Origin of the sequence: Pseudomonas sp. NFPP04 (genome assembly GCF_900113815.1) — a bacterium.
In the GTDB taxonomy this organism is placed as follows: domain Bacteria; phylum Pseudomonadota; class Gammaproteobacteria; order Pseudomonadales; family Pseudomonadaceae; genus Aquipseudomonas; species Aquipseudomonas extremorientalis.
In genome coordinates this window covers 227666-285023 of sequence record NZ_FOQS01000004.1, presented here as the reverse complement: position 1 = coordinate 285023, position 57358 = coordinate 227666, and the positions used below count along the sequence as shown (strand labels likewise).

Annotated in this window: 49 protein-coding genes, 1 tRNA gene and 1 pseudogene (2 of these 51 cut by a window edge); 16 read left to right on the top strand and 35 right to left on the bottom strand. The window is 62.2% G+C overall.

The window, feature by feature from the left end; all coding sequences use genetic code 11:
• A protein-coding gene (locus BM017_RS11070; RefSeq protein ID WP_092243930.1) for a TonB-dependent siderophore receptor crosses the window boundary here: on the bottom strand, positions 1-1262 show its 5' portion. Its footprint begins 901 nt before the window's first position; only the first 1262 of its 2163 coding nucleotides appear in the window; its start codon is at positions 1260-1262; its stop codon lies off the left edge, out of view.
• A 174-nt stretch (positions 1263-1436) separates the two neighbouring features.
• Complete coding sequence (locus BM017_RS11065; RefSeq protein ID WP_092243927.1) at positions 1437-1928, bottom strand: Lrp/AsnC family transcriptional regulator; 492 nt, start codon at positions 1926-1928, stop codon at positions 1437-1439.
• Positions 1929-2049: 121 nt separating this feature from the next.
• Here BM017_RS11065 and BM017_RS11060 point away from each other — a divergent pair, with 121 nt between their 5' ends.
• Positions 2050-3084 carry a histone deacetylase family protein gene (locus BM017_RS11060; protein ID WP_071488153.1) on the top strand — a complete coding sequence of 345 codons (1035 nt, stop codon included), beginning with the start codon at positions 2050-2052 and terminating at the stop codon, positions 3082-3084.
• 58 nt (positions 3085-3142) lie between these two features.
• Positions 3143-4540 (top strand): amino acid permease, encoded by a 1398-nt coding sequence (locus BM017_RS11055; RefSeq protein WP_092243924.1) that lies wholly within the window; start codon positions 3143-3145, stop codon positions 4538-4540.
• A 194-nt stretch (positions 4541-4734) separates the two neighbouring features.
• Here the strand turns inward: BM017_RS11055 and BM017_RS11050 are convergent, their stop codons facing one another.
• From BM017_RS11050 to BM017_RS10950, 21 genes are all read right to left on the bottom strand, one after another.
• Positions 4735-5214: a cytochrome P460 family protein gene (locus BM017_RS11050; protein ID WP_071488155.1), complete on the bottom strand. Its 480-nt coding sequence runs from the start codon at positions 5212-5214 to the stop codon at positions 4735-4737.
• Positions 5214-6242: an alpha/beta fold hydrolase gene (locus tag BM017_RS11045; protein WP_092243920.1), complete on the bottom strand. Its 1029-nt coding sequence runs from the start codon at positions 6240-6242 to the stop codon at positions 5214-5216. Before BM017_RS11045 ends, BM017_RS11050 begins: the two co-directional genes overlap by 1 nt.
• 131 nt (positions 6243-6373) lie before the next feature.
• Positions 6374-8785 (bottom strand): autotransporter family protein, encoded by a 2412-nt coding sequence (locus tag BM017_RS11040; protein ID WP_092243917.1) that lies wholly within the window; start codon positions 8783-8785, stop codon positions 6374-6376.
• Positions 8786-9033: 248 nt separating this feature from the next.
• On the bottom strand, positions 9034-9795 hold the full coding sequence (locus tag BM017_RS11035; protein WP_092243914.1) for a PIG-L deacetylase family protein: 762 nt from the start codon (positions 9793-9795) through the stop codon (positions 9034-9036).
• Between the two features lie 178 nt (positions 9796-9973).
• A complete protein-coding gene (locus tag BM017_RS11030) occupies positions 9974-10633 on the bottom strand; it encodes a glycosyltransferase family 2 protein (RefSeq protein ID WP_071488159.1) in 660 nt (219 codons plus the stop codon).
• On the bottom strand, positions 10630-11229 hold the full coding sequence (locus BM017_RS11025; RefSeq protein WP_092243911.1) for an SAM-dependent methyltransferase: 600 nt from the start codon (positions 11227-11229) through the stop codon (positions 10630-10632). Before BM017_RS11025 ends, BM017_RS11030 begins: the two co-directional genes overlap by 4 nt.
• Positions 11226-11984: a PIG-L deacetylase family protein gene (locus BM017_RS11020; protein WP_092243908.1), complete on the bottom strand. Its 759-nt coding sequence runs from the start codon at positions 11982-11984 to the stop codon at positions 11226-11228. The genes BM017_RS11025 and BM017_RS11020 overlap by 4 nt, the downstream gene beginning before the upstream one ends.
• Positions 11981-12979 (bottom strand): acyl-CoA dehydrogenase family protein, encoded by a 999-nt coding sequence (locus tag BM017_RS11015; RefSeq protein WP_092243905.1) that lies wholly within the window; start codon positions 12977-12979, stop codon positions 11981-11983. Before BM017_RS11015 ends, BM017_RS11020 begins: the two co-directional genes overlap by 4 nt.
• A gap of 1 nt (position 12980) precedes the next feature.
• Entirely contained in the window at positions 12981-15140 is a 2160-nt protein-coding gene (gene glgX, locus BM017_RS11010) for a glycogen debranching protein GlgX (RefSeq protein WP_071488163.1), read from the bottom strand.
• 120 nt (positions 15141-15260) lie between these two features.
• Entirely contained in the window at positions 15261-15509 is a 249-nt protein-coding gene (locus BM017_RS11005; RefSeq protein ID WP_092243903.1) for a DUF2934 domain-containing protein, read from the bottom strand.
• A 25-nt stretch (positions 15510-15534) separates the two neighbouring features.
• Positions 15535-18285: a malto-oligosyltrehalose synthase gene (locus BM017_RS11000; RefSeq protein WP_092243900.1), complete on the bottom strand. Its 2751-nt coding sequence runs from the start codon at positions 18283-18285 to the stop codon at positions 15535-15537.
• The gene (gene malQ, locus BM017_RS10995; RefSeq protein ID WP_092243897.1) at positions 18282-20366 is read right to left on the bottom strand and encodes a 4-alpha-glucanotransferase; all 2085 of its coding nucleotides are present in this window, start codon (positions 20364-20366) and stop codon (positions 18282-18284) included. Before malQ ends, BM017_RS11000 begins: the two co-directional genes overlap by 4 nt.
• Positions 20363-22108, bottom strand: a complete 1746-nt coding sequence (treZ, locus tag BM017_RS10990; protein ID WP_092243894.1) for a malto-oligosyltrehalose trehalohydrolase — start codon at positions 22106-22108, stop codon at positions 20363-20365. Before treZ ends, malQ begins: the two co-directional genes overlap by 4 nt.
• 20 nt (positions 22109-22128) lie before the next feature.
• On the bottom strand, positions 22129-23682 hold the full coding sequence (gene glgA / locus BM017_RS10985) for a glycogen synthase GlgA (protein ID WP_092243891.1): 1554 nt from the start codon (positions 23680-23682) through the stop codon (positions 22129-22131).
• Between the two features lie 507 nt (positions 23683-24189).
• Entirely contained in the window at positions 24190-25143 is a 954-nt protein-coding gene (locus tag BM017_RS10980; protein ID WP_092243888.1) for a D-2-hydroxyacid dehydrogenase family protein, read from the bottom strand.
• 27 nt (positions 25144-25170) lie between these two features.
• Positions 25171-26172, bottom strand: coding sequence for an alpha/beta fold hydrolase (locus BM017_RS10975; protein ID WP_092243884.1), 1002 nt, complete (start codon positions 26170-26172; stop codon positions 25171-25173).
• A 56-nt stretch (positions 26173-26228) separates the two neighbouring features.
• Positions 26229-26660 (bottom strand): YqaA family protein, encoded by a 432-nt coding sequence (locus BM017_RS10970; protein ID WP_092243881.1) that lies wholly within the window; start codon positions 26658-26660, stop codon positions 26229-26231.
• The gene (locus BM017_RS10965; protein ID WP_092243878.1) at positions 26657-27103 is read right to left on the bottom strand and encodes a DUF411 domain-containing protein; all 447 of its coding nucleotides are present in this window, start codon (positions 27101-27103) and stop codon (positions 26657-26659) included. Before BM017_RS10965 ends, BM017_RS10970 begins: the two co-directional genes overlap by 4 nt.
• An 87-nt stretch (positions 27104-27190) precedes the next feature.
• The gene (locus BM017_RS10960; protein WP_071488173.1) at positions 27191-27649 is read right to left on the bottom strand and encodes an SRPBCC family protein; all 459 of its coding nucleotides are present in this window, start codon (positions 27647-27649) and stop codon (positions 27191-27193) included.
• Positions 27650-27727: 78 nt separating this feature from the next.
• The gene (locus tag BM017_RS10955; protein ID WP_092243875.1) at positions 27728-29722 is read right to left on the bottom strand and encodes a methyl-accepting chemotaxis protein; all 1995 of its coding nucleotides are present in this window, start codon (positions 29720-29722) and stop codon (positions 27728-27730) included.
• Positions 29723-29856: 134 nt separating this feature from the next.
• Complete coding sequence (locus BM017_RS10950; protein WP_071488175.1) at positions 29857-30852, bottom strand: aldo/keto reductase; 996 nt, start codon at positions 30850-30852, stop codon at positions 29857-29859.
• A gap of 119 nt (positions 30853-30971) precedes the next feature.
• On the opposite strand from BM017_RS10950, the gene BM017_RS10945 reads away from it, so the two are divergent.
• Positions 30972-31883 (top strand): LysR family transcriptional regulator, encoded by a 912-nt coding sequence (locus BM017_RS10945; protein WP_092243873.1) that lies wholly within the window; start codon positions 30972-30974, stop codon positions 31881-31883.
• Here the strand turns inward: BM017_RS10945 and BM017_RS10940 are convergent.
• Complete coding sequence (locus BM017_RS10940; protein ID WP_092243870.1) at positions 31880-32785, bottom strand: AraC family transcriptional regulator; 906 nt, start codon at positions 32783-32785, stop codon at positions 31880-31882. The two genes, BM017_RS10945 and BM017_RS10940, sit on opposite strands and share 4 nt — an antisense overlap.
• A gap of 102 nt (positions 32786-32887) precedes the next feature.
• Here BM017_RS10940 and BM017_RS10935 point away from each other — a divergent pair, with 102 nt between their 5' ends.
• The 5 genes from BM017_RS10935 to BM017_RS10915 are packed head-to-tail and all read left to right on the top strand — an operon-like array spanning position 32888 to position 37289.
• A complete protein-coding gene (locus tag BM017_RS10935; RefSeq protein ID WP_092243867.1) occupies positions 32888-33448 on the top strand; it encodes a carboxymuconolactone decarboxylase family protein in 561 nt (186 codons plus the stop codon).
• A 35-nt stretch (positions 33449-33483) separates the two neighbouring features.
• Positions 33484-34545, top strand: coding sequence for an acyl-CoA dehydrogenase family protein (locus BM017_RS10930; RefSeq protein ID WP_092243864.1), 1062 nt, complete (start codon positions 33484-33486; stop codon positions 34543-34545).
• Complete coding sequence (locus BM017_RS10925) at positions 34542-35345, top strand: ABC transporter ATP-binding protein (RefSeq protein ID WP_092243861.1); 804 nt, start codon at positions 34542-34544, stop codon at positions 35343-35345. The genes BM017_RS10930 and BM017_RS10925 overlap by 4 nt, the downstream gene beginning before the upstream one ends.
• Positions 35332-36531, top strand: coding sequence for an ABC transporter substrate-binding protein (locus BM017_RS10920; protein ID WP_092243857.1), 1200 nt, complete (start codon positions 35332-35334; stop codon positions 36529-36531). The genes BM017_RS10925 and BM017_RS10920 overlap by 14 nt, the downstream gene beginning before the upstream one ends.
• An 11-nt stretch (positions 36532-36542) precedes the next feature.
• Positions 36543-37289 carry an ABC transporter permease gene (locus BM017_RS10915; RefSeq protein ID WP_170856070.1) on the top strand — a complete coding sequence of 249 codons (747 nt, stop codon included), beginning with the start codon at positions 36543-36545 and terminating at the stop codon, positions 37287-37289.
• 63 nt (positions 37290-37352) lie between these two features.
• Here the strand turns inward: BM017_RS10915 and BM017_RS10910 are convergent, their stop codons facing one another.
• Entirely contained in the window at positions 37353-40862 is a 3510-nt protein-coding gene (locus BM017_RS10910) for a membrane-targeted effector domain-containing toxin (RefSeq protein WP_092243851.1), read from the bottom strand.
• Positions 40863-41198: 336 nt separating this feature from the next.
• Between BM017_RS10910 and BM017_RS10905 the strand changes: the two genes are divergently transcribed.
• Positions 41199-41387 carry a hypothetical protein gene (locus tag BM017_RS10905; RefSeq protein ID WP_010210250.1) on the top strand — a complete coding sequence of 63 codons (189 nt, stop codon included), beginning with the start codon at positions 41199-41201 and terminating at the stop codon, positions 41385-41387.
• Positions 41388-41393: 6 nt separating this feature from the next.
• Here the strand turns inward: BM017_RS10905 and BM017_RS10900 are convergent, their stop codons facing one another.
• On the bottom strand, positions 41394-41774 hold the full coding sequence (locus BM017_RS10900) for a fe2+ zn2+ uptake regulation protein (protein ID WP_071488184.1): 381 nt from the start codon (positions 41772-41774) through the stop codon (positions 41394-41396).
• 237 nt (positions 41775-42011) lie between these two features.
• Here BM017_RS10900 and BM017_RS10895 point away from each other — a divergent pair, with 237 nt between their 5' ends.
• Together BM017_RS10895 and BM017_RS10890 are read left to right on the top strand one after the other, a co-directional pair.
• Positions 42012-44297, top strand: coding sequence for a bifunctional acylase PvdQ (locus BM017_RS10895; protein ID WP_092243848.1), 2286 nt, complete (start codon positions 42012-42014; stop codon positions 44295-44297).
• 212 nt (positions 44298-44509) lie between these two features.
• Positions 44510-44583 (top strand) — tRNA-Cys (locus tag BM017_RS10890).
• A 147-nt stretch (positions 44584-44730) separates the two neighbouring features.
• Here BM017_RS10890 and BM017_RS10885 read toward each other — a convergent pair.
• The 5 genes from BM017_RS10885 to BM017_RS10865 all read right to left on the bottom strand — a co-directional run bounded on the left by BM017_RS10885 (position 44731) and on the right by BM017_RS10865 (position 49747).
• Complete coding sequence (locus BM017_RS10885; RefSeq protein ID WP_071488186.1) at positions 44731-45117, bottom strand: DUF1090 family protein; 387 nt, start codon at positions 45115-45117, stop codon at positions 44731-44733.
• A 196-nt stretch (positions 45118-45313) separates the two neighbouring features.
• The gene (locus BM017_RS10880; RefSeq protein ID WP_078048589.1) at positions 45314-45568 is read right to left on the bottom strand and encodes a hypothetical protein; all 255 of its coding nucleotides are present in this window, start codon (positions 45566-45568) and stop codon (positions 45314-45316) included.
• 99 nt (positions 45569-45667) lie between these two features.
• Entirely contained in the window at positions 45668-47086 is a 1419-nt protein-coding gene (locus tag BM017_RS10875) for an efflux transporter outer membrane subunit (protein WP_092243845.1), read from the bottom strand.
• Entirely contained in the window at positions 47083-48651 is a 1569-nt protein-coding gene (locus BM017_RS10870; protein WP_092243843.1) for a DHA2 family efflux MFS transporter permease subunit, read from the bottom strand. Before BM017_RS10870 ends, BM017_RS10875 begins: the two co-directional genes overlap by 4 nt.
• On the bottom strand, positions 48644-49747 hold the full coding sequence (locus BM017_RS10865) for an HlyD family secretion protein (protein ID WP_092243840.1): 1104 nt from the start codon (positions 49745-49747) through the stop codon (positions 48644-48646). Before BM017_RS10865 ends, BM017_RS10870 begins: the two co-directional genes overlap by 8 nt.
• Before the next feature lie 99 nt (positions 49748-49846).
• Here BM017_RS10865 and BM017_RS10860 point away from each other — a divergent pair, with 99 nt between their 5' ends.
• Positions 49847-50560 carry a CerR family C-terminal domain-containing protein gene (locus BM017_RS10860; RefSeq protein ID WP_092243837.1) on the top strand — a complete coding sequence of 238 codons (714 nt, stop codon included), beginning with the start codon at positions 49847-49849 and terminating at the stop codon, positions 50558-50560.
• A gap of 14 nt (positions 50561-50574) precedes the next feature.
• On the opposite strand, the gene BM017_RS10855 is transcribed toward BM017_RS10860, so the two are convergent.
• The 3 genes from BM017_RS10855 to gcvA form a co-directional block, all read right to left on the bottom strand.
• Positions 50575-51336, bottom strand: coding sequence for an SDR family oxidoreductase (locus BM017_RS10855; protein WP_092243834.1), 762 nt, complete (start codon positions 51334-51336; stop codon positions 50575-50577).
• Between the two features lie 29 nt (positions 51337-51365).
• Positions 51366-52193, bottom strand: coding sequence for a DMT family transporter (locus BM017_RS10850; RefSeq protein WP_092243831.1), 828 nt, complete (start codon positions 52191-52193; stop codon positions 51366-51368).
• 75 nt (positions 52194-52268) lie between these two features.
• Positions 52269-53174 carry a transcriptional regulator GcvA gene (gene gcvA / locus BM017_RS10845; RefSeq protein WP_092243828.1) on the bottom strand — a complete coding sequence of 302 codons (906 nt, stop codon included), beginning with the start codon at positions 53172-53174 and terminating at the stop codon, positions 52269-52271.
• Between the two features lie 206 nt (positions 53175-53380).
• Here gcvA and BM017_RS10840 point away from each other — a divergent pair, with 206 nt between their 5' ends.
• The 4 genes and pseudogenes from BM017_RS10840 (at position 53381) to BM017_RS10825 (ending at position 57132) form a co-directional block, all read left to right on the top strand.
• Complete coding sequence (locus BM017_RS10840) at positions 53381-53845, top strand: hypothetical protein (RefSeq protein WP_092243825.1); 465 nt, start codon at positions 53381-53383, stop codon at positions 53843-53845.
• 250 nt (positions 53846-54095) lie between these two features.
• Positions 54096-54706: pseudogene (locus BM017_RS10835) on the top strand (LysE family translocator).
• Between the two features lie 467 nt (positions 54707-55173).
• Positions 55174-56181 (top strand): GlxA family transcriptional regulator, encoded by a 1008-nt coding sequence (locus tag BM017_RS10830; protein WP_092243822.1) that lies wholly within the window; start codon positions 55174-55176, stop codon positions 56179-56181.
• A gap of 36 nt (positions 56182-56217) precedes the next feature.
• Positions 56218-57132, top strand: a complete 915-nt coding sequence (locus tag BM017_RS10825) for an ADP-ribosylglycohydrolase family protein (protein ID WP_092243819.1) — start codon at positions 56218-56220, stop codon at positions 57130-57132.
• Positions 57133-57331: 199 nt separating this feature from the next.
• Here BM017_RS10825 and BM017_RS10820 read toward each other — a convergent pair whose 3' ends face one another.
• Positions 57332-57358 carry the 3' portion of an NAD(P)/FAD-dependent oxidoreductase gene (locus tag BM017_RS10820; protein WP_071488198.1) on the bottom strand. 1212 nt of this gene lie beyond the right edge of the window, so only the last 27 of its 1239 coding nucleotides appear in the window; its start codon lies off the right edge, out of view — the gene reads right to left on this strand; the stop codon is at positions 57332-57334.

Sequence of the window (57358 nt, the reverse complement as noted above, 5' to 3'; positions counted from 1 at the left end):
CGGTCATTGGTGGTATGGACGAAGTCCGGTTTGCCCGCTGTGAGCGGCCAGTTGGTGTTGTAGGGGCTGTAGTTGTGGGTGGTCATGTCGTAGATGCGCCGGCTGGCGCCTACCACCAGTTCATGGGTACGCCCGAACGCCTGGAAGGGGCCGCTGGCGAAGACGTCGGCACCTGCCTGGTTTTCATCGTAGGCCGCCTGGTAGACCGTGCGCGCCAGTGTGTTGGCGACCCAGCGCGACTGGTAGGAACCGGAGAACAACGCGTTCTGTTCGGCATAGTTGGCGTTGACTTGCAGTTTCCAGTCGTTGGCCAGTTGCTGGCGCAGTTCGGCGAATACGGTGTTGATCTCCTGGTCCTTGTTTTCCCAGTCAGTGCCGGGGTTGTAGGAGCGCGGCAGGTTAAGGTGATGGCCATCCAGGCCGACCATCGACGAGCCCCAGAAGTAATTGGTCTTGTCCTTCTGGTTGGAGAAACCCAGGGTCAGGGTGGTGTCTTCGCTCAGGTCGGCTTCGGTGACGGCATAGAACAGGCCGTGATACTCCTCGGCGTTGTCGATGAAGCTGTTGGCGTCGCGGTACGAGGTAACCACGCGACCGCGCCAGGTGCCGCTGTCGTTGAGCGGGCTGGAGGCGTCGAGTTCGCCGCGATAGTCGTCCCAACTGCCGGCGGCGCCGGTCAGGGTGACTTTCTGCTCGTCCAGTGGGCGCTTGCGGACCAGGTTGATGGCGGCGGAAGGGTTGCCCGCGCCGGTGACCAGGCCGGTGGCGCCGCGCACGATTTCGACGCGATCGAACATCGCCAGGTTCGGTTGTGCGCCGACACTGGCGCCGTTGTAGCCGCTGGGGATGCCGTCATACATCAGGTTGTCGATGTCAAAGCCGCGTGACGTGTAGGACTGCCGGCCAGGACCACTGGAAAAATTCAGGAACAACCCCGGGGTGGCCTTGACCACATCGTTGATGCTGGTCATCGCCTGGTCATCCATCCGCTGGCGGGTAATGACGGTGACGGCCTGTGGGGTTTCGCGCATGGTCAACGGCAGCTTGGTTGCCGTTTTCATCGCGCCGGTGGTGTAGGACTGGGTGCCTTCAGTGGTTTCGCCCAGTTGCTCTTCGCCGGAGATTTGCGTGGCGCCCAACTCAAGGGTGGCGGCCGGTGCCTGGGTATCGGCGGCAAAGACCGCGGAAGAACTGGCCAGACAGACCGCCAATGCCATCAGGCTGGGTGAAAAAACGTTACCGCCGTGTTGTTGCACTGACATGGAACTGACTCTCCCCGAACGCCGTCCCTGGCGAATAATAAATCTGTTGATAATTATTCGCATTAGTCTGGCAGATTGTTCCTGTAGGAAAAAGCCTTCAGGGAGAATTAGTTAACGAATTTTTCACATCGCAGTGACGGCGATTTGCCATATCGCGCCCCTGGAAAGCGCCGGTTATTCGCGCTGTGGGATGGCCACCCGACTCGTCGCCTTGACCTCCCTCAGCGCCAGGCTCGATTGAATCGACGCAATCCCTAACTGGCGCCGCAACACGCTCTCGACGAACTCGCTGTAGCTGTCCAGGTCTTCGGCCAGCACCTGCAACAGGTAATCGGCATCCCCGGTGATCTTGTGGCACGACAACACCTGCGGCAGTTCCTTCACCACGGTCTCGAACGCGTCCGGCGCATGGTCGGTATGGATCGCAAAACGCACATGCACGAACGCCAGGATGTCCAGCCCGAGCATCTTGCGGTCGAGGTTGGCCTGGTAGCCCTTGATCACGCCTTCTTCTTCCAGGCGTTTGCGTCGGCGCCAGCAGGGCGTGAGGCTCAGGGACAGGCGCTCACTCAACTGCGCGTTGGAAATACTGGCGTCTTGCTGCAGCAGGGCGAGGATGGCGAGATCGGTGTCGTCAAGAACGACCTGTCTGGTTTTATTTTTCATAATCATGCGCCGTTGAGGTAAATATTCTCGATAAACCTAACAGTGCCGTAAGTAAAAGCAAAGAAAGCCCACTGCCGCCAGAACAAAATAGACCCTGTCTTTTACTGGCGGATGCCCTCACATGTTGACTGTTTTCAGCGAAGCCCACCGTTTGCACCATGGCACCGAACTCAAGGACGGCGTGCTCAAGCCCTCGTTCGAACAACCCAGTCGCGCCGACACCGTGCGTGACCGGGTCCGTCAGGTTGGCCTGGGCGATATCATCACGCCGCGCCGTTTTGACCGGGCCTGCTACGTCGCCGCCCACAGCGAACGCTACGTGGCGTTCCTCGAAACCGCCTGGGCCGAATGGACTGCCATCGGCCGCAGCCATGACGCCTTGCCCCTGGTGTGGCCGGTACGCGACCTGGCCAACCAGCAGGTGCCGGCGTTCATCGACGGCAAGCTCGGTTTTTACGCGATGGACGCCGGTTCGCCGATTACCCGCACCACCTGGCAGGCGGTGAAGACCAGCGCCGACATCGCACTGACCGGCCTGGCGTTGCTCGACGAAGGCCATCGCAGCGCCTTTGCCCTGTGCCGCCCACCGGGCCATCACGCAGCCCGTGAATACATGGGTGGTTACTGCTACCTCAACAACGCCGCAATTGCCGCGCAGCACGCCATCACCCAGGGCGCTCGGCGCGTGGCGGTGCTGGATGTGGATTTCCACCATGGCAATGGCACCCAGAATATTTTCTACGACCGTCCGGACGTGATGTTCATATCCCTGCATGGCGATCCGGCGGTGTCCTACCCGTACTTTTCCGGTGCCGGCAGCGAGCGCGGCGTCGGCGCTGGGGAGGGCTTCAACCTGAACTACCCATTGCCGAAAAACACCACCTGGACCCATTACCGCACCGCCCTGATCGACGCCTGCCAGCAACTGCGCCGCTTCGCCCCTGAAGTGTTGGTGATTTCCCTGGGCGTCGACACCTTCAAGGACGACCCTATCAGCCACTTCCTGCTCGACAGCGAAGACTTCCTCCGCATGGGGGAGATCATCGCCAGCGTCGGCGTGCCCACGCTGTTCGTGATGGAAGGCGGCTACATGGTCGATGAGATCGGCATCAATGCGGTCAACGTGCTGCACGGTTTCGAACACCACAGCCAATAACAACGACCCCTCGACTTTTCTTCTGCCAAAACTCAAAAACATAACAAGAGGTTTTGTGATGAAAGCAACCACGCCCGGGCTGTGTGAACAGCCTGCGTTGCAACGCACCCTGAGCAACCGCCATATCCAGTTGATGGCCATGGGCGGCGCGATCGGCACCGGCCTGTTCATGGGCTCCGGCAAGATCATCGCGCTGTCCGGCACCTCGATCCTCCTGATCTACATGATCATCGGGCTGTTCGTGTACTTCGTGATGCGCGCCATGGGCGAGCTGCTGCTGTCCAACCTCGACTTCAAGAGTTTCGCCGACTTTGCCGGTGCTTACCTGGGGCCGCGCGCGGCGTTCTTTCTCGGGTGGTCGTACTGGTTGAGCTGGAGCGTGGCGGTGGTGGGGGACGCGGTTGTGGTCGGCGGTTTCTTCCAGTACTGGTTCCCCGATGTACCGGCCTGGATGCCGGCGGTGGGCATGTTGCTGACCCTGTTCGCACTGAATGTGCTGACGGTCAGGCTGTTCGGCGAAGTGGAGTTCTGGTTCGCGATCATCAAGATCGTCGCCGTGGTGACCTTGATCGGGGTGAGTGGAGTGCTGATCGCCAGTTCGTTCGTCTCGCCCACCGGTGTCACCGCTTCGTTGAGCCACCTGCTGGATAAACAGGCGGCATTTCCCAACGGCCTGTTCGGCTTTTTTGCCGGCTTCCAGATGGCGATCTTTTCCTTTGCCGGCACCGAGTTGATCGGCACCGCCGCCGCCGAAACCCGTGCGCCGGAAAAGACCTTGCCCAAGGCGATCAACTCGATCCCGCTGCGCATCATCCTGTTCTACGTGCTGGCCCTGGCATGCATCATTGCGGTGACCTCCTGGCAGCAGGTGTCGCCGAGCAAGAGCCCGTTTGTCGAGTTGTTCCTCGTCGCAGGGTTTCCCGCCGCAGCGGGCATCGTGAACTTTGTGGTGCTGACCTCGGCAGCGTCGTCGGCCAACAGCGGGGTGTTTTCCGCCAGCCGCATGTTGTTCGGCCTGGCCGACCTGGGTGATGCGCCGGGTATCTTCCGGCGCTTGTCCAACAGCAGCGTGCCGTTTATCAGCCTGGCGTTTACCAGTTTGCTGATGTTGCTGGGGCTGGTGTTGCTGTTTGTGGTGCCGGAGGTGATGACCGCCTTCACCATCGTGTCGACGGTGTCGGCGATCCTGGTGATTTTTACCTGGTCGACCATCCTCGCGTCCTACATCGCCTACCGCAAAAAACGCCCGGACCTGCACGCCCAATCCACCTACAAGATGCCAGGCGGTGTGCCGATGGCCTGGTTTGCCCTGGCGTTTCTCGCGTTTGTACTGGGCCTGCTGGCGTTGCGGCCGGATACACGCCTGGCGCTGTGCGTGATGCCGGCCTGGTTCATCTGGCTGGGAATCGCCTATCAGTTTTCGCGCTTTCAGGGTCTGCGCTTTCAAGGTCGTTGAAAAAACCGGCCATATCTGGCTGATTTGTGGCGAGCGGGCTTGCCCCGCGTTGGGTTGCGAAGCGACCCTTTAAGGAGGAATGCGGTGAGTCAGGCACTCCTCGGCGGCTGGCTTTGGGGCCGCTTCGCAGCCCAGCGCGGGGCAAGCCCGCTCGCCACAGGGCACTTATCGCCAGACCTTTAACGGGCTGGCTTTCAGGGGGCCAGCCTGGTGAAGACGTAATCGCGGTCTTTCACCAACGCCTGGTGGCAGGCAAAACACGTCTGGTGCTGCGCTTCATCGGCGGGTTTGCCATTGATGAAGCGTCCAAACCCCCAGCCACCGGTGGATGCGTATTTTTTCGAGTCCTTGACCATGAACTGCACCGTGGTCGCCGCGCCAGGGATGGACGCGGTCTTGAAGTCCGGTGACGGCTCGTGTTTCCACGCCAACTTGGCCAGGACGGTGCCATCCGGGAAAGGCAACTTGCCCTCCCGGTAAGCCTTGAGCGCAGCGCTGTTGCCCAGCACCACGCGCAGTTCGTTCAACGGGTCGGCTTCCTGGGCCGGCGCCACCAGTTCCCATTGGCGGTAGCCGTCGGGGATGGTCACGCCGTAGATCGGCGAGGCTGCGCTGTCGGCGAAGGCGCCGGTCGAACTCGCGAGGGCCAATGCGGCCATGCACAGACGCTTCATCACAGGTGATCCGCATCGATGACCGCCTTGGCAAATGCCTCGGGCGCTTCCTGCGGCAGGTTGTGGCCAATGCCACCCTTGATCAGGCGGAACTCGTACTTGCCGGTAAAGCGCTTGGCGTAGTCCTCGGGCTGCGGGTGCGGGGCGCCGTTGGCGTCGCCTTCGAGGGTGATGGTCGGCACGCCAATGGACGGCGCCTGGGCGAGTTTCTGCTCCAGTGGGTCGTACTTCGTCTCGCCCTGGACCAGGCCCAGGCGCCAGCGGTAGTTGAACACGGTGATCGCTACGTGATCCGGGTTTTCCAGGCCTTTGGCGCTGCGGTCGAACGTGGCGTCATCGAACTTCCACTGCGGCGACGCCAGTTGCCAGATCAGCCTGGCGAAGTCGTGGGTGTTTTTCTGGTAGCCGGCGGCACCGCGCTCGGTGGCGAAGTAGAACTGGTACCACCATTGCAACTCGGCTTTGGGGGGCAGTGGGTTCTTGCCGGCGGCCTGGTTGCCGATCAGGTAACCGCTGACCGACACCAGCGCCTTGACCCGCTCCGGCCACAGTGCCGAGACGATGTCCGCCGAGCGCGCGCCCCAGTCGTAGCCGCCGAGTACCGCTTGCTTGATCTTCAGGGCGTCCATGAAGTCGATCACATCACTGGCCAGCGCCGCCGGTTGGCCGTTGCGCAGGGTGTCATTCGAGAGGAAACGTGTGTCGCCATAACCCCGTGCGTAAGGGATCAACACGCGATAGCCCTTGGCCGCCAGTAACGGCGCGACCTGGGCATAGCTGTCGATGTCGTAGGGCCAGCCATGCAGCAGGATCACCGCCGGGCCGGTGGCGGAGCCGACTTCGGCATAGGCCACATCGAGCAGGCCGGCCTTGACGTGCTTGAGGGCACCGAAGGCGGTTTGCGCGCTGGCGACAACTTTGGTCGGTGCCTCGGGCATTTCGGCGTGGGCCATGCCCAGGATGCCGAATTGCGCCAGGGCAATGGCCAGGAAAAGTGGTGTGGAGCGGCGGTTCAACTGAGCGTGCATGGCGAGCCTCCTGCGGCTGGATGTGTGCCGGTGCTCAGTTGAACGCCCGGCTGTATCTGGCCTGTTTCAGGAAACCCGCCGAGTTAAAGGCTGTGTATCGCAGCGGGCTGCGTACACACTGCGATACAAACCTAGAACGCCACCCTGACACCCACAGTGCCTTCGTGGCCGTTGTAAGTGTTGCTGTCCAGATTGCGGTTGGAGCCGATTTCGCCATACAGAGCCACATCGCGAGTAACCTGCAAGATGGCACCCAGGCTGACTTCCAGGGTGGTGGATTTCTGTTCGGTATCGATCCGGGTGGTGCGGTTGTAAATCACACTGTTGTCCCCGGCGCTGGCGTGCCAGACGTTCGCGCGCGCATAGGGCTGCCACGGCATGCCACGGACGTTGTAATCACCGCGTAGCCTTACACCCAGGCGGGAGGTGACGCTGGTATCGGCGTCGTACTTGACGTCGGAGATACCGTCGTTCTGGCTGTCGAGCTTTGTCTTGCCGACGATCACTTGAGCCTGTGGTTCCACTGTCCAGCGCGGGGTGACCTGGAACGGCCAGCCGACTTCGGCGGACGCGCTCATGTTGCGCCCTCGGGTTTTCATCTTCACGCCACGGTCCGATTCGTTGTTGCCATTGAAACGACTGCCCATCAGCACCAGGTCCAGATACGCCCGATTGGCACCGATCAGCGCCCAATACCCCCCCACGCTGTCAGCGTGCAAGGTGGTCTTGCCGGCGTCCAGATCTTGCCAGCCACCGTTGAAGCCCTTGACGTTGCCTTTGAGCGTACTGTGGCCCACAAACAGCCCAATACGATGGGTACGCCCGCTGTCGTCGGTAGCGGTGTAGACATCGCTGCCTACCTGGAAGCCCTTGACCGTGCTGTCCAGCGTCGGGCTCACCGTGCCAGCAAACCCTTGACGGCTGCTGCTGCCGTAGACTCGGCCCCAGCCGGCCAAGCCGTTGCCGCTCTGTTGTTGGCTCTGGTCCCCCATGCGTTCGTGATAGGTCCCCAGCATGGCGAGCACGATCTGCTTGGCAGCTGGAAACAGTGCGGCGTAGATCGGCACTTCCTTGCGGTAGATAGGCTCTGGCTCGGTCCCTGGGTTAGGGGGCAAGGGACGCTCGCCCGGGCTCGGTAAAGGTACGATGATCTCAGGGCCTGGTGGCTGCACCGGGACAGTGGAGCGCAGGTAATAATTCTCTGCCGTGCCTGCGGTTACACCGCCCTTGAACAGGCGGTAGTCGAACGCACCCGCGGAGACCGGGCTGGCGAGGGTGAAGGCGTTGGCACTGCCGGAGGCACCATTAAGGGCCTGCACCACCTGGATACCATCCTGCAGCGTCGCCGCACCCGCACCCCCCAGGTTGGTCACGCTGATCGCTGTGCTACCCCCAATGACACCTGTGTCAATCACCAGCCTGTCGCTGGGCGAACCGTCGCCCCCCAAAGCACTTTGCAGTGCAAGGCGCCCACCATTGCCGGTGTAATTGCCCCTGATGGTCAATGAGTCGCTGGTGCTGGAACTGCCCGTGGTCATGTCGATCACGCCGCTGTTTTTTACGGTAACCAACCGGCCGGCGGTAAAGGCTTCGATCACGCCCGTACCGGCCTGCAGTTTGCTCGTGCCATCCAGTCCCAGTGTGCCGGTACCGGAACCGCTATCACCCAGCTTGAGCGTCGTACCGCTCAGGGTCAGCTCGGAGCCGTTGTCCAGCTGGATGGCTTCCCAGTTGGGCAGCAGGCCAGGGTCCCCGGCCTTGGTGTTGTCCAGGGTAAGTTTGTCGTTGCCCAAACCGCCGTCCACCAGTTGCGCTGCCGCCAATTGAGCGCTTGTCAGATTCTGCAGCAGTGCCGTGTCGTCCCCCGCCCCCATCAGCACAAACGAATGCAGGTTGCCGCCGGTCCAGATGAAGTCGTCATTGCCGAAACTGAGGAGGATCTGCCCGTTCACCTCACCGCCCGAGACGGTCACGTGGTCGTCACCGCCGCTGACACTGATGTTGCCGCCCACAAATGCGGTGCCCGAGATCAGGATGGTGTCGTTGCCGAAGCCGGTGACCAGGTTGCCGATGATGCGGCCACCCGACATATCAAAGATGTTGTTGTCGAGTTTCATGTCGACGCGGCCGATGGTGCCGCCGGTCATTTTGGCATCGTCGCCGTCTTCGAAGGCGCCTGTGATGGTGCCACCGCTCATTCTGAAGGTATCCCGGCCGTCGCCTTGATACAACGCTTTTACAGTGCCGCCGCTCTGGGCATAGCTGTCGGGACTGCCCCCCGTGCTGACGGTACCGACCTGACCGCCGCTGATCTCCACCTTATTCTTCCCGTCGCCATACGTCACGTCGCCAGTCACCTGGCCCGTCCCTGAGACATTGAGCGTGTTGTTGCCCCCGGTGTCGGTAAAGCCCGGCGCCGTGCCGCTGTCACAATTGGAGACGTCATCGCCGGCCGTGTTGTTGATGGTGCAGGCGCCATAAGAGGCCAGCGGCCACACCGTTATGACGATCAGGTACAACCAAGAGAGTGTCCGTGCGCGCATGATCCGTCCTCACTCGAGGGGATAGTTGCCCCGGCGCCTGCAAAGGCAGGCGCGGGCCAGACCATGACAACGTGATGCGCGATACGGAGCAGGGACAGCGGGTTACCCGTTCTGAAAACACCGGCCAATGCAAAGGGTTGGCATGGCTTTCTCGACTGCACCTGACGTGGTGCAGCGCTTTTTCCACCCTAGCCAGTGATTCGCCAGGCCGCCACTGTCAGAATTAACAGGTATGAACGAGTTGGGTGTCAGGACAGCACGATTTCATAAGGTTCACGCATTCGTTCCAGCAGCACCTGGGCCAGTATGGGCGGCAAGCCGATCTGCGGGTCACCGGCCAACTGGCTGGCATAGGCATGGGCGGCGTGGAGTTTGCGCGCCACGGCCCAGGTGTCCAGGCGTACTTTGCGCGCGCGTTGCCAGGGAATGAGCGCGCCTTCGCGAGCAGGCCAGTGCCACGCCCAGATCGGCAGTTCGTGCAACTGCGCGCCCACCAGGCTGCACGCCTTGGCACTGGCACGACCGACCGCGTCATGGTCGTCATTGCCGTCGTTGCGCCAGGTGCTGAACACCACGTCGCCGGGCTGCAGGTAACGCGCAATGAATTGGCTCAGTTGCGGCTCGCGGGCGGCGAGGGCGTTGTCGCAGAAACCACCGCGAATCCATTTCAGGCTGTGCAGCGGCATGCCCAGGCGGCGCAGGGCTTCAGCGCTTTCCTGGGGGCGGACCACGCTCAAGCGGCTCGCCGGCCACACGTTGGACCCAGGATGGCTGGCGCTGCCGTCGGTGATGGAGATCAGTTGCAGCGGGTGTTCCAGCGTGCTGAGCAATTGCAGCAAGCCGCCGCAGGCCAGCACTTCATCGCCGGGATGAGGCGCGATGATCACCACGCGTGCGCCAGGCGGCACTAATGAGGAGGGCGTAACGGGGGGGATCAGCGCCAGTTGCGGGGCGCTGTTCCAGACTTGCGCGGGGCCGCGGCGGCCATCGCTTAAGGAAGCAAGCTTCATGGGGTGTCACATCCTTGTCGGTTGATGCGGGGTCGTGCCCCGTTGACGGGACGACTCTCTTGTTTCCACCACAGGCTCCGCCGCAGTGGCTGCATGGCATTCCAACCCTGGAATGCCAGCAAGGCGTTCTCAGCATAGACAAGGATTGCTCGGTTTCACATTCGGTAACGGCGTTTTTTCAGGTGGCGTGCATCAGGCTCTTCAAGTAATCGCCGAATCCCCCTTGTGCACGGGCGTCCAGGCGCGCACTGGTAATCACCTGCGGGCCGTGGCTCCAGGCGATGGAGGCGCCGCATAGTTCCAGGTTGCGCACCAATTGCACATCCTCATGGCACGCCAACGGCTCGAAACCACCGGCGCGCACGTACGCACCGGCGCTCACTCCCAGGTTGGCTCCGTGTATATGCCGATGACCGTCGCGGGCCTCGTAGCCCTGGTGGTAGCGAATCTGCGCGACGGGGTCGAAACCCTCGCTCCACGCATCGACCGTGACGGTGCCGCACACGGCGTCCACCTCCAGCGCCAATTGGGCCACCAACCAGTCGGGGGCTACCCGGCTGTCGGCATCGGTGCAGGAGATCCAGCGTGCGCCCTGATTGAGCAAATGCCGCGCACCCACGCCACGCACATGCCCCACGTTGCGCGCCTGGGCTTCCAGGCACTGCACCGGGTAGGCCTGGGCAATGGCGGCGCTGGCATCGCTGCAGCTGTCGAGCACCACCAGGATAGTCACGGTTTCGCCGAGCAAGCCAGGATGGCGGGCGGCGACCAACGCGGCTTCCAGGCAGTCGCCGAGCAACGCCTCTTCGTTATGCACCGGGATCAGAATGCCGATCATCGCAGGCCCTCAAGGGTGGCGACCGAGGTGCCGTCGCGGCTCCAGAGGTCGAGCAGGAAATCAGGTTCGTGGTGGCTGGCGACGCGAGGCATGTCCAGGCGTTCATGGAGCAGGGCGTGTACCTGTTCCGCGGTTTGCGGGCAACCGTCGATAGGCGCGCGCCAGTGACAGGCCAGCAGCTGGCCGTCGGCGGTCAGCGCGGTGCGGACGCGATCGATCAGTTGGCGCAGGTCATCGGCGTCGAGGTAGTAGCACCACTCGCTCAATACGATCAGCTCGAACTGGCCCGCCGGCCACTGTTTGGGCAAGCGGCACTGCTGCACCTGGGCCTGGGGGAACCCCAGCAAGCGAGTGCGCGCCAGGGCCACGGCGGCTGCGGCGGTGTCGCAGCACAGCAGGCGATCGCAGCGCGGTGCCAGTTCGAAACTCAGCTCACCATTGGCGCAGCCGGGTTCGAACACCGAGGCGTAGCGGGGCCGCGTGAGTATCGCCAGGGTCAGCGCACGTTTGCGCCGCTCATACCAGCGCTGGCGAAAGGCCCAGGGATCATCGTTATTGGCGAACAGCTGGTCGAAGTAAGGCGTGGCCACACTCATACAAATACCACTTCAAAGGGTTGCAACAGACGCTCCACCACGTAGGGCGCCAGCACCGGCGCGAGGCCGATCTGCGGGTCGCCTTCCAGTTGGCTGGCGAAGGCGTGGATGGCATGCCGTTTGCGGGCAACGGCTTCACAGGTCAGCGGAATCTTACGTGCACGGTGCCAGGGCACCCCGCTGTCTTCGGGCGTTGCCCAGTGCCAGGTCCACACCGGCAGCTCATACAGGGTAGCGCCGACCGCCGTGCAGGCCTGGGCGCTGGCACGCCCGACGGCCTCATGGTCGCAATGGCCGTCTTCGCGCCAAGTGGTAAACACTACGTCGGTGGGTTTGAGGTAGCGCTGGATAAACCCTACGAGTTCCTGTTCCCGCGCCGCCACCTGGCTGTCGGTAAAACCGGCGCGCAGCCATTTCAGGCTGTGCAGCGGCAACCCCAGGCGGTGCAGGGCCTGTGCCGATTCCTGCGGGCGCACCACGCTCAAACGCTCCACTGGCCAACGCTGCGAGCCGGGGTGGCTGGCGCTGCCGTCGGTCACCGAAATCAATTGGATCGGCCTACCCAGTGCCGCCAGGCCCTGCATCAGGCCGCCGCAGCCGAGGATTTCATCATCCGGATGTGGTGCGATGATCACCGCACGGTGGCCGCTGGGCACCAACTGCTCGACGCTGATCGACGGCAAGTCGGCCATTTTCGGCGAGGCCTGCCAGTGATGCAGCGGCGTGCCCTGGCCAACGATCGGATTGGGTCTCATAACTGCCACCTCCCTGTGGGTTCACCGGCCACCAGCTCTCCGAGCCCGGCCAAGTCGCGTTCGGCATGACTCTGGCGTACATACACCGGCAGGTCCGCCATCAACTGGGCAAAGTGCGGGTCCTTGCAGTAAGGACCGGCGCCGACGGCGCGCCCGACATGGCGTATGACCTGCTCGACCGTGTCTTCGATACAGGCCCGCGTCTGCTGGGCCAATTGCCGGGCGTCAGCCTTGGGCTCAAGGTCGATCTGTGCCGCGCTGGCACGCAGCACACAGGCGGCGCTGTTCAGTGCGCTGTCGACGGCGCCCAGATGAGCCAGGGCGTGGGGTTCCGGGCGTTTACTGCACTGCGCGCGCAAGACCTCGGCCAGGCGTTGCGCGGCGCCGTACCAGCAGGCGGCGATACCGATACCGCCTTGCCAGAAGCCTGGGCGGGCGAGGTAATCCCCCGGTCCGCCCACCGCCAATCCCCAGGCCCCGTCGAACACGACTTCCACACTGCCGGTGGCCGCCATACCCACCGCGTTCCACCCCTCATCCGTGACCACAATGCCGGGTTGATCCATGTGCACGGCCACCAACTGCTGGCGATCGTCTTCGTCCCAGGCGGTCAACAACCCATGGCTCACCACCGCCGCGCCGGAGCACCAGGCCTTGCGGCCTTGCACCCGCAGGCGATGGCCCTCCTGGCGCACGCGCACCTTCGCCGTTGGCGGCTCGGCGGCCCACATGCCCCACGTGCTGCCCAGGGGCGGCAGTGGGGAGTTGAGCTCGGCAATGATTGCCAGGGCATCGGTGTGGCCTTCGAACAGCTTGCACAGGCGCAGGTCATGACCCGCCACCTGCGCCAGGCGACTGAACCGCGCCAGGGTCTGACCGCCGCCGGGCAGCGGCAGTTGGTCCAGGCCTTCTTCCTGAAGGGCCTTCAGGGCGTCGCCCAGGGCTTGCGTGTCCGCATAGCCCCGGAAGCCTTGAAGGAATCCATGCAGAGCCATCTCACACCTCGTCTTCGCGCTGCAACTCGAACAACAACAGCGAGCGCCCGGTCACGGCGTACTCGTGATCGAACTCAAAGCGTTCCTGACCGCGTACGGCGGGCTCGTTGGTGTCGAGCATGCAGGTCCAGAACTCACCTTCGGGCACCGGCGGCAAGCGGAAGTTGACCATGTCGTGATGGGCATTGACCACCAGCAGCAAGGTAGCGTCGGCGCCGGGACGGCGAATCCCGGTTTCCTGGGCGCGACCATCCATCAACATGCCCAGGCAGCGACCGTTGCTGTCCTGCCACTGTTCGGTGGTCATCTCGTTGCCATCCGGCGCCAGCCAGGTGACGTCCTTCACGCCGATGTCTTCGTTGTAGTCGCCCACCAGGAAGCGACCACGACGCAGGATCGGGTAGGCCAGGCGCAGCTTGATCAGGCGCTTCACAAACTTGAGCAGCGCCTTGCCATCTTCGTCCAGGTCCCAGTTGATCCAACCGATCTCACTGTCCTGGCAGTAAGCGTTGTTGTTGCCGTGCTGGGTGCGCGCAAACTCATCGCCAGCCACCAGCATCGGCGTGCCTTGGGACAGGAGCAATGTGGCGAAGAAGTTGCGCATCTGTCGCAGGCGCAGGGCGTTGATTTGCGGGTCGTCGGTCGGGCCTTCGACGCCGTGGTTCCAGGACAGGTTGTTGTTGCTGCCATCCTGATTGTTTTCGTCGTTGGCTTCGTTGTGCTTGTCGTTGTAGGAGACCAGATCATGCAGCGTGAAACCATCATGCGCGGTGATGAAGTTCACCGAGCTGTAGGGACGGCGCCCACGGTGGTTGAACATTTCGCCGGAGGCGGTCATGCGGGCCGCGAAGTCGGCCAGTTGGCCGTCATCGCCTTTCCAGAATGCACGCACGGTGTCGCGGAAACGGTCGTTCCATTCCACCCAGCCCGGCGGGAAATTGCCCACTTGATAGCCACCGGGGCCGCAGTCCCAGGGCTCGGCGATCATTTTCAACTGGCGCAGCACCGGGTCCTGGCGGCAAGCCACGAGGAAGCTGTGACGCTCGTCGAAACCCTCGCGGTAGCGGCCAAGAATGGTCGCCAGGTCGAAGCGGAAGCCGTCGACGTGCATCTCGGTCGCCCAGTAACGCAACGAGTCGGTGACCATCTGCAATACGCACGGGTGGCTCAGATCCAGGGTGTTACCCGTGCCGGAGTCGTTGATGTAGAAACGCTTGTCGTCCGGCATCAGGCGGTAGTACGAAGCGTTGTCGATGCCGCGCATGGACAGCGTCGGGCCGCGCTCGTTGCCTTCGGCGGTGTGGTTGTAGACCACGTCGAGGATCACTTCGAGCTTCTGTTCATGCAGGTGCGCGACCATCTCCTTGAACTCGGCAATCTTACCGCTGGCCAAGTAGCGCGGGTCGGGGGCAAAAAACGCGATGCTGTTGTACCCCCAGTAGTTGGTCATGCCTTTTTGCAGCAGGTGCTGGTCATTGACGAAGGCATGCACCGGCAGCAGCTCCACCGACGACACGCCCAGTTGGCGGATGTGCTTGAGCACGTCGTCTTCCATCAGCCCGGCGCAGGTGCCGCGTACTTCATCGGCTACGGAAGGGTGACGCATGCTGATACCGCGAAGATGGGTCTCGTAGATGATCGTACGGTCCCACGGCACGCGTACCGGTTGGTCGTTGCCCCAGGTGTGCGCCGGGTCGATCACCTTGCATTTGGGCACGAAGGGTGCGCTGTCGCGCTCGTCGAAGCTGAGGTCGTCGTCCGGGTGGCCGATGGTGTAGCCGAACAGCGCCTCCGACCACTTGAGCTCGCCCACCAACTGCTTGGCGTAGGGGTCGATCAGCAATTTGTTGTGGTTGAAACGGTGGCCGTTGGCCGGGTCGTAAGCACCGTACACGCGGTAGCCGTAGATCAGCCCGGGGTGGGCGTCGGGCAGATAGCCGTGGAAGGTCTCGTCGGTGTACTCGGGGAGTTCGATGCGTTCCAGCTCGACCTCGCCGGAATCATCGAACAGGCACAGTTCGACCTTGGTTGCGTTGGCCGAGAACAGGGCGAAGTTGACGCCCAGGCCATCCCAGGTCGCGCCCAGCGGGAAGGGCAAACCTTCACGGATCCGCGACGGTTCATTGCCCGGCGTCGGTGGGGTTTTATCGGGTTTGCTCATTGAAAACTTGCTCCTGCAAAGATGTTTTTCAGGCCGAACGCGGCCGTGCCGATGAAATTTCAGCTGAGAATCTGGAAGGTGGAATCACCTCTTGCCGACCGTGCCGGCAAGAGGGGGGTATCAAGGCTTGGGTTTCTTCGGCGCGGGAGGTTTTTTAGCCGCCGGTGGCGCCGGCTTGTTGGGCGCAGGCTTGGCTTTGGTGGCTGGCTTGGGCTTGGCGGCCGCCTTGGGTTTGCTCGGCGTCAGCGCTTCGGCTTCGGCCAGTTTGCGCGCCATCTCCCAATGCCGCGCGTCTTGCCCATGGGGCTTGCCTTCGGACTCCCAGATCTGGTGCGCCAACTCTTTTATGCGTTTTTCGTCAGTACTCATCGCAATGCTCCTCAACAGAAAATTTTCAGCTTTCTTGATCATCAGGATTGATAAGGACATTGACCGGGAAATCCCCCAGGGCAGTGCTGATCAACAGCTCCTTGTCTGGTGTGACTGCGCCTGTATGAAAAAGTCCCTTCCAGTTTTTGTTTGTCGCGGCGAACGGTAATTTCACCCGTGTGTCGCCCCAAACCTGCGCATTGATCTTGGGATGCACACCGTTTTCAAGCAGGTCATGCGGCCATCTCGGCACCACCACCAGCAGGTAGTTGCCCTGGTGCTCGCGCGCGAACGCGACCACCCGTTCGGCGTGTTTGCCAAGCACTTGCAGCGGTGTGTAGGTTCCTTTGCGGAACAGCTCGGGACAGGCCTTGCGCAAGCCCAGCACCTGGGCAATCAATGCCTGTTTGATACGCCCGTCGCGCCAGTTGAACAACAGTTCGCCGATGTCCGGTGGGGTATCCAGCGCCTGTTGCCGGGCGTTGAAGTCCACCGGCCTGCGGTTGTCCGGGTCCACCAGGCTGAAGTCCCAGAACTCGGCGCCCTGGTACAGGTCCGGTACACCCGGCACCGTCATGCGAAGCAAGGATTGCGCCAGGCCATTGAGCGCACCGGCCGGCGCGATGGCCTGGGCCGCCGCGCCGATGGCAGTGCGCAACACCTGGCCTTCATCGCTGAGCAACAGCAGCGACAGGAAGGCTTCGACGCCTTGTTCATAGGCTTCGTTGGGCGCGCTCCAACTGCTTTGCAATTTGGCTTCGCGCAGGGCTTTCTGTTGCCATTGCCACAGGCGCTGCCGATAGCCCTCGAAGTCATCGGTCTGGTCCAGGGGCCAACTGCCCAGCAGTACCTGGTAGAGGATCAATTCATCGCCCGCTGAAGGCGTGCTTGCATCCGTCTTCAGTGGCGCGGCGAGGGCGCGCCACTGCTCGACCTGCTCGGCGTACCACGCCGCGCACTCGCTCAGCACGGCCAGGCGCGCGCGGGTATCTTCGCCGCGCTTGTGGTCATGGGTGGCGGTGGCCAGCAGGTTGTCAGGGAAGCTCTGCAACCGTTGCTGGTTGACCCCATGGAAGTCGGCCAAGGGGGCGCTGAACTGTTCGGTGCTGAAGCCCACGTCGTTGCGCGACAGCAATACCGCCGAGCGATAGAACGCGGTGTCTTCCACGGCCTTGGCGGCGGCGGGCGACGTCAGTTGCTGGAAGCGCACGCAGGCATGCTTGAGGATCTTGCGTTCACGGCCCACCGGGCGATTGCGCCACGGCTGGCCGCCCAGCCAGTTGGCCAGGTGGTCGAGCACCGGCCAGTCGCCTTCGCCCAGGGTGGTGCGGGCGCCATCCATGGCCTGTTGGAACAGCCTGTCGTCGGCGGCACTGCGGCCACGGGCGCTGATATAGGTGCGGTACACCGGGAAGTGCACGATCAGTTCCTGCAAGGCCCGGCGGATGGCGCCGAGGGTCAGGTCGCGGGTCATCACATCGTCGCGGGCCACTTGCAGCAGGGCCTGGGCCACGCTTTCAAAGTCGCCGCCGAGGGAGCCGTTGAGGATCTGCTGGCGGGCCAATTGCGCTTCTTCGATAAACGCAGCAGGCCGCTCGCTGTGACGGGTCCACAACGCGGCCAATGGCGCGAAGCCGTCCGGGTGATGTTGCAGCAGCGACAACTGGTTCATGAACTCGTAGCCGGTGGTGCCGTCCACCTGCCAGTCGTCGCGCAGGGTTTCGCCTTCGCCGAGGATCTTCTCCACGAAGATCGGTAAGTGCCGTTCGGGTGACAGCGAGTCCACCCGACGGCGCAGCTTGCGGCAGTAACCGCGCGGGTCGGCCAGGCCGTCGATGTGGTCGATGCGCAGGCCATCCACCAGGCCTTCGCTGATCAGTTCGAAGATCTTGCCATGGGTGGCCTCGAACACAGCGCTGCGCTCCACGCGCAGACCACCGAGTTCGTTGACGTCGAAGAAGCGCCGCCAGTTGATATCGTCCGCCGCGGTGCGCCAACTGGCCAGGCGATAGGCCTGTTGTTCCAGCAACTGATGCAGGCGCTTGAATCCCTCAGGCTGGCGGCCGTCGAAAGCCTTCAAGCGCTGTTCGATCGCCGGCAGCACGACAGTGGCGCGCTCGGCCAGCGCTTGCTTGAGCGACGCGGCCGCGTGGTAAGCGTCGTCCTGGCAGGCGAGGGCGCTGAAGCGCTCGGCCAGGGGGTGGAGCCGTTCATCGGTGCCCAGGATCGCCGCGTAATCCTTGGGGCAGATGGGGAAACGGTGTTCGTAATGCTCGACATGGAACGCGCCGTGGTCGGCATCGAAGTGCAGGGTCAGGGTGCCGGCCTGCAGGGCTTCGCCGTAGTCGCTGCCGAGGAACGGCATGAGCAATTGGCCTTTGAGCAAGGGGTCGGGCGAATGCCACTGGATGTCGAAGAACTCGCTGTAGGGGCTCAGGCGGCCCCACTCCAACAGGTCCAGCCACCAGGGGTTGTCGGCCCCGCCGACGGCCATATGGTTGGAGACGATATCGAGGATCAACCCCATGTCGTGTTCACGCAGCGCAGCGACCAGACGGCGCAGGGCCGGTTCGCCGCCGAGTTCCGGGTTGACCGTGGTGGGGTCGACCACGTCGTAGCCGTGCATGGAACCGGCGCGTGCACTCAGCAGCGGCGAGGCATACAGGTGGCTGATGCCCAAACGGGCGAAATACGGCACCAGTGGCACCGCGTCATCGAGGGTGAAACCTTTATGGAATTGCAGGCGCTGGGTGGCGCGCAGGGGCAGGGCTTTCATCGGTCACGCTCATAGGCTTGGTTGCGCGCGACGGCCAACAGTTCGAGGCGGCGGGCGGCGCCGGCATTGTCGAGCAGGCTGGACGCCTCGCCCGACAGGCGGCGGCGCCAGTTGGGGTGGGTATCGGTAGTGCCGGGCAGGTTGGCTTGTTCCTCAACGCCGAGGGCGTCCTCCAGCGGCAGCAACACCAGTGGGGCCCGGGTGTGGCCGAGGTAGCGCACGCTGGCGTCGATCATGTGGTCGGTTTCATTGCGGATCTCTTCGACGAAGTTCTGCGGATCCTGGCTCAAGGCCTGGCGCAGTGCCTGGCGTTCGCGCAGGCGGTGCTCGCTCCATTGCTCCACGGTCGGCGCATCGATCAGACCCAGCTGGATGTTCCACTCGATATCGCGGCTGTGCCACCAACCGTTGAGGGTCGGCAGGTCGTGGGTGCTGGTGGTGGCCAGGGCGTTGTCCGGCCAGTCGAGGATCGGCTTGAACTGGCCTTCGTGGTTCTGTTCGAACAGCAACACGCGCATGCCCAGGATCGAGCGGGCGATGAGCTTTTCGCGCAGACCGTCCGGCACGGTGCCCAGGTCTTCACCGAGCACGATGGCCCGGTGGCGGTGGGATTCCAGGGCCAGCAGGCGCAGCAGGTCGTCCACCGGGTAATACAGGTAGGCGCCGTCACGCGGCGAGGCGTCCACGGGCATCACCCACAGGCGTTGCAGGCCCATCACGTGGTCGATGCGCAGGCCGCCGGCGTGGGCGAAGTTGGCGCGCAGCATTTCGATAAAGGCGCGAAAGCCGTGGCGCTTGAGGCCTTCGGGGGAGAACGCGGAAATGCCCCAGCCCTGGCCGGCGCGGTTGAGAATGTCGGGTGGCGCGCCCACGGTCAGGTCGGCGAGCAATTCATCCTGGCGGCTCCAGGCCTGGCTGCCACCCCCGTCGGCGCCCACTGCCAGGTCGGCAATCAGGCCGACGCCCATGCCGCTGCCGCGTGCGGCTTGTTGTGCGCGCTCCAGGCAACGGGCGATCAGCCATTGGCAGAACGCGAAGTAGCCGATCTCTTCACGGTGGTCTTCGGCGAACAGGGCCAATGCCGGGCTCTGTGGGGTGCGCCAGTCTTCTGGCCAATGGCGCCAGTCGAGGTCTTCACCGGCGGCGGCGCGGGCGGTTTGCGCGGCTTCGAAGCGGCAGTGGTTTTCCAGGGCCTCACCGCCGGCCTGGCGGAAACTCTGGAAGTCGGCGTGTTGCGGGTGGTGGCCGTGGCGGAAGTCTTCGTACAACGCACGCAGCAGGCGCTGCTTGGCGTTCGCGGCGGTGGGCCAGTCGATCAGGCTGTGTTGCTCCAGGTCGTGCAGTTCATCCGCCAGGCCGCTGGCTTCGATGGCGTTGCGCACTTTGCGCTCGCCCAGGATGCAACCCGGCGAGGCATACAGGCTGTTGAGGAACAAGCGGCTGGAGGGAGAGTACGGGCTGTAGCGCGCGGTGTCGGCGCTGAACATCGCGTGCATCGGGCTGATCGCCAGGGCATCGGCGCCACGCTCGGCCGCTGAGCGGGCGAGGTGCTCCAGGGCCAGGGTGTCGCCGAAGCCGCCATCGCCCAGGCGGCGCAAGCTATACAGTTGCGCGCTGAGGCCCCAGGCGCGGGCAGGTCGGCTGTCGACCGCTTCGGCCACGCTGTAGCAATGGGTGGGCGCGACGGCCAGGGTGAAGGTCTGGTCGGCAATATGCACCTGGTGGTAGCCGAGGGCGATGACGCCGGGCAGGACGGCGTCGCCATCCAGGCGCAGCTCCAGGGTTTCACCGTCTTCCAGGCAGACCCGGCAGAGGGTGTCCGGTTCGAAGTAGCGGGCCAGGTCCAGGCCTGCGCCGCTGTCGATGGTCAGCAGGGGCGGCAGGTGTTTGTCTTGTTGCACCTGTTCCAGTGCCCGCAGGCTGGCGTTGACTTCGGCATCGGTGTCGGCGGGGTGGCCCAGGCCTTTGAGGACGGCGCGCAGGGCGTCGGGTTTGACACGTTGCGGGCGGCCGTTTGCGTCGATCCAATCGACGGCCAGGCCCGCTCGGCTGGCGAGGATTTCCAGGTTCGCTTCGCTCAAGAGTGCTCTCCAACAGGGGATAGGGTGACGCGTGCGCTATACGGCGGCAGGTGCGCGCCGGCGTTGGCAGGCGTTTCAAACAGCACAGGCGCCGTCGCTGGGTGATCCAGCGGGTTGGCGCTCAGGTTGAGGTCGATCTGCAACAGGCTGCCATTGCCCAGGCGCCAACGAGCGCTGACGGCGCCTTCGGCCAGCACCTCGGCGCCCAGGGCCACGCTGCCGGGCAAGTGCGGCACGATGTGGCCGTGGCGCAGGCTCAGCAGTTGGCGGTAGAGCTCGGTGTGTTCGTTCTCGTGAAAGCTTGGCGTGGTCTGCGAAAAGGTCGTCAGGGCATTCGGGTCGGGGATGCGTTCGCGTCGCTCCGGGTCCTGGAACGCGGCGAAATCCTTGAACTCATTGCGACGGCCTTCGCGCACGGCTTCTGCCAGTTCGCCATGGTGATCGGTGAAAAACAGGAACGGCTCGCGGGCGTTCGATTCGTCGCCCATGAACATCAACGGGATCATCGGGGAGAGCAACAGCAGGGCGGTCGCCGCCTTCAATGCCTGCGGCGAGCAGAGTTGATGCAGGCGCTCGCCCAGGGCACGGTTGCCAATCTGATCGTGGTTCTGCAGGAAGGCCACAAACGCGTTCGGCGGCAGATGCCCGCTGGGTTCGCCACGTTCATGTCCATGCCGGGTGGTGTGGCCCTGGTAGATAAACCCTTCGCCCAGGCAGCGCGCCAGTTTGGCCGTGGGCTCTTCGGCGAAGTCGCTGTAATACGCGTCGGTTTCGCCGGTCAGCAGCACATGCAGGACGTTATGGAAGTCATCGTTCCATTGCGCGTCGAAATCCTGCTGCAGGAGACTGGCCTGGTTGAGTTCGTTTTCCAGCATCAGCCAGACGTGCCGGCCGGAATCCACCTGCTCGCGCACCCGGTGCGCCAGTTCCTTGAGGAAGTCCGGGTTGTCGATGGCGTGGACGGCGTCCAGGCGCAGGCCGTCGAAGCGGTATTCGAGCAACCACATCGAGGCGTTATCCAGGAAAAAGTCGCGCACCTCGCGCCGGTTGAAATCGATCCCGGCGCCCCAGGGCGTGTGCACGTCTTCCTGGAAGAAGCCCTTGGCATACTGACCCAGGTAGTTGCCGTCCGGCCCGAAGTGGTTGTAGACCACGTCGAGGATCACCGCCAGGCCGTGCTCGTGGGCGCTGTCGATCAGGTGCTTGAGCTGTTCGGGCGTGCCGTAGGAGGCTTGGGGCGCGTAGGGCAGGACCCCGTCATAGCCCCAATTGCGATCACCGGGGAATTGCGCCAACGGCATCAATTCAATCGCGGTAACACCCAGCTCGGCCAGGCGTGGCAGATGTTGTTCGATGCCGGCATAACCCCCCATGGCGCCGACATGCAGTTCATAGATGACGGCCTCGTGCCAGGGGCGGCCTTGCCAAGTGCTGTGGCGCCAGTGATAGGCAAGGGAATCGACCACCACGCTCCAACCGTGCACATCCGCAGCCTGGGCCCGGGAGGCCGGGTCGGGTACATCCATTTGCCCATCGATATTGAAGCGGTAGCGCGTGCCCGCCGGGCACGCTATTTCGGTTTCAAACCAGCCATCTGCCTGGGGCAGCATGGCAACAGACTTGCCGTGTTCCAATTCAACGCTGACATAAAACGCGTCTGGCGCCCACAAGGCGAAACGCGTGTGTTGCGCGTCCAGCATGATTGCGCCGTGGGGCCAGGTTTCCAGAGTCCTTAACGGCATCTATAGAGACCTCCCGATGATTATTTAGCGGATTTCCCCAGTGCTTTAGCCACCAGTCGCTCGTACAGCTCGGCGTAGGGTTCCACCGCCTGGCTCCAGTTGAACGGTTGGGTCATCGCTCGGCTGCGCATGGCATTGAGCAGGCCAGGGAAGGCAAACACTTTGAACGCGCGGTTCAAGGCTTCTTTGTAGCTGTCGACCGTGGATTCATTGAACAGAAAGCCGGTCACACCGTTTTCGATGGTGTCGGCCAGGCCGCCGGTGTTGCGGGCGACGGGCAGCGAGCCGAAGCGCTGGGCGTACATCTGGCTCAGGCCGCAGGGCTCGTAGCGCGAAGGCATCAGCAGGAAATCGCTGCCGGCGAACATGCGGCGGGCATCGGTCTCGTTGAAGCCGATGCGCACACCGATCTGGCCGGGAAAGCGCAGCGCCAGTTCGCGCATGGCGTTTTCTTCTTCCGGCTCGCCGCGACCGATAATGGCGATCTGCCCACCTTGCTCGACGATAAAACTGGCCACCGCTTCGGTGAGGTCCAGGCCTTTCTGGAACACCAGGCGCGAGACCACGGCGAACAGCGGGCCGGTCGAGTCATGCAGGCCGAACAGGTTGCGCACCTGTGCGGCATTCACGGCTTTGCCTTCCCAGTCGCCGATGTTGAAGTTGTGCGTCAAGTGCGGGTCGGTGGAGGTTTCCCAGCTGTCTTCAATGCCGTTGGGAATACCGCTGAGCAAACCTTGCTGGGTCTTGCTGGCCAAAAAGCCATCGAGGCCGCAGCCGAACTCGGGCGTCGTGATTTCCCGGGCATAGGTGGCGCTCACCGTGGTGATATGACTGGAATACGCCATGCCGGCCTTGAGGAACGACATCTTGCCGTAGAACTCCATGCCCTCCTGCTGCAGAGCGTGAGGTGGAATGCCCAGCTCTGGCGTCGACGCCAGGCTGATCACGCCTTGATAGGCCAGATTATGGATGGTGAACAATGTCGGCGTGCGTGACCCACGCCAGTGCATGTACGCCGGGGCCAGGCCGGCGGGCCAGTCGTGGGCGTGCACCAGGTCCGGGCACCAGTGGATCTGTGCCAGGTTGGCGGCCATGTCGGCGGCGGCCAGGCCCAGGCGGGCGAAACGAATATGGTTGTCCGGCCAGTCGCGGCCGTTGTTGGCGCCGTAGGGCGTGCCTTCGCGCTCGTAGAGCTCGGGGCAGATCAGTACATAGATGACCAGGCCATCCTTGAGGTCCATGCGCCCGATCTTGCACGGCGGCAGCGCCGCGTGGCCGCCCAGCTCACCGATGATATGGATCGGGTTGTCGCTTTCCATCACCTGCGGATAACCGGGGATCAGCACCCGCACATCGTGCAGGTGGGCCATGGCGCGGGGCAGGGCGGCGGAGACGTCGCCCAGGCCACCGGTTTTCACCAGGTCGGCGAACTCGGAGGTCACAAACAGGACTTTCTTACGGTTGGGGTTGTGGCTCGGAACCGGCCGCACTGTGGTGAGGTCAGCCAACGCGGCGACCCCGCCAACGCTCTGACTAACACGCTCTCCCTGAATACTTGCAGCGGCACTGATCATAATTCTCTCCACGTGTTGGTCGGCTAATGGCCGGCTGCCATTAACTCCGTCGACCGCATCCTGCGGCCACGCGCACAAGCGCTGTACAGATCTGGCAAGGCTTATGCCAGTTGCACGGTTGGCAGATATAGATTGGATGGACGGGCATCGGGCTGGAACCGTGTGTGCTCGTCGTACCTTAAAACTTGACCAATGGCCGAGTTGAAAAGTTTAGATTTTTTGCGGGGTTTTTGTTTTGGAACGGACCCATCGGTCATGAGTCTAGGACAGATCCCAGAGCCTGTAGGCTTTCTGGGAATATTTTGTAGGACAAAAAAATTGTAACCATATGCCAGGTGCTCTGTGGCGAGCAGGCTTGCCCTGCGTTGGGCTATGGAGCATTGGGGAGCGCTTCGCGCTCCAACGCGGGGCAAGCCCGCTCGCCACAACAAGCCCGCTCGCCACAACAACCCGCTCGCCACAGCAAGGCGGTTCGCTATAAGAGTGCGAACGCACAGAAACGGTGCGTCAGCCCAGCACGCGAATGGGCGTGCCGTTCGTCCAGGCTTGAATGTCTTCGATCATCTGTGAATAGAACTGCCGGTAATTCTGCTCGCTCACGTAGCCCACGTGCGGGGTGGCCAGCACATTTGGCAACGTGCGCAACGGGTGATCCGCCGGCAATGGCTCCTCGGCATACACATCCAGTGCCGCCCCGGCCAGGCGGCCGCTTTCCAGGGCCTGCACCAGTGCCTGCTCATCCACAATCGGCCCGCGTGCAGTGTTGACCAGGCGCGCGCCGGGTTTCATCCAGCCCAGCGCCTGGGCATCCACCAGCCCACGGCTACGGTCGCTGAGTACCAGATGAACGGTAAGGATGTCCGACTGTTCAAACAGCGCTTGCTTGCTGACCCAGGTCACGCCGGACTCGGCGGCACGTTCCGGCGTGAGGTTTTCACTCCAGGCAATCACGCGCATGCCGAACACCTGGGCAAACTGCGCGACCTTCTGGCCAATGCTGCCCAGGCCGAGAATCCCCAGGGTCTTGCCGTGCAGGTCGCCGCCGAGGCCCACCTGCCAATGGCCGGCACGCAGCGAATTGGCTTCGGCCACCAGGTTGCGGGTGGAAGCCATGATCAATGCCCAGGTCAGTTCCGGCGCGGCGTGTTTATAGCTGTCGGTGCCGCAGACCTGAATGCCCAGGGCCTTGGCGGCGGGAATGTCGATGGCGGCGTTGCGCATGCCGCCGGTCACCAGCAATTTGAGCCGGGGCAGGCCTTGCAGCAGCGCCTTGTCGAAGGTGGAGCGTTCGCGCATCACGCAAATCACCTCGAACCCCTGCAAACGCTCGATCATCGTGGCGGTATCCGCCGGGTAATCGTGCAGGAAGTGCACCTGGCCTACTGCCTCAAGGACAGACCAATCCACCACGCCTCTGGCCACGTCCTGCCAATCATCAATGACTGCGATCTGTACCGACATTCAACGAGTGCCTCGAAAAAGGTTGGATTAAAGGGCGTTCAGCCCCTGCAACAGTGCTGCGTGAAACCGGGCCGGCTCTTCCATTTGCGGCGCATGCCCCAGGCCTGGGAATTCCACCAGGGTGGCATGGGGGATCAGCTTGGCTGCCTGCTTGCCAAGCACGGCGTAGTTGCCGAGCTTGGCTTTGACGGCTGGCGGCGCGACGTCTTTGCCGATGGCGGTGTTGTCGGACGTACCAATCAGCAGCAGCGTCGGCATCTTCAGGTCCTTGAACTCGTAGTACACCGGCTGGGTGAAGATCATGTCGTAAATCAGCGCCGAGTTCCATGCGACCCGCGTATGCCCGGGGCCGTTGCTGAGGCCGGCGTACATGTCTACCCAGCGCTCGTACTCCGGCTTCCAGCGCCCGACGTAATAAGTGTTGAGTTGGTACTTGCGGATGCCCTCGGCACTGACGTTCAGCTCACGGGCATACCATTGGTCGACGCTGAGCGACGGCACGCCCAGCGCTTTCCAGTCTTCCAGGCCGATCGGATTGACCAGCGCCAACTGTTCGGTTTGCCCGGGGTACATCAGCGCGTAGCGCGTGGCAAGCATGCCGCCGGTGGAATGGCCGACAAGGGTAGCCTTCTGAATACCGAGCTTTTCCAGCAGTTGGTGGGTATTGAGAGCCAGTTGCTGGAAGCTGTATTGATAGTGATCGGGTTTGCTGGAGCTGCAGAAGCCTATCTGGTCCGGCGCGATCACGCGGTAGCCGGCGTCGCTCAGGGCCTTGATCGAACTTTCCCACGTCGCGCCGCAGAAGTTCTTGCCGTGCATCAGCACCACGCTGCGACCGTTGGGCTTGCCATTGGCCGGAACGTCCATGTAGCCCATTTGCAGGGACTCGCCTTGGGATTGAAACTCGAAATGCTTGAGCGGATAGGGGTAGTCGAAGCCTTGCAGTTCAGGACCGTAGGTGGCGGCAAACACCGGCGCGGCGGTGGCCGTGAGCAGGCCGGCGATGCAAAAAGCGCGGAACAGAGGCATGGGCAGGGCTCCTGGAAAGGTGGTTCGGATGCTGTTGCCCAAGGATTAAGCAGCGATTAAACCCATTGCAAAGTCACGGCGGCCAGCGCGCCATAACGCAGGCCTTTGGCCAGGGTCACCAGCAACAGAAATCGCCACAACGGCTCGCGCATCACTCCGGCTACCAGCGTCAGTGGGTCGCCAATGATCGGCACCCAACTGAGCAACAGCGTCCAATGGCCCCAGCGCTGGTAATGCTGGCGGGCTTTGTCCAGTTGCTGGTCGCTGACCGGAAACCAGCGCCGCCCCTTGAAGTGCTCCACCCAGCGTCCCAGCCACCAGTTCACCACCGAACCGAGCACATTGCCCAGGGTGGCGATGCCCAGCAACAGCCACAGGCTGTAATGCCCGCTGAGCAGCAGGCCGACCAGCACGGCTTCCGATTGCAGGGGCAGCAAGGTCGCGGCGCCAAACGCCGCGAAGAATAACCCCAGGTAGCCCGCGATCATTGCGCCGGGTATTCAGCCACGACGACATCTTTACCCTCACGGGTCAGGCCGATGACCTGATAGGCCTCGCTGCGGCCTTCCACTTCCATGCCGGGCGAGCCCATGGGCATGCCCGGCGCGGCGATTCCTAGCAGGTCGTCGCGCTTGCGCAGGGCCAGCACCTGTTCGGCGGGGACGTGGCCCTCGACGAATTTGCCGTCGATCACGGCGGTGTGGCACGAGCCCAGGCGCGGCGCTACGCCCAGGCGTTGCTTGACGGCACTCATGTCGGCTTCGACGTGGTCATTGACCTTGAAGCCGTTGCTTTCCAGGTGGCTGATCCATTTTTTGCAGCAGCCGCAGTTGGCGTCGCGGTGCACGTCGATGGGGATCAGGTCGGCGGCCTGGGCCAGGGTGGCGGTGAACAGGGTCGACAGCAGGGCCAGGCGCAATGGGATTTTCATAGGATCTCGCGTGCAGGTGGGATGGCGGCGATCATGACGACGTCATCGCAGGCAAGCCAGTGTCCACAGGGCGAGAATGTTTCAAGATTATACGAGCGGTGGATTTTCCAGCCTGTGCTTGAGCTGGTCCAGGGCAAGCGCCGACAGTTCGATCATGCGTTTATGCAAGGTGGCAAGTTGCAGTTCGGTTTCATAGGTCAGTACCCGCTTGAACAGCGTGCCGCCCTGGTGGGGCATGAGGAAGTAGTGAATCGAACCATCCACGGCCAGGGACGTGAACACGGTCTTGAACTCGCCGGGGCGCCGGGCGATCTGCACGCGGTAGCTCATGGGCACGCGTACACCCAGCAGGTCGATCATTTCGGTGAAGCGGGCGCCGGCGGGGAGTGAGCCGGTAGTGCCGGTATCGGCACCGAGGGACGTGGGGTGCCATTCGTGCCAGCGATCCGGCTGGGTCACATAGTCATAAACGGCATCGATGGGAGCCTGGATAAAGCGTTCCTGACTGATCCGTTCCAAGCGGACCGACTGCTCGGCTGCGCGCATGGCACACCTCCTGTGCGTCTTCGAACTGTCAGAATAGTCCCACTCCCGCACATTGCACGGGAGTGTTTCAGCCGTTTATCAGCACACCTTGAAACGACTCATCAGGGTAATCACCCGCCCATTCGCCTCGAGCAGGCTCTGGGTATTGTTTTCGGTGGCGTGGCCGCTCTGTACCAGCTCTTCGACCATTTGTCGGATCTGCACCATGCTGCGGTTGATCTCCTCGGTCACCGCGCTTTGCTGTTCGGCGGCCGTGGCGATCTGGGTGCTGAGGTTGTTGATATGGCTGACGGAGCCGGCCATTTCATCCAGCCCGGTATTCACCCGCGCCGTGGCGTCCGCCGCCGACTGGCAACTGGCCTGGGTGTTTTCCATCGCTGCCACCGAGGAACTCACGCCCGCGGTCAGGCGCGTGAGCATGTCGTTGATCTGCGAGGTACTGGCCTGGGTGCGTGCGGCGAGCGCGCGCACTTCATCGGCAACCACCGCAAACCCACGGCCTTGCTCGCCAGCCCGCGCCGCTTCGATGGCGGCGTTGAGGGCAAGCAGGTTGGTCTGCCCGGCAATCGCGCCGATCACGCCGAGGGTTTCGGTGATGCGTGCAGCGTCCTGGCGCATGTTCTCTACGCTGTGGGTAGCGCTGGAGACTTCGCCGATCAACGCGCTGACACTGTTGGACGCCTCACCGACCACCACGCGGGAACGATCGGCATGCTCGTTGGCGCGCTGGGTGAACGCGGCGGTTTCGGCGGCGTTTTGCGCCACGGTGTCGGCGGTGGAGCTCATTTCGGTAATGGCGGTCACCGTCTGGTCGGTCTCCGACGCATGCCGCACCAGGATCTGGTTGGTGTGCGCCGAGGTCTGTTGCAACTGCGCCAGGCTCGACGACATGGCGCCGGTGGCCTGGGTCACTTCGCCGATCATGTTTTGCAGGTAGACGATAAAGCGGTTAACCGAATGGCCGATGGCGCCCAGTTCGTCTTCGGCACGGATGGTGATGCGTCGCGTGAGGTCGGCGTCGCCGGCGGAGAGTGCGTCGATATTGGTTTTCAGCGACTTCATGCGCTGCACCAGTTGGCGGATCGCATATACCGCGAGCAGCACCAGCAACAACACCATGGGGATCTGCAACAGCGCCAGGCTGCCGAGCACGTCATTGCGCTGGGCGGTGATCAGCGAGGTGGGCAGGGCGGTGGCTAGGAACCACGGGGTGCCTTCGATAGGGCGCATGTAGAAGGTGCTGGCCACGCCCTGGTTGTCGAACTCATTGCGTTGCAGGGCCTGGTCGCGATGGGCCAGGGCTTTGCTGACCTGGGCGGCAAACGCGGAGGTGCCGGTGAGTTCGCTGATGTTTTTCAACACCACCGGGCCGCTGATGCGCGAGCTGTTGCTGATGATCTTGCCGTCGCCTTCAACGATCAGCATTTGCCCGCCGATGTCGCTCTCTTTGCTGGCCACCAGATCATTGAAGAAGCCCAGGGTCACGTCGATGGTGGCGACGCCATAAGGCACGCCGTCGCGCTGGATTGCCATGGCGCAGTTGGTGCGCGGCTCCTGGCTGGCGTCGTCCTTGTAGGCGGCGGCCCAGGCACATTGACCGCGTGGCGAAGCGAGGCCGCCCTTGTACCAACTCTGGTCGTAATAGTTGGGCGCCGGGTCGCTGTTCCAGAAGGTGTTCACGGTCAGCTTGCCCGATGCATCGCGGTGCCAGAACGTGCTGTGCTTGTTGCGCCCCGGGGTGCGCTGGTTGGGCAGCGGCCAGATGCCGCCGCCGAAGACTTTCAACTCGCCATACTGGTCGACCAGGCCCGGCAGGACTTTGTCGATGGCATCGCTGTCGAGCAATGGAATGGTCTGGGTGATGCTGCGTTGCTGGGACTGGACCTTGTTGAGTTCGCCCTGGATCTGCTCGGCGACCTCGGCGACACGGTTGAGCACCACCTGCTCTTCGGTGTGCTGTAGCTTGGGTGCGACCAACTGGCCGATACCCACCACGGTCAACACAAATAACACCAGGACGAACAGCACCAGGAACAGGGTATAGCGGGCTTGGATGGAGCGCAGTGGGGGCATGGGGTCGTCCTTACGAAGCGTTTATTGTCGACGCGGCTTTGTTAGAGCTTCGTAGGGCTATCGGCTTGGCAGGACAGAGCTTTAGGTACGATGGTGCAAGAAAATACCGCGCCGGTGACCGACGCGGTATTTATTCAGATATCCAGCATAGCCATGACGGCCTCGGGGTAGCGCAAGCCGGCGGGCGCCTCGGCAGGGAAGATGGCCTCCAGCGCCGCCAGTTCGCCCGGGCTGAGGCTGACCGACAGCGCGGCGACATTCTCCTCCAGGTATTTGCGCTGCTTGGTGCCGGGAATCGGGATGATGAAATCACCCTGCGCCAGCACCCACGCCAACGCCAGTTGCCCGGCGCTGATACCCTTGTCGGCGGCCAGTGCCTGCACGTTTTTCACCAGTTCTAGGTTCTTGCCGAAGTTCTCGCCCTGGAAGCGTGGGCTGAAGCGGCGGTAGTCATCGGCGCCGAAGTCGTCCGGGCTTTGCAGCGCGCCGGTCAGAAAGCCACGGCCCAGCGGGCTGTAGGGCACAAAGGCGATGCCCAGGCGCTGGCAGGCAGCGAGGCAGCCGTTGTGTTCCTGGTCGCGGCTCCACAGCGAGTATTCGCTTTGCAGGGCGCTGATCGGGTGCACCTTGTGGGCGCGCTCCAGGGTGGCGGCGGAGGCTTCGCTCAGCCCCAGGTAACGCACCTTGCCCTGTTGCACCAGCTCGGCCATGGCGCCGACGGTTTCTTCGATGGCGACCTCCGGGTCGATACGGTGTTGGTAATACAGGTCGAGGGTTTCTACGCCAAGTCGTTGCAGCGTGCCGTCGATGGCCTTGCGGATGTATTCAGGGCGGCCGTTCACACCCCGCACGGCGGGGTTGGCCGGGTCACGCACGATGCCGAACTTGCTGGCCAGGAACACCTGGTCGCGCTTGCCGACGATGGCCTTGCCGATCAGTGCTTCGTTGGTGTGCGGACCATAGATATCGGCGGTGTCGAGGAGGTTGATGCCCAACTCCAACGCGCGGTGCAGGGTTGCCGTGGCTTCGCGGGTGTCGCTGCCGGGGGTGTAGAAATCGCTCATGCCCATGCAGCCGAGGCCGATGGCTGAGACGAGTGGGCCGTGGGTGCCGAGTGTGCGGGTATGCATGGGTTGTGCTCCTTGGGTGGGAAGGCCTGCATTGTCACGCTCGACAAAACCGGGATAAACCGGCTAAAAGCACTAACACTATTCGTAATATCTGAATAATCAGCGCAAGGAGCCGCCCCTTGGACCGTTTCAACGCGATGCGCGTGTTCACCCGGATCGTCGAATTGCGCGGCTTTGCCAAGGCCGCCGACAGCCTGCAATTGCCCCGCGCCTCGGTGACGGTGTTGATCAAGCAATTGGAGGCGCACCTGGGCGTGCAACTGTTGCAGCGCACCACGCGGCAAGTCAGCCCGACGCTGGATGGCGCGGCGTACTACCAACGCTGTGTACAGTTGCTGTCGGACCTTGAGGAAACCGAGGCGGTGTTTTCCACCCGGCGCCAGAATCCACGCGGCACCCTGTGCGTAGACATGCCGTCAGGAATAGGGCGCTTGATCGTGATCCCTGCATTGCCGGCATTCACCGCCCGCTACCCCCAGATCGAACTGGAGATCAGCCTGAACGACCGTCCGGTGGACTTGATCCGTGAAGGCGTGGATTGCGTGCTGCGTGGTGGTTTGGCCCTGGATGAGTCGCTGGTGGCACGGCCTCTGGCGATGATGGATCAATTGACGTTGGCGAGCCCGGCGTATCTGGCGCGCAGAGGGATGCCTGCATCGTTGCAGGACCTGGCCAACCATCAGATGGTCGAGTATGTCTCCAGCGTCACGGGCAAACGCTTTGGCCTGGAGTTTGAGGTCGACGGCCAATTGCGCACGGTCAACCTGTCCAAAGGCTTGGCGGTGAACAGTTCCGATGGCTACTTCGCGGCCTGTGAAGCCGGGTTCGGCTTGATCCAGGCACCCGGTTACCATGCGATGCGCCAATTGGCCGAGGGCACTCTGGTGCAGGTATTGCCCAGCCTGGCGGTGCCGAAAATGGCCCTGTCGGCGCTGTATCCGCCGCACCGCCAACTGTCCCAGCGTGTGCGGGTGTTCGTAGACTGGCTGGTCGAACTCTGCGCCCGGCCCGACACCGGTTTGCAGCGCTAGGCCTGGGCCTTGCGATACGCCCCAGGCTGTTGCCCGGTGACCTTGTGAAATGCCCGGGTGAACGCCGCCACCGACTGATACCCCACGGCCAGCGAGACGTCCGCTACCGTCTGGTCCTGCTTGAACAGTTGGCAGGCATGGCGCATGCGCATCATCAGCAGCACTTGCCCTGGCGACTGCCCGCACAGTTCATTGAAACGCTTGAAAAACGCCGAGCGCGACAACCCGGTGCAGGCGGCCATGCTTTCCAGGGTCCAGGCCTCGGCGGGCTGGGCGATCAACTGCTCCAGCAAGTTGGCGAACGCCGGTTGCCGGGCCAGCGCCGCCAGGCCGCCGAGTTCACGGTTGTCCAGCACTTGTTGGCGCAGGACATACAGGAACAACAGGTGGCACAGCCGCTCAAGCAAGGCAGAGGAGGGCGCAGGCACGCGCTCGCACTCTTGCAGGATCAGGTCGAACAGGTTGCGCGCGGCGGTCAACGAAGGGTCGCCTGCGCGCAGGATGATCCAGGCGGGCAGGGTGTCGACGATCATCGCCGACAGGCCGGACTGGAAGTGAAAGAACCCGCAGACCAGGCCGACGCCATCGCTGGCGGCGCTGTCCAGGGGCTCCATCGGTACACGGGGGCATTCCTGGGCGCCGGCGGCGGTGGGCTCACCGGACAGCCGATATTCCAGGTCGCGCAACAGGAACACCGCGTCGCCGTTATCCAGCCGATGCGGCGTGGCGTCGCCCTCGATATGCAGCCAGCACTGACCCTGCACAATCAGGTGGAAACTGGCGCTCGCCAGGCCGTGGGTGCTCGCATGCCAGTCGCCGCAGTAGCGGCCCACATGGAACAGGCTGGTGTCGAGTTCGAGGCTGTCTAATAACCAATCGACAAGTGCACTGGACGAATTCATCTAATGGAAAGACTCAAGAGCAAGTAATCGCTACTTTAGCCTATTGAGACGATTTCTTATAACCAACAGACTGGATACACGAACCCATCAGGAGACCACTCCATGTCCCGTGTACCCCTGCTTACCCCTGAAACCGCGCCGGACGCGGCCAAGCCCTTCCTGGAAAACGCGCTGAAAGGCTCGGGTTTCATCCCCAACCTGTTGGCGGTACTGGCCAACGCTCCGGCGGCGCTGGAGACCTATATTACCGTGTCCGGGCTGAACGCCAAGGCCGAACTCAGCCTGGCCGATCGCGAAGTGGTGCAGTTGATTGCGGCCACCACCCACGGCTGCGATTTCTGTGTGGCCGGCCATACTGCCGTGGCACGCAACAAAGCCAAATTGCCGGAAGAAGTCATCGACGCCCTGCGCCAACGCGGTGAGCTGCCCAATGCCCGCTATGAAACCCTGGCTGCGTTTACCCGCGAAGTGATCGCCAGCCGTGGCGATGTCAGCGATGCCGGTTTTGATGCGTTCCTGGCCGCCGGTTATACCCAGGGCCAGGCGCTGGAAGTTATTTTGGGCGTGAGCCTGGCAACCCTGTGCAACTTCGCTAACGTGTTTGCGCGCACCCCGTTGAACCCGGAGCTGGCGCAATACCGCTGGGAAAAACCCGCAAGCTGAAGATGACCCACCCGCTGTGAAAAGGAGAAACATGAATGCTTGACCCAATCTTGAGCCGTTGGCTCGATGTTCAAGCGCAGGCCCTGGACGTGGGCAGTTGCGCTCCACAGGAAGTGCTGCCACGGCTGGCAGAGGCCAATGTATTGCGTATCGGCGTGCCGGCTCAGCTTGGTGGCCTGGGTGGGGATGTGGCCGGTGCGGTGGAGGCTATCGCTAATGTTGCCAGCCATTCCCTGGCGGCGGCGTTTGTGTGCTGGGGCCAGCGTTCGTTTATCGAATATTTGCTGCAAAGCCCGAATGCGCAACTGCGTGAGCGACTCTTGCCGGACCTGCTCAGCGGCAAGTTGGCGGGGGCCACGGGGCTGTCCAATGCGATGAAGTTCTTGTCGGGTATTGAAGCCCTGCAGATCAGCGCCGAGCCTACCGACGACGGCTGGACCCTCAACGGTCGGCTGCATTGGGTCACCAACCTGCGCAAAAGCGGTTTTGTCGCTGCGGCTGCCATCGAGCATGCCGGGGGTGGTGCGCCGTTTATCCTGGCGATTCCGGATGCGGTGGCCGGCTTGCAGCGCTCCCGCGACCTGGAACTGCTGGGGTTGCAGTCCAGCAACACGGCGGCCCTGGGGCTCGAAGGCGTGGCGCTGAGTCGCGACTGGTTGCTGCATGAGGATGCACGCAAGTTTTTACCTGCGGTGCGCCCGGCGTTCCTGGGGTTGCAGTGTGGCATGTCCATCGGCCTGGCCCGGCGCTCCCTGGCGGAAGTGGCCAACCACCTGGGCGCGACCCGTACGGTGTTGCGCGAAGAGCTGGAGACGCTGCGCGGGACTTTGGATCACCTGGTCAGCGACCTGAAGAACGGCCTGTTGGCCGGGCGCTTTGCGGCCGAGCCGGCAGCGTTGTTCAAGCTGCGCATCGCCCTGGCCGAAACGGCCGCCCATGCTGTGCAACTGGAGTTGCAGGCCAGCGGCGGCAAGGCCTACCTCACCGCCCACGGCAGCGGTTTTGCGCGGCGCTGGCGTGAGTCGGCGTTCGTGCCGATCGTGACCCCGAGCCTGGTGCAATTGCGCACCGAGTTACAGCGCCAGGCCAATCTATGACGAACGCGGTATTGAACGCCCAGGGGATTTGCCTGGGGTACGCCGGCGGGCCAGTGTTGCAGGGCTTTGACCTGCAACTGCAGCCCGGCGAAGTGGTGTCGATCCTCGGTCCCAGCGGGGTAGGCAAGTCCAGCCTGCTGCGGGTGCTTGCCGGTTTGCAGGCGCCGCAGAGCGGCAGTGTGCGGGTGCTCGGTGAACCTGTGGATGGCCCTCACCCGCGTGTTGCGGTGGCGTTTCAGGACCCCAGCCTGCTGCCCTGGCTGAGCCTGGAAAAGAACGTCGCCTTCGGCCTGGACTTCGCCCGCCAGCCACACTTGAGCGTTGAGGAACGCCGCCAGCGTGTCGACCACGCCATCGCCGCCGTTGGCCTGGAGCATGCGCGCCAGCACTTCCCGGCGCAGCTTTCCGGCGGCATGGCCCAGCGTACGGCGCTGGCCCGTTGCCTGGCGCGCCAGCCCCAGGTGCTGTTGCTGGATGAGCCGTTCGGTGCCCTCGACGAGGTGACCCGCGCCGACATGCAGCACCTGCTGCTCAAGGTCAACCGCGAGCAGGGCTCGGCGGCCGTGTTGATCACCCATGACATTGATGAAGCGCTGCTGCTGTCGGACCGCATCCTGCTACTGGGCAACCGCCCGGCGCGGACGTTGGGCGAGTGGCTGATCGACCTGCCGCAACCGCGCGAAGAACAGGTGGAAGCCATCGGCGCGCTGCGCATCGATATCCTCAAAACCCTACGGCAGGCGAGCCGCCCTCAACCCAACCCCCTTGACCTGCTGGAGCCTGCCCATGTGCCTGGATGACCTGACCCACTCGCGTCGCGACTTTCTCAAACTCTCCGCCGTGCTCAGTGCCGCCGGCGCCTTGCCGCTGCTGAGCAGTCTGCAGGCCCGCGCTGCCAGCGAGCCGGACGCACCCGTGCGCATTGGCTACTTGCCGATCACTGACGCCACGCCGTTGCTGGTGGCGCATAACAATGGCCTGTTCGAAGCCGAAGGCATCAAGGCCGAGCGCCCGGTGCTGCTGCGCAGTTGGGCGCAGGTGATCGAGGCGTTCATTTCGGGCCAGGTCAACGTGATTCACCTGCTGTCGCCAATGACCGTGTGGGCACGCTATGGCAGCAAGGTGCCGGCCAAAGTGGTGGCGTGGAACCATGTGGGTGGCTCGGGCCTGACCGTGGCGCCGGGCATCACCGATGTGAAGCAATTGGGCGGCAAGTCGGTGGCGATCCCGTTCTGGTATTCCATCCATAACGTAGTAGTGCAGCAACTGTTCCGCGACAACGGCCTCACGCCGGTGGCGCGGGCGGCGGGCAGTGCGATTGCGGCCAATGAGGTCAACCTCATCGTGCTGCCACCGTCGGACATGCCACCGGCGCTGGCGAGCCAGGGTATCGATGGCTATATCGTCGCCGAGCCGTTCAACGCCCTGGCGGAAAACCTCAAGGTCGGTCGCGTGCAGCGCTTCACCGGTGACGTGTGGCGCAACCACGCATGCTGCGTGGTGTTCATGCACGAGCACGACCTGACCAGCCGCCCGGAGTGGTCGCAGAAGGTGGTGAATGCCATCGTCAAGGCGCAGGTGTGGACCCGCGACAACCGCGAAGCGGCGGTGAAGCTGCTGTCCAAGGACGGCTCTAACCGCTATACCCCGCATGCCGAGCCGGTGTTGAGCAAAGTGCTGGCGCCCGCCGCGGCCGACCGTGTGGCCTACCTGGCCGACGGCGCGATCCAGCATGGGAGTTGGGATGAGCACCGCATCGATTTCCAGCCCTACCCATTCCCCAGCTACACCGAGGAACTGGTGCGCCGCCTGAAGGACACGCTGATCGAGGGCGACAAGAAATTCCTCGCCGACCTGGACCCGGCGTTTGTCGCCAAGGACCTGGTAGACGACCGTTTCGTGCGCAACGCCATTGAGTCCGTGGGCGGCATGAAGACCTTTGGTTTGCCTGAGGGGTTTGAGCGGCATGAGGAGATTGGCGTTTGAACAAACGGGAAATCCCGGGCTGGTTGCTCGGGTTGAGTGGCTTGGCGGGGTTGCTGTTGCTCTGGTGGCTGGGGGTGAAAGTGTTTGGCGCGGCGGACGGCTTGTCGGCACGCTTTTCCCTGGCCGCCACGGCCGCCAGCCTGTGGGAATTGCTCGGGCGCGGGGAGTTGTACCTGCACATCGCCGTGAGCCTCAAGCGTATTTTCGTTGGGTTGCTCCTGGCCTTGCTGGTCGGCGTGCCGCTGGGATTGCTGGTGGGCAGTTCGCGCAACCTGGAGGCGGCGACCACGCCGGCGTTCCAGTTCCTGCGCATGATCTCGCCGCTGTCGTGGATGCCCATCGTGGTGATGCTGATGGGGGTAGGCGACCTGCCGATCTATTTCCTGCTGGCCTTTGCTGCCGTATGGCCGATCATGCTCAACACCGCCGCCGGGGTGCGTCAGCTCGACCCACGCTGGTTGCAGTTGAGCGCCAGTTTGAGCGCGACCCGCTGGGAGACCTTGCGCCGGGTGATCATTCCCGGCGTGGTGGGGCATGTGCTGACGGGCGTGCGCCTGGCCATCGGCATTCTGTGGATCGTGCTGGTGCCGTGCGAGATGTTGGGAGTCAGTGCGGGGCTTGGGTATTACATCCTCGATACCCGTGATCGGCTGGCTTATTCGGAGCTGATGGCGATGGTGGTGTTGATCGGCTTGTTGGGCTTTGCGCTGGATGCCTTGGCGCGGTGGCTGCACCAGCGGTGGGTGCGTGCTGGCTGATAGGGCAAACAACGGCCCGGATACATCCCCGGGCCGTTGTTTGCGGGAGAGCAGCAAGTAAGGTCAGCGTTCTACAAAAATATGCAGATCACCCGGAATGCCGCCTCCCCAGCCTACCGGTTTTGTAGGGTCTTGAGGCCGGCCAATTAACTGCTTGCCGACCTGCCCTTTGACGTTATCTGCGTTAGCCACGTAGATGCCGATGCTGTGTGTCAACTCAGCCAGGCCTGGTACATTTTCGCAAGTGTTCATATGGGCGCACCCAACCAGTGCGACCCATTTTTCAGTTCCTGAAGTCGCCTGGATGGTTTCCGAGGCGTAGTAGTTGCACTCCCTGAGGCGGCGTTGCGAGCTTTCGCCCGTTGTTGTACGCTTTTTATGGGGCTGGTCTTTGTGTCGCGTGAGGAAGCAGTGATCAATGGGCATGACTTCTATGCCATTGGCCTCAAGCTTTCCGAGTAGTTCCTCGAGCGTCGGATTAGTTCGACGCCCTTGTTCACCCAGTACACCTATACCGTCATCCCGCAGGCCTGTCGGCGTATCGATAAGCCCTTCGAAATACACTTTCTTGACGCCTTGGTTCTTTAACGTTTCCACGTTAGCGAAAAGCACCTTGAAACTCGCCATCTGTGAGTGCTTTTCCCCCAACACTATGCCGTTAGAGGTTTTGAACGCCTCTTCAAACAGTGTTGGCACGCTGACGGATTTGGGCACCGATGGGATAAGAGGACGCTCCAGCTTTTTTATAGGGGGCAGGGCGTCATAAAATGCGTTCATTTCTTGTTTGAACTTGTTCATGGTTGCTTCTATGGTATCCGGTTCGAAATGGTCAAGCTCCAACTTGCCTTGCAAGCTTTCTACGTAGTCGCCCTCGGGTAATGGCTTTTTGATGTGTAACGGACGAGCGTCGGTATTCAAGGGGTTGAATCGATGACTTTTGTTGGGTTTTCTGTGTGTTGTGGGAGAGTTAGGATTCAAGGTGTCCTGCACGCTGAAATCCTTCAGTGGCGGGCCGTAAGGCTTCATCGTGACCGGGTCATAGGCGTACCGTTGCCCATTATGAATAATGCTGCTGGTCTCCAGGGTTTGCTCCCCGACCTTTAAGGTCCCCCATGTGACATCACCGTAAGGCGGCGGAGTCAAGCCTGCCGCAATCTTGGCTTTAGTAATGCCTTTGCTTGCGAGGCGGGTGCCCCCGAGCAACAAATCACCTACACCATTCAACGGGTTGAACTCACTGATAACGGTGGTTCCGACGATTCTCGAGCATTGCAGCGCCTTCTTCGTCATGGTGATGGCTTTGGTACCAACCTTGGCGACTTTCGCTGCGGCCGCTGCACCGGCAGTGACAAAACTGAAGACGTCCAGGAACAGGTCTGTGGCGCCGTCGATGTATTGACCCTCCTTGAAATTGCAAATCGCCGATCTGAGAGGGATCAAATCCAGGAAAAAGTTGGTCAAGGCCCATTCGGCATCCATCTGCTTATCGAAGCTGGTGACGCCCTTGGCTTGCTTGATGACGTCCCGATTATCAATGTGAAGGTGTTTCACAAAGGTATCTGCAATGGCCTGGGTTCGAGCGCTTGTGAAGGTGGAGGGGGTAGGCTGCGCTGATCCGGCTTGTGTGTTCTGGCTGAAGTCGGCATTGGCAACGGGTGTGAATTTCTCGATCGGATAGACCCGATTGGCATCGCGCTCACGCTCGCAGGTCAGGACACTGTTACTGACCTGCGTGATGGAATGCTTGCTCAGGTCCACCTCATACGTGGTGGTGCCATTCGCGCCAGTGGCCTTGACGTAGAGCTTTTCATTTTTATGGTGGAGGGTTCTGTCGGTGAAACCGAGGCCCAGGCGATAGGTATTGAGCTGATAGAACTCAAGCTGCCCGTACTCGAGGTTCTGCCTGTCAGCCAGTGGAAGCTGGGCGATCATATGTTTGATCGCTACGCCGATGCCTTTTTTCTTGTCGCTGATGGCCTGTGCAAGTTGGCTGTTGAATTCGGCATTGACTCCCAAATTGAGCGACTTGCCTTCCAGTGCGGCATTGATGCGCGGGTCTTGGCTCACCCATTCGTAGTTGTCCAATCCACTCATTGCAATGTCCAGGAGCGACATCATGCCCGCAGGCGCGCGATTCGGGTCGTAGACCGGTTGAATTGAAGGTTGCTTGGTGTCATGGACCTTCAGCAACTTTTCTTCAAACGGAACGCTTTCGCCAAACCGCTCCTTGAGGCGAGCGAGGGCGATATCCCTGCGGCTGGGCATTTCGGATTGGATCAGGCTGGAGGCGTCAATCTGCTCAATGGCCTGTTGGTTGAACGCGTTTCTGACCACCTCAATGTCGGCTGCGTTGTAACGTCCGGCCTGCTCCGGAGAAAGAACGCCATTGACCAGCCCCCATACTCGCAGGGCAGCGATCTGCGCACGTTGAGTGGCCTGCGGATTGTAAAGGGCGGCAGTTTCAGCTTCAGCCATGACTTGGTTAAAGGTCATGTTTTGCACTTTTCCTGGCGTCTTGGCCTCTATCGATGCTGCCGCGGTCCGCAGCCTGACCCAGGCGGCGCTGGCGTACACCACAGCGTCGGGAACGTCTTTGATCAAGAGTTCGGGGTGCTTCATTAAAAGCAACAGGTGTGCACCTGTTTTGGACATCTCGGCGGAGGTTCTACCTGATTTGCTCAGGTGCGTACTCAAGCCGTCTACAATCATCGATAAAGGCTTGCCCCAATGGGTTTTGTTGGACAAATCAAAACCGGCCACTTTATTAGGGTTAGGCTCGGTCAAGCACTCCGGGTCCATTTGCAGAATTATTGCTGTCTTGAGGCATTCGTACGCGCTTTCGCGGGTGGCAACCCAATTCATTTGCTTGCACAGGGTTTCAGCCATCAATAACCCCTCGGCAGTACCCATCAGCATTTCCCCCACTTGGATGGGATCACTCAGGACTCCCTCGGGAAGGGGGGCCTTGTAACGCAAAAACTCCAGCAACCCCCCCTTCACTCCCATGACCAAGGGCTTGTCACCGAGATGATGTTCGTAGTTCATGGCGAACTTACGCAGGCGCCCTTGATCAGCTGTGCTCAAGGGAATAGGCCAGCTCAACGCACCACCAAAATTGCCAAGGGGGTGTTCCAGAGCTCTGTCGATCAGGGCTCTGGCCAGGGCGATCAAGGAATAGTGGCTGTCCGGTACGGGGAGGCCGTTGGAGGTGATGTAGTTCTCCAGTGTGGTGGTTCTGCCGGCTTCCTCAGAGGAAGATGAGCCCGGCGCGACTTCCATCGACGTGGACTTGAGTGCCGTGAGGACAGCCAGCGGGGTGGCCGCTTCACCCAGTTGCGCCGCCAGCTCATTGAGTTTGCGTGCCAGGGTCCTGAAGTTCTTCTGATCTGCGAGCTGTTGCTTGAAGTCACCGCTGTCTGGGCAATTGTCTGTTTGTGGCTGGGGAGTGGGGCCTGCTGCCGAATCGAGGTGTGCGCTGGCGGTGTCTCGGAGGGTGGATAGAGATGGACCGTTAGGGTGGGGCGGTTGATACGTGTATGACTGCTGAGGCGAGCGAGTATGTAGTTGGGTCATTGTTGGGTACCTATTCAGACGTACTGAGAACAAGCGCCTGTCAACGGGAGGTTCCCTTTTCCCATGGCGCACCGCTGTGTGCTGAAAACGTCCGTTCGCGTTCCGGCTGCGGGTACCAGGTTTTGTAAGATCGGATGTAGGCGGGGAGTAGGCGGGCTGGTCAAGTGCAGTCAGTTCCGTACCGACGACAGCGTCAGCATTGCACTGTCAGGGGGTATTTTCTGCTTACTCGGGCTGGGTTTATCGCAGCGTGCGCCAGACGAGCCAAAGCGTTTCATCACCTGTAACATGAGCGCCTATTGATCCCGTTCCACTCCCAGATACAGGACCCCCCTGATGACCCAAAAACAGCGTTTGAAATATTCGATTCTGATTGCCCTGGCCGTACTGGCGACGATGTTTGGCCTGTCCTATTTGCAGAACACCGGGGTCATCAGCGAGAAGACATTCCAGACCATCGCCATTGCCGTCGCAGTGGTCGTGGTGGTGATCAACGGCATCATGCGCCGCAAGGTCAAGCTTTAACGGCGATCAGGCGCGGCCTTCGAGTACCTTGGCAGCCTCTTCATGGAGGCTGTAGCTTTTGTCCGCATTGAGGGTGATCACACCTTCGCTGCACAGGCGCTTGAGTACCTCGCGCACGCTGAGAAACGACAACGGAATGCCCAGCTCCAGCAAGTGGCTGTGCACGCCGCGTACGCCAAGGGTGCGCTGGTTGTCGGCGGCGGTGAGCAGGGCGTCGATGACCTTCAGCCGGATCAGGCTGGTACGCAGGCCAAAACACTTGAGCAGATGGCGGATACGCTGGTTGCCTTGCTGTTCGGGCGTTTTGCCGAACGCTTGCGGGCCGCTGCCGAAACTGGCTTCGGCCGCGTGTGAATGTCCATCCGTGGGCACTTGCGGGTTGTACATGCAAAAACTCCTTATCAGAGCCTGATCAGGAAAAAATGAGCGCTCTTGGTTAATAAGACGAACGAGCGAGCGAAATCATGAAGTGTCGGATGTAGAAATTTCGTCGGTATCGGTTTTGTCACATCCCCACCGCCTTAAATAAACGACCCCGTGCGTTAAATTATTCCCGGTGATTTGCGTTCTTACGGTGGGGTTATTGCCCCTTGTGAAACGGTTAAATCTGACGGTGGAGTCTGCGTGATTATTTCCAATGGGTTGTCCAGGGTCTGCATGGCCGGAGTGTTGCTGGGGTTGGGCCTGGCCGCCTCTGCGCGGGAGCAGGTGACGCCAGCGTCGGCGGACATCCGGCGCACCAGTTACGGCGTACCGCATATCCGCGCCAACGATGAACGTGGCCTGGGCTTCGGCATTGGCTACGCGTACGCCCAGGACAACCTGTGCCTGCTGGCCAATGAAGTGGTCACCGTAAATGGCCAGCGCGCCCGCTTCTTCGGCCCCGAGCAGGCGACCCTGGAAGAGCGCAACAACCTGGCCAGCGACCTGTTCTTTGGCTGGCTCAATACGCCGGATGCGGTGGCGGCATTCTGGAAGGCGCAGAGCCCGCAGATCCAGCAGCGTATTGAAGGTTATGTGGCCGGCTACAACCGTTATCTGAAAGAGCAGGGCGCGCCTGTGCAGTGCCAGGCCGCGTGGGTACGGCCACTGGTGGCTGAAGATCTGGTCAAGCTGACCCGCAGGCTGTTGGTCGAAGGCGGTGTCGGGCAATTCGCCGAAGCCCTGGTGGGTGCGGCGCCGCCTCAAGCAACCGCCAATGTGTCGAGCAGTGTCAAGGCCTTTGAACGGGTCGCGGCCAATCAACAGCGTTTCGCCTTCGATCGTGGCAGTAACGCCGTGGCAGTGGGGCGTGACCGCTCGTTCAACGGGCGCGGCATGTTGCTGGCCAACCCGCACTTCCCCTGGGTGGGCGGCATGCGGTTTTACGAGATGCACCTGACCATTCCCGGCCAACTGGATGTGATGGGCGCTGCGCTGCCGGGCCTGCCGGTGATCAATATCGGCTTCAACCAGCATGTGGCGTGGACCCATACGGTGGATACGTCCAAGCACTTCACCCTGTACCGCCTGACCCTGGACCCCAAGGACTCCACGCGCTACATGCTCGACGGCAAATCGGTCGCCCTGGATAAAACCACGGTGACCGTGCAGGTCAAACAGGCCGATGGCAGCCTCAAGGACCAATCGCACACGGTCTATAGCTCACAGTTCGGCCCGGTGGTGCAGTGGCCGGGCAAGCTCGATTGGGACAGCCACTACGCCTTCAGCCTGCGCGATGCCAACCTGGGCAACGACCGTGTATTGCAACAGTGGTACGCCATGAACCGCGCCGCCAGCCTCAATGAGTTGAAAACCTCGGTACACACCCTGCAAGGCATCCCGTGGGTCAACACCCTGGCCGCCGATGACCAGGGCCAGAGCCTGTACATGAACCTGTCGGTGGTGCCCAACGTCAGCGCGGCCAAACTGGCGCAATGCAGCGACCCACGCGCCGGCCTGCAGATGATCATGCTCGACGGCGCCCATAGCGCCTGTGCCTGGGACGTTGATCCGCGCGCCGCCCAGGCCGGCATCTTCCCGGCCGAGCAGTTGCCGCAATTGCAACGCACCGATTACGTGCAGCACTCCAATGACTCGGCGTGGCTGGCCAACCCCAAGGCGCCGTTGACCGGTTTCTCCCCGCTGATCAGCCAGGACCATCTCGGCCTCGGCCCACGTGCGCGCTTTGCCCTGCAACGCCTGCAATCCCTGGTTAAACCGATCAGCGTCAGCGACCTGCACAACATGGTGATGGACAATGAGGTGTACCTGGCCGGCCAAGTCATGCCCGATCTGCTCGCGTTCTGCGCCAAACACCTCGGCAGCGACGCCACTGCCTTGCACCCCCTGTGCTCCAGCCTGAAAACCTGGGACCAGCGTGCCAACCTCGACAGCGGCCTCGGCCTGGTGCACTTCATCAACCTGGTGCAGCACCTGCAGCAAATCCCCGACGCCTGGCGCGTGGCCTTCGACCCGGCCCAACCCCTCACCACCCCACGCGGCCTGGCCATCGACCGCGCCGATGTGGCCAAAGCCCTGCGCGAAGCCATGCTGGCCTCCACCGCCGACGTCGCCAAACGCGGTTTGACCGCCAGCAGCACCTGGGGTGAGGTCCAAGTCGCAGGGCAAACCCCGATCCACGGCGGCCCGCAGGAACTCGGCATCTACAACGCCATGCAAACCGTGCCCCGCGCCGACGGCAAGCGCGAAGTGGTCAGCGGCACCAGCTACCTGCAAATCGTCACCTTCGACGACCAGGGGCCCCATGCCCAAGGCGTGCTCGCGTTCTCCGAGTCCAGCAACCCGGCTTCCCCACACGCCAAGGACCAGACCCGAGCCTTCTCCCAAAAACAACTGCGCCCGCTGCCCTTCACCGAAGCCCAAATCAAGGCCGACCCGCAGTACCAACAACTGCGCATCAAGGAGTAGGGCAGGCCCGCAACCCCTTGATGCCAATACGAAATATTTTTGAAATCAAGGGGTTGCACGCCTAGGCAAATACGTACATAATGGCGCCCATCGAACGCAATGAAGCATTAAAAACTTCAATGTATTCAATGAGTTAGAGTAGAGGCAGGGTTATACAGCCCACTCAAGTTTTTATGCGGTGAGTGTCAGCAGTCGGGACATTGATCGTTTGAGGCCGAGTAGCAAAATGGTTATGCAGCGGATTGCAAATCCGCCTACGCCGGTTCGATTCCGACCTCGGCCTCCACTCTTGAAAACCCCGTAGATTAGCGTCTACGGGGTTTTTTATTGCCTGGACGAAAGTACGGGCGTGCCGATCAAGATTTTTGCAGGGCACGTCCCGCAGGCATGGAAAAGCCCGCAATTGCGGGCCTCTCGCACACGACTTTCCGGCTTATTTAAACAGCCCACCGATTGCATTGATCGCATCCGCTGCCTTGTTCACGTTTTGTTGGTGCTGCGGGTTGGTATTCACTTGGGCCTGGGTGTTGTAACTGGCGTTACTGCAGCTTTTGTTTGTCTGGGTCAGCGCAGCTTGATAGGCGGTTGCGCGCAAGGTATCGCCCTTGGCATTGGCTGCATTGATGTTCGCCTGCAGGTCGCGGACCTGTTGCTGGCAGGAGGAGGCGTTATTGGAGTAATTGGTGTTATTGGTGGTGTTGTTTGCACCACCCAGAGCAGAGGACAGAGCCCCTGTCAGGGCACTCAAGTCAGCGGCTTGTGCCGATAGGGCGATCAGACTGAACAGGGCGGCGGATGGAGCGAGCTTGGAAAGACGCATGGCAAACCTCAATGTTTTATTGTCTGCACGCGCGTGGCTCCCGAGCTGGTGCAGAGCAATATCCGTATAAGGTGTGTGCTCGGTTGCGGCAAAATATTATTTGGTCAAATTTTGAGCTTCAATATCCAGTGTCAATAAATGTGAATTCTTTCACGTTGTTCGTCGGCTGCGCGCCATTGGGGTATGCCTCCTGTGATTACAGGATTTCAGACCTGGCGATGCGCTGGTCTTTCACCTCACCTGCATACGCGTGAAGCCTTTCCTGTTGCGCTGCCAGCAACGCGCAGATTTTCATCAGCGCCAGCGCCTCATCCGGCGTGCGACCGCTGGCGGCCAAAGCGGTCAACTCAACCACCGACCACCCAATCACAGCGGCGGCGTCCTCCAGGTCGTAGAACAATTCCTGCTGTGCCGTTCTGGGGCCGTCGAGCCCCTGGATCAATTCTTTCATTTATTGCCCCTCCCGCTTCAGGTCAAACTCCATGATATCCATCCCGATCTCCGCCAGATCGGTCTTGAACGGAGTTTCTCCCATCAAACGCCTGATGTGTCACAACGTCCAGCCCAGCCCCAATGCCTTGTGCAGCGAAGCAAAATCCTTGAGCAGTTCCGCATCCCCGGAAATCCGGCTCTCCTGGGCCTGGTAGCGGGTACGCTCCGCATCCAGCCAATCCAGGGTGCTGGCGGTGCCCGCACGGTAGCGCTGGCGAGTCAGGTCCGCCGCGCGCACCGCCGAGGATTCCACGCTGCGCAACAGCATCACGTTCTGGCGTTGATGGCCGTACCGCGCCAGGGCCACATCGGCGTCGCGCAGCGCACTCAGTACCACACTTTTGTAGTGCGCGAGCGCTTCGTCGCGACCGGCTTCGGCGCCTTTGACGCTGGCGGCCACGCGGCCGAAGTCCAGCGCGTTCCAGGTCAGGCGCGGCAGGATCAGCCAGGTACCGTTGTCCTTGCGGGCGAGGTGGCCGGGGTCGCCGGCGGAGAATGACAGGTCGCCCGTCAGGCTGAGCTTGGGAAACCAGTCGGCGGTTTTCTCGCCGATCTGCGCGTTGCTGGAGGCCAGTTTGCGTTCGGCGACGCGGATGTCGGGGCGGGCCTTGAGTAGGGCGGCGGGGTCTGCCACGGGTACCACACCGGGGATGGCGGGCAGGGCTTTGGCGGTGGCGAGGCGGCCATCCAGTTCGCCGGGCTCCCGGCCGCAGAGCAGGCCGAGTTGATCCAGGGATTCAACGATGGCGGCTTGCAACGGCAGGCGCTGGGCCTGGGTGTTTTCTGCCTGGGTGAGGACTTGTTCCAGTTGCAGCTGTGAGGCCACGCCACGGCTGCGACGTTGCTGGGTCAGGTCGAGGGCCTGGTTTTCGATGTCGACACTCGCGTCTACCAACGCCAGCCGTGCCTGTTGGTCGCGCAGGTCGGTGTAGGCCTGCACCACTTCGGCGGCCAGTTGCACCTGGGCGTCGGCCAGTTGCGCCTGGGCAGCGTCGGCTTCGGCTTGCGCGGCTTCGACGGCGCGACGTGTGCCGCCGAACAGGTCGGCCTCCCAACTGGCATCGAAGCCGGCCAGGTAGAGCGTCAACGGCCCGCGACCGCCACCGCCGCCACCCAGTGCGGAGGTGTCGGGCGAGCGCAGTTTGAGCATGGCGGCGTCACCGGTAACCTTGGGCAGGGCGTCGGCCCGCGCACCGCTGAGGCTGGCGCGGGAGTGTTTCAAGCGGGCCTGGGCGGTGGCGATGTCGGGGCTGTTGTTCAGCGCCACCTCGACCAGCTCATTGAGCTGCGGGTCATTCAACGTTCGCCACCACTGCGCCACAGCCGGGGCGCTTGGCGCTTGGCGGTCGGCATGGGGCAAATGCCCGGCGGCCAGGGTTTTCGGCGCGGCGTCGGGTGCGCCTGAGTAGTCCGGGCCTACGGTGCAGGCCGACAGCAGGCCAACGGTCAGGAGCAGAGGAAACGAGCGAGCAATCATGGCTGTACCGTGCGCTTTTTCAGGATGAAGATCAGGGGCAGGCACGCCAGCATTGCGAGTCCCAATACGTAGAACGAATCGTTATAGGCCATCACCGAGGCTTGGCGGGCGATGTCGTTGGCCAGTTGGGCCATGGCTTGCAACGAGGCGGTGGAGGCGTCGCCGGTTTGTGCCAGGTAGCTGGCGGTGTTGCTGGCCATGTGGTCCTGGGTCAACTGGCTGTTGGCCAGGATGCCTTCGCGCAGCCGGTCGTCATGGAAGTGGCTGCGCCGGTCCATCAACACGCCGAGCAACGCCAGGCCAATGGTGCCGCCGAGGTTGCGCGACATGTTGTAGAGTCCGGCCGCGTCGCCGGCGTCCTTGGTCTCGACCGAACGCATGGACAGTTGGCTGAGGGGCATCATCACCAGGATCTGCCCGAAGCCGCGCAGCAACTGCGACCACACAAAATCATGGCCGACGCTGTCGGTGGTCAACAGGGTGTCTACAAAGCAACTGGCCCAGTACAGCAGCAGGCCGGCGCCGACCATCCAGCGCAGGTCATAGCGGCCGAGCATTCGCGGCAAAATTGGCATCAGCAAAAACGCCGGAATCCCCGACAACAGCATGATCGCGCCGGACTGCTGCGCGTTATAGCCGGACAGAATCCCGAGAAATTGCGGCACCAGATACGCCGTGCCATACAGCCCCGCACCCACCGCCGTACCGATCAGCAACACGCTGCCAAAGCTTTTGTTGAGCACCAATGGCAGGCGCAGGATCGGCGTACTGGAGCGCAATTGCCCCACGGCAATCAGGAAAAAACCGGTGACCGTGGCAATGCTCAGCCACACGATCAGCAGCGAGTCGAACCAGTGCTCGCGCTGGCCTTCTTCCAGCACCACGGTCAGCGAACTCAAGCCCATGGCCAGCCCCAGAATGCCCAGCCAGTCGGCGCTGATAAAGCGCTGCAGGTTCATGCGCTCGCTGGGCAGGCCTGTGATCAGCAGGGTGATCAGCGCGATGCTGATGGGCAGGTTGAGAAAGAAGCACCAGCGCCAGTTGATGTTCTCCGTCAGCCAGCCGCCGATCACCGGGCCGAGCAAGGGGCCGAGGATCACGGTCATGCCGAACATCGTGGTGCCGATGGCCAGTTGGTGGGGTGGTGGGCGCGTACGCACGATGGTCTGCGCGGTCGGGATCATCGCGCCGCCGGCGAAGCCCTGGCCGATGCGCCCGGCGATCATCGCGCCAAGGCTGGTGGACAAGCCGCAGAACATCGAGAACAGGGTGAAGGTGAGTGCGGTGCCGATCAGAAACCGGCGCAGGCCGAAGACTCGGGTCAGCCAGGCCGCGAGCGGGATCATCACGATTTCCGACATCAGGTAGCCGGTGGCGATCCAGGTGCCTTCGGTGCCGGTGGCGCCGATCTGACCCTGGATCTGCGGCAGCGCCGAGTTGGTGATCGACACATCCAGGGTCGCCAGCAGGGCGCCCAGTGCGCCGGCGGCGACGGCGATCCAGTCGGTCAGCGAGGCGTTGCGCGGTTTCTCGGCGGCCACCCCGGCCATGCTCGCCTCAGCCATGGTTGGCGTCTGCGGTGTGGGTGTCGACTTCCACGGTGGCCGACAGGCCTGGCATCAATGCGGCACGCAGGTCATCCGGTATGTCCAGGGCAATGCGCACCGGTACCCGTTGCACGATCTTGGTGAAGTTGCCGGTGGCATTCGACGGCGGCAGCAGGGCGAACTGCGCGCCGGTGCCGGGCGCCAGGCTGTCGATGTGGCCTTGCAGGTCGCGGCCGGGCAGGGCGTCGACATGCACGGTGACGGTCTGGCCGGGGCGCATGCCACCGATCTGGGTTTCCTTGTAGTTGGCGGTGAGGTAGATCGCGCTGATCGGCACCACGGTCAGCAAACGCGTACCAGGTTGCACGTACTGCCCCACGCGTACGCCACGGTCAGCCACACGGCCGTCCAGCGGGCTGCGGATGACCGCGTCGTCGACGTCCAGTTGGCTTTGCGCCTCGCTGGCCTTGGCTACGCCCAGTTGCGCCTGGGCCTGCTTGAGCTGGGCCTGCAACGTGCCGTAGCGAGTCTGGCTGGACCGCAGCGCCGCCTGTTTGGCCGCCACGGTGCTGCGGGCCTGTGCCAGTTGGTTGTTCAGTTGGGCCAGGCGCTCTTCCGGTTCGGCGCCCGAGCGGGCCAGCGGCGCGTAGCGGGCGACTTCGGTCTGCGCATGCCGGGCATCGGCCTCGGCGCCCTGCAATTGGGCGCGGGCTTCGGCGATGGTGGAGTCCTGTTGCACCAGGTCGGCCTGGGCCTTGGCGAAGTCGGCATTGCGTGCGGCAATGGTCGCGCTGGCTTCGTCGCTCACGGCCTGGTACTTGCGCGCATCCAGGCGCACCAGCACGTCGCCACGCTTGACGTTCTGGTTGTCGCTCACCAGAACGTCGGCCACGTAGCCGTTGATCTTTGGCGCCACGCTGATGCTGTCGGCTTGCAGGTAGGCGTCGTCGGTGGTCTCGATAAACCGCCCGGTGATCCACCACCAGGCGCCCCATGACACGCCCGCCAGCACGGCGACGCCGGCCACGCTGAGCAGGATGCGCCGGGCCTTGCCACGTTGACCGTTGACGGTTTCTTCAGGCATGACCTGAGGGGAGGGAGGTGCAGCCGACATCGAGGTCACTCCAGATTTATAACGAGTGGAATAAATTCCTTTTTTCGCGAATTTTTGTCAACTGGTATATTTTGGTCCGGTATTCGAACGGAGCTGCACATGGCACGACACAAACCTGCCGCCGAGGGTGGTTACCAGCGCGGCGAAGAAACCCGCGCCCGCATTATCGAGGCGGCCGTCGAGGTATTCGGCGCGCGTGGCTACGATGGGGCGTCCACGCGTGATATCGCCACGACTGCCGGCGTCAACGCACCTGCGATCCAGTACTACTTCGATGGCAAGGAAGGCGTGTACCTGGCGTGCGTCGAGCACTTGATCACGCTGCTGTGGCGCAAGATGTCGCCGCCGGTGGAGGCGGCGGAAAGCGTGCTGGCCGATGCCGATTCCGGCGACAACGCGCTGATCGACGCCTCGCTGGGCATCCTGGGCACCGTGGTTTCAACCATCCAGGACAGCCCGCAAACCACGGCCTGGCGTGCGTTCATGGATCGCCACCAGGCCGGGTTGTGCCCGCAAAGCGCAACGATGGCTTTCGAGGAGCGTTTCAAGGCGCGTATTGCGCGGGTCATCCGCCAACTGATCGCACGCGTGGCCGGCCTGGCGCTGGAGGATGAGCGCACGGTGATCCATTCCATGGCGCTGTTTACCCAGGGCCTGGCGTTCCGCATCCAGAAGCCCAAGCTGCTGGAGGCGTTGCAGTGGAGCGAAGTGAACCAGAAGGAAATGGAACAGGTGCGGGAGGTGGTGCTGATGCAAGCGCGGTTCACCCTGGAAGGGCTGGCCCGGCACCGGGACCAGCACGCCTCCCGTTAATCGGCGGTTGCCGCCTACTTGCCGCCTGTCACATCCAGAAAGGTCCCGGTGATGAACGACGCTTCCTTACCGGCCAGCCACAGGATAGCGCGGGCCACCTCTTCGGGTTCGCCGCCACGGCCCATGGGAATGCTGTCCTTGACCCGATCCACACGCCCCGGTTCGCCGCCGCTGGCGTGCATGTCGGTGTAGATATGCCCAGGCCGTACGCAGTTGACGCGTATGCCTTCGCGCGCGACTTCCTTGGACAGCCCGGTGGTGAATGTCTCCAGGGCACCCTTGGAGGCAGCGTAATCGACATACTCGTTGGGGCTGCCTAGCCGGGCGGAGGCGGAGGACACGTTGATCACGCTGCCACCCGTGCCATTGTGGCGCAGCGACATGCGTTTCACCGCGTGCTGCGCGCACAGCATCGGGCCGATGGCATTGATCGCGAAGATGCGCTGCATGCGGGCAAAGTCGAGGTCTTCAAAGCGTGACTGCAGGGCAATGATCGCGGCGTTGTTGACCAGCACATCGATACGGCCAAACGTCTGGTCAATGGCTGCGAACAGCTGCGCGACCTGAGCAGGGTCCGCACTGTCGGCGCGGATGGCCAAGGCACGGTGCCCCAACGCTTGCACATCCGCCACCACGCCGAGCGCCGCCGCCTCGTTGCTGACGTAGCTGATCGCGACATCGTAGCCTTGCGCCGCTGCAAGGCGCGCGGTTGCCGCGCCGACACCGCGGCTGCCGCCGGTAATCAGAATCAGCGGAGTCGAAGACACAGTACTCATTGCTTGAACCTCCTTTGAGGGGTGAACGATCAGCCTATCAGCATGGTGCCAGTCGCAATGACCACGCACGCCAGGACTTTGCGGACAGTCAGCGACTCGCCCAAAAACAAATAACCGATCAAGGCCGCGAACAGCACGCTGGTTTCGCGCAGGGCCGAAACGGCGCCCATCGGCGCGTGGGACATGGCGTAAATGACGATGCCGTAGGCCAGGAGGGACACAAGCCCCCCGATCAAGGCCGTGATGACGCCGGGGCGTGGTGCGAAGAGGCTGCGTGTATCGCGCAGGCCGATGTACACCAGGGGCATCAATACGCCCCAGAGCGCACACATCCATACGGTGTAGGCCATCGGTGCGCCGGACAGCCTCGCGCCAATACCGTCCGTGACGCTGTAGGCCGCGATGAAAAAACCCGTGCCCAGGGCGTAGGGCAGGCTGGGCACCGCCAGTCTGCGCTGTCTGAAGGCCAGAGAAATAATGCCGCCGGATACCAGCAGGATGCCGATCAGAGCGTTCGTGCTGAGCGTTTCACCGGCAAACACCAAGGCGCAAAGCGTGATCAGAATGGGCGAGGAACCGCGTGCGATCGGGTACGTCTGCCCCAGGTCGCCCACCTTGTAGCTTCGCACCAGGAACAGGTTATAGCCCACGTGCAACACGCCCGACAGCACGGCGTAGGGCCAGCTGGCTGGCGCGGGAGGGGCGAGAAACAAGGCTATTACACTGCTGGCAATGGCGACCGCCACGCACATCATGGTCATTGACCACAGCCGGTCGGCGCCGACACGCAACAATGCGTTCCAGCTGGCATGCAAGAGTGCGGCGAAGAGGATGAGTAGAACGATGGGTAAAGGCATGCGCCATGGTAAACACCACAAGGGCGTGTTTAACAGCGAAGTCCTTTCATCCTGTCATGAGTGAATGTTCATGCATCACTGATAATTTTGCTGTGCCTGCATCGACTCGGCCAACAGCCAGTTACGAAAGCTGATGATGTGTGGCTGGGTTTCGATCCCTTTGGGGCAGACAAAGTAGTAGCCGACCGGCGACGCGAACGGCAGCTCAAACAGCCTGATCAGGCGGCCGTCGTTGATTTCAGCTTCAACATGGCCGCTCCGCGCCAGCGCAATACCTTGGCCCAGCAGCGCCGCCTCGATGGTCATGTTGGTGTCAGCGAACCTGACGCTTTCCTTGAGGGGTGCAATGCTGACGCCGATATGCTCGAACCAGGCGTCCCACTTGGGCACCAGGTCTGCGCCGTCGCGCGTCAGCAACGGGTAACGCAGCAGCTCAGCGGGCTCGTGGGGCGCGCCGAAACGGTTGAGCAGATCCGGGCTGGCCACCGGGAAGATCTGCTCGCGGAGCATGAATTCCGAGTGCAGGCCGGGATAATTGCCGTTGCCCAGCCGGATGGCCACATCCGGGTCTGAGCTGGAGAACTTGATGGCCTTGTCGCTGGTCTCCAGCGTGATCAGGATTTCCGGATGTTGCTGCGACAGGCTGGGCAACCTGGGCAGCAGCCATTTCAAGGCAAACGAATAGGTGGTGCTGACCTTCAGGCGAACCCGGCCTTTTTGTTCCCGCAGGTCAGCCAGGGTGGCCTCAAGGTTCATGAAAAACTCGCGCACGATGGGCGCCAGTGCGGCCCCGGCCGGGGTCAGCCGCAACGCCTTGCCGCGCTGGAACAGCTGCAGGCCCCACAGGTCTTCGAGGTGCTTGAGTTGGTGGCTGACGGCGCTCTGGGTCACATGCAACTCTTCTGAAGCCGATGTGAACGTCGCATGCCGGGTCGCTACTTCGAAAGCTCGCAGCGTGGCGGTGGGCGGTAGATCTCTCATGACTGGGTCCGGGTCGGCGGCTGGCAATTAATCGGCATGAATACAGGTTCATGGTAATGGATTGGCAGGCTTTCACAGAAGCCGCAGACCATGGCCTTGTGAATTGTTGTGAAGCACAGATTAATGGCCCATTGCCCATGCTAACGTCTGCTCCTGGCTATCGTCAGCACGACGATTTCATTCGTACCATCAGGGGAGCAGCGCCGATGTCTACCACCGTAACGCCCGCCGGCAGCGGGGCAAACACGCCTAAAGCGTCACCGTCGGTGTTCGATGACAAGTTGAACATCGCCAAGTCCAGCAAAGTGATTGCCGACTACATGCGCCAGACCGGCAAGTCGGCCATTACCAAGCAGGAACTGACCCAACTGGCCAACAACGCCTCGGGCAAGGTGCCGGCCGAAGTCTGCGATGCGGCCAAGTACATGGAGCGTCATCCCGACGTCTTCACCGCCATCGAAACCCACGATGTGCCGGGCGCCGATAACCTCTCCGGCGTGTGGAACTTCGATTGGGCCGCCAACGGTGGATTGAACGGTACGTCGACCGACGCGATTGCGAAGATGCAAGACACGTTCGATTTCGCGATTGCCAAGTCTGCGCAGATCACCGAGATTTCCACGGGTAAAAAAGCCGAGCTGGATTCGACCAAACAACGGCCGCAGAACTAAAACAGTGCGTTGTACTGTCCCTTGCCAACGGGTTACACGATAGCCCAGGCAAAGAAAAGCCCGCGTGGGGAGCGCGGGCTAAAGGGATGTTCATTAGGAGCTGAGGCCACCCTAGGCGCTTGTCTGTGAAAGGTTTGTGAAAACCACGGCAAAAAAGTGTATGCCTCAATCCCGCCATGGCTGTACGGGGCAGGGCGGTCGATAACCCTCTACTGTCGCAGGCATATCACTGCCGTTTGGATGCCGCTTCATGTTCATGTCTACCAGCCTGTTGTCCGCCTTTGTGCTGTTTGCCTTCGTGTCCTCGATCACGCCCGGGCCCAATAACACCATGCTGCTCGCCTCGGGGGTGAACTTCGGTTTTCGCCGCTCGATGCCCCATGCATTGGGGATCAGCATCGGTTTCATGCTGCTGGTGATTTCGGTGGGGCTGGGGCTGGGCGAAGTGTTCAAGGTGTTCCCGTGGGCCTACACGGTGTTGCGCTACGTGGGGGCTGCGTACTTGCTGTACCTGGCGTGGAAGATCGCGACGGCGGGCGGCATGTCCGACAGCCCTGATGAACAGGGCAAACCCATGACTTTCCTCGGCGCGGCGGCGTTCCAGTGGGTGAACCCCAAGGCCTGGATCATGGCGCTGGGCGCAATCACCACCTACACGCCGGCCGAAGGTTACGTCACCAATGTGCTGGTGATCGCGCTGGTGTTCGCCGTGGTCAACCTGCCCAGTGTGTGTGTGTATGGGTCGGATGTGGCAGCGGCTTGCGCAATGTGCTGCGTGAGCCGCGCTGGTTGCGCCTGTTCAACTGGACGATGGCCGGGTTGCTGGTGCTGTCGCTGTACCCGATGCTGTTTGCCGGCTGAGCGTCAGACCGGCGAGATGGTCGCGAGCAGGCCGATGCCGATGGTCAGTACCAAAAAGCCGAACAGGAAAAGTGCCATCTTGGTCATAAGGCCTCCGAAGGGAAGGGAGTGGGGATGGGGCCATTGTCCGCCCAGACGGCGTTTCGATACAGACGCAGATAGCAAAGAAAAAACCGTATCAGATGCGCTTGCCGCTGTTCAGCCGGGGGCTTTCAGCGCGTGTGGCTGTTTCAGGATCAGCGCCGGACATCAAACGATAAGTACGCTGTGGCGAGCGGGCTTGTCCCACGTTGGGCTGTGAAACAGCCCCAAAACCAGCGGCCAAAGAGTGCCTGACTCAGCGCATTCCTCAATCCAGGCTCGCTTCGCAACCCAACGCGGGACAAGCCCGCTCGCCACAGCTACAGTGTTCGCCCTTAATGGCCGGTTTTTCAAAGACCTCAACAATAAGAGTGGGCCAACCCTCGATGCAAAGACGTCAATTCAGCGGTGGCATGAAAGGCAAGAACCTGCGCTACCTCAACGAAACCCAACAGCCGGCGTCGGTCACCCGCGTCGGCTTCCTGTTGCTTGAACATTTCTCCCTGCCGGCGTTCACCCAGACCCTCGACACCTTTGTCACCGCCAACCTGCTGCGCCCCGACCTGTTCGCCTCACGCACCTTCGGCTGTGACGATGGCGAAGTCATCAGCGACCTGGGCCTGGTGATACGCCCCGATGCGCGCCTGGATGCCGGAGCATTGCACGACCTGGACCTGCTGGTGATCTGTGGTGGTTTCCGTACCGAACTCAAGGCCGGCGAAGCCTTCATCCAGCTGCTGCACACCGCCGCCGAACAGGGCATCAGCCTTGCAGGGCTGTGGAACGGCGCCTGGTTCCTCGGCCGTGCCGGCCTGCTGCAAGGCTATCGCTGCGCCATCCACCCCGAACACCGTCCGGCGCTGGCGGAAGTCTCCAAGGCGACCCACGTCACCAGCGAACCCTACGTGATCGACCGCGACCGCCTCACCGCTTCCAGCCCGTCCGGTGCCTTCCATATGGCGCTGGACTGGATCAAGGGCCTGCATGACAAGGCACTCGTCGAAGGCATCGAAGACATCCTGGCCTTCGAAGAGTCCCGCTACCGCCGCATCAAACCCACCGAAAACGTCAGCGTCAGTGCGCCGTTGCGTGAAGTGGTGAAACTGATGGACGCCAACCTCGAAGAACCTTTGGAGCTGGACCAACTGGCGGTCTACGCCGGCCGCTCGCGGCGCCAGTTGGAGCGCTTGTTCAAGGAACAACTGGGCACCACCCCGCAGCGGTACTACATGGAACTGCGCGTGACCGAGGCGCGGCGGCTGTTGCAGCACACCGAGTTGTCGCAGGTGGAGGTGCTGGTGGCATGTGGGTTCGTGTCGCCGAGCCATTTCAGCAAGTGCTATAGCTCGTATTTCGGCTATCGCCCCTCGAAGGAGAAGCGGTTGGTCAAGTAAAGTGCTGACTGACTCACTCTCTTTCAAGGATGACAAATGTCTCTCACGCTTTTGGATCGTTACCGCGGCAGCCTGCTGGGCTTGGCCTGTGGCGACGCAGTGGGTACCACTGTTGAATTCATGCCTCGCGGCACATTCACACCGGTCACTGACATGGTTGGAGGAGGACCGTTCAAACTGAAAGCGGGCCAATGGACGGACGACACCTCGATGGCGTTGTGCCTTGCGGAAAGCTTGTTGCGTAAAGGTGGTTTTGATGCAGCTGACCAGATGGGGCGATACCTGAACTGGTGGAAGTGGGGCTACCTGAGCTCTACCGGTGATTGCTTTGATATAGGCATGACCGTGCGCACGGCGCTCACGGCGTTTGAGTCGCAAGGTGATCCCTTTGCAGGTTCAACAGAGCCTTTTTCCGCAGGCAACGGTTCGATGATGCGCCTCGCGCCGCTGGTGCTGTTTTACTTTCCAAACCTGAAAAGCGTTGATGACTTTTCCCGAGAAAGCTCCCGTACGACTCACGGAGCCCAAGAGGCAATCGAGTGTTGCGTGGTGTTGGCGAGAGCCATCGGTATCGCGTTGAGTGGAGCAACAAAGGTGCACCTGTTGAATATCTCTTGCGCGGGTCTTTCTGCGCCCAAAGTCGTAGCGATTGCCCAGGGGGAGTATTGCAACAAGACCCGTGCGCAGATAACGGGTTCCGGTTACGCCGTGGCGTCATTGGAGGCGGCGCTGTGGTGCGTAAAACATACTGACAGCTTCGCCGACGCGGTGTTGGCTGCCGCGAACCTGGGTGACGACGCTGACACTACTGCCGCCATCGTTGGTCAGTTGGCGGGTGCATATTACGGCGTGCAAGGCATCCCGACGGGTTGGCTGGACAAGCTTTGTATGCGTGATGAAATTGAGGAAATGGCTGATGCACTCTACGGCACGGCTGCTCAAACCCCATGATTAAGCCCCCCGCTTGTGTGACCAGCGGACTAGCTGTGGCGAGCGGGCTTGCCCCGCGTTGGGCTGCGCAGCAGCCCTAAAAACGAACACCGCGTGCTGTCTGACAGGCCGCGGTGTTTTCTATTGGGGCCGCTGCGCAGCCCAACGCGGGGCAAGCCCGCTCGCCACAACAGGCAACTCACCGCAAAAAACGCGTTGGTCAGAATCGGTCCAGACGATAAGGCGT

Bases quoted from the DNA above. Each gene is read 5' to 3' on its own strand.
- BM017_RS10900 (WP_071488184.1), bottom strand. From the start codon at position 41,774: ATGTACAACCCGCAAGTGCCCACGGATGGACATTCACACGCGGCCGAA.
- BM017_RS11050 (WP_071488155.1), bottom strand. From the start codon at position 5,214: ATGAAGCGTCTGTGCATGGCCGCATTGGCCCTCGCGAGTTCGACCGGC.
- BM017_RS11060 (WP_071488153.1), top strand. From the start codon at position 2,050: ATGTTGACTGTTTTCAGCGAAGCCCACCGTTTGCACCATGGCACCGAA.
- BM017_RS11015 (WP_092243905.1), bottom strand. From the start codon at position 12,979: ATGGCTCTGCATGGATTCCTTCAAGGCTTCCGGGGCTATGCGGACACG.
- BM017_RS10875 (WP_092243845.1), bottom strand. From the start codon at position 47,086: ATGATTGCTCGCTCGTTTCCTCTGCTCCTGACCGTTGGCCTGCTGTCG.
- BM017_RS10825 (WP_092243819.1), top strand. From the start codon at position 56,218: ATGTCTCTCACGCTTTTGGATCGTTACCGCGGCAGCCTGCTGGGCTTG.
- BM017_RS11000 (WP_092243900.1), bottom strand. From the start codon at position 18,285: ATGAAAGCCCTGCCCCTGCGCGCCACCCAGCGCCTGCAATTCCATAAA.
- BM017_RS11065 (WP_092243927.1), bottom strand. From the start codon at position 1,928: ATGAAAAATAAAACCAGACAGGTCGTTCTTGACGACACCGATCTCGCC.
- BM017_RS10870 (WP_092243843.1), bottom strand. From the start codon at position 48,651: ATGGCTGAGGCGAGCATGGCCGGGGTGGCCGCCGAGAAACCGCGCAAC.
- BM017_RS10880 (WP_078048589.1), bottom strand. From the start codon at position 45,568: ATGAAAGAATTGATCCAGGGGCTCGACGGCCCCAGAACGGCACAGCAG.
- BM017_RS10830 (WP_092243822.1), top strand. From the start codon at position 55,174: ATGCAAAGACGTCAATTCAGCGGTGGCATGAAAGGCAAGAACCTGCGC.
- BM017_RS10965 (WP_092243878.1), bottom strand. From the start codon at position 27,103: ATGAAAATCCCATTGCGCCTGGCCCTGCTGTCGACCCTGTTCACCGCC.
- BM017_RS10920 (WP_092243857.1), top strand. From the start codon at position 35,332: ATGTGCCTGGATGACCTGACCCACTCGCGTCGCGACTTTCTCAAACTC.
- BM017_RS10910 (WP_092243851.1), bottom strand. From the start codon at position 40,862: ATGACCCAACTACATACTCGCTCGCCTCAGCAGTCATACACGTATCAA.
- BM017_RS10955 (WP_092243875.1), bottom strand. From the start codon at position 29,722: ATGCCCCCACTGCGCTCCATCCAAGCCCGCTATACCCTGTTCCTGGTG.
- BM017_RS10940 (WP_092243870.1), bottom strand. From the start codon at position 32,785: ATGAATTCGTCCAGTGCACTTGTCGATTGGTTATTAGACAGCCTCGAA.
- BM017_RS10950 (WP_071488175.1), bottom strand. From the start codon at position 30,852: ATGCATACCCGCACACTCGGCACCCACGGCCCACTCGTCTCAGCCATC.
- BM017_RS10865 (WP_092243840.1), bottom strand. From the start codon at position 49,747: ATGTCGGCTGCACCTCCCTCCCCTCAGGTCATGCCTGAAGAAACCGTC.
- BM017_RS10855 (WP_092243834.1), bottom strand. From the start codon at position 51,336: ATGAGTACTGTGTCTTCGACTCCGCTGATTCTGATTACCGGCGGCAGC.
- BM017_RS10960 (WP_071488173.1), bottom strand. From the start codon at position 27,649: ATGCGCGCAGCCGAGCAGTCGGTCCGCTTGGAACGGATCAGTCAGGAA.
- BM017_RS11040 (WP_092243917.1), bottom strand. From the start codon at position 8,785: ATGCGCGCACGGACACTCTCTTGGTTGTACCTGATCGTCATAACGGTG.
- BM017_RS10860 (WP_092243837.1), top strand. From the start codon at position 49,847: ATGGCACGACACAAACCTGCCGCCGAGGGTGGTTACCAGCGCGGCGAA.
- BM017_RS10885 (WP_071488186.1), bottom strand. From the start codon at position 45,117: ATGCGTCTTTCCAAGCTCGCTCCATCCGCCGCCCTGTTCAGTCTGATC.
- BM017_RS10980 (WP_092243888.1), bottom strand. From the start codon at position 25,143: ATGTCGGTACAGATCGCAGTCATTGATGATTGGCAGGACGTGGCCAGA.
- BM017_RS11020 (WP_092243908.1), bottom strand. From the start codon at position 11,984: ATGAGACCCAATCCGATCGTTGGCCAGGGCACGCCGCTGCATCACTGG.
- BM017_RS11030 (WP_071488159.1), bottom strand. From the start codon at position 10,633: ATGATCGGCATTCTGATCCCGGTGCATAACGAAGAGGCGTTGCTCGGC.
- gcvA (WP_092243828.1), bottom strand. From the start codon at position 53,174: ATGAGAGATCTACCGCCCACCGCCACGCTGCGAGCTTTCGAAGTAGCG.
- BM017_RS10935 (WP_092243867.1), top strand. From the start codon at position 32,888: ATGTCCCGTGTACCCCTGCTTACCCCTGAAACCGCGCCGGACGCGGCC.
- BM017_RS10975 (WP_092243884.1), bottom strand. From the start codon at position 26,172: ATGCCTCTGTTCCGCGCTTTTTGCATCGCCGGCCTGCTCACGGCCACC.
- BM017_RS10970 (WP_092243881.1), bottom strand. From the start codon at position 26,660: ATGATCGCGGGCTACCTGGGGTTATTCTTCGCGGCGTTTGGCGCCGCG.
- glgX (WP_071488163.1), bottom strand. From the start codon at position 15,140: ATGAGCAAACCCGATAAAACCCCACCGACGCCGGGCAATGAACCGTCG.
- BM017_RS11045 (WP_092243920.1), bottom strand. From the start codon at position 6,242: ATGCACGCTCAGTTGAACCGCCGCTCCACACCACTTTTCCTGGCCATT.
- BM017_RS10925 (WP_092243861.1), top strand. From the start codon at position 34,542: ATGACGAACGCGGTATTGAACGCCCAGGGGATTTGCCTGGGGTACGCC.
- BM017_RS10905 (WP_010210250.1), top strand. From the start codon at position 41,199: ATGACCCAAAAACAGCGTTTGAAATATTCGATTCTGATTGCCCTGGCC.
- BM017_RS10850 (WP_092243831.1), bottom strand. From the start codon at position 52,193: ATGCCTTTACCCATCGTTCTACTCATCCTCTTCGCCGCACTCTTGCAT.
- BM017_RS11055 (WP_092243924.1), top strand. From the start codon at position 3,143: ATGAAAGCAACCACGCCCGGGCTGTGTGAACAGCCTGCGTTGCAACGC.
- BM017_RS11035 (WP_092243914.1), bottom strand. From the start codon at position 9,795: ATGAAGCTTGCTTCCTTAAGCGATGGCCGCCGCGGCCCCGCGCAAGTC.
- BM017_RS11025 (WP_092243911.1), bottom strand. From the start codon at position 11,229: ATGAGTGTGGCCACGCCTTACTTCGACCAGCTGTTCGCCAATAACGAT.
- BM017_RS10930 (WP_092243864.1), top strand. From the start codon at position 33,484: ATGCTTGACCCAATCTTGAGCCGTTGGCTCGATGTTCAAGCGCAGGCC.
- BM017_RS10840 (WP_092243825.1), top strand. From the start codon at position 53,381: ATGTCTACCACCGTAACGCCCGCCGGCAGCGGGGCAAACACGCCTAAA.
- glgA (WP_092243891.1), bottom strand. From the start codon at position 23,682: ATGATCAGTGCCGCTGCAAGTATTCAGGGAGAGCGTGTTAGTCAGAGC.
- treZ (WP_092243894.1), bottom strand. From the start codon at position 22,108: ATGCCGTTAAGGACTCTGGAAACCTGGCCCCACGGCGCAATCATGCTG.
- BM017_RS11005 (WP_092243903.1), bottom strand. From the start codon at position 15,509: ATGAGTACTGACGAAAAACGCATAAAAGAGTTGGCGCACCAGATCTGG.